Below are 57,671 nucleotides of genomic sequence, written 5' to 3'. Positions count from 1 at the left end.
TTGATATTAAAGGTAAAGCGGTCGTTTTAACGAACGGAACCTTTCTTAATGGATTGATTCATATAGGCGACAAACAATTTGGCGGAGGACGTGCCGGGGAACGTGCGGCAACTGGAATAACGGAGCAATTGACTGATTTCGGTTTTGATAGTGGGCGAATGAAAACGGGAACTCCACCAAGGGTGGATGGCCGATCCCTGGATTATTCTAAAATGATAGTGCAGCCCGGGGATTCTAATCCGGAAAAGTTTTCATACTTGGATACCGTACTGCTAAAGGAACAGAGGGACTGTCATATGACTTATACAAGCCCACAAGTGCATGATTTGCTGCGCGATGGTTTTGACCGGTCTCCTATGTTTAATGGTAGGATTAAGAGCATAGGACCAAGATACTGTCCTTCTATAGAGGATAAGATCAATCGTTTTGCAGACAAGGACAAGCATCAAATTTTTGTGGAACCGGAAGGTTGGCATACTGTAGAGGTCTACGTAAACGGATTTTCAACTTCATTGCCGGAGGATATACAATACAAGGCGTTGAAATCTGTTAAGGGTTTTGAGGAGGTTAAGTTTTTTAGACCGGGGTATGCCATCGAATATGATTATTTCCCGCCGACCCAATTGCGCCATACTTTAGAAACCAAACTTTGTGAGGGTCTTTATTTCGCTGGGCAGATTAATGGAACCACTGGATATGAAGAGGCCGCTTCCCAAGGCCTAATGGCGGGAATCAATGCGCATTTAAAAATTCATGAAAAAGAACCTTTTGTTCTAAAAAGGGATGAAGCTTATATTGGAGTATTGATTGATGATTTGATTACAAAAGGGACAGAGGAACCGTATCGTATGTTCACTTCTCGCGCAGAGTATAGAACGTTGTTGCGTCAGGATAATGCAGATTTGCGCTTAACGCCTAAAGGGTATAAGATTGGTCTTGCCAAGGAGAATCGTTTACGACGCATGGAAGAAAAGTTGAATAAATCAGATGCGTTCATCTCATTTTTCAGGGACACTAGTGTTAGGCCAGAGGAAATTAATCCCATACTGGATAGTTTAGATTCGTCTTTGGTCAAGCAATCGGATAAAATGTTCAAGGTGTTTTCACGGCCTAGGGTAACTATGGATCATATGTTACAATTGGATTCTGTTTCAGATTTTGTGGTGGAAAACAATTTGGACCGGGAGGTTTTGGAACAAACTGAAATTCAGGTAAAATATTCGGGATATATTAAAAAGGAAAAGAACAATGCGGATAAGCTGAATCGCTTAGAGAACGTCAAGATTCCTGACAGTTTTGATTATTCAAAATTAAAGTCGTTATCCTTTGAAGCTCGCGAAAAGTTGGAGTTTATTCGTCCCGTAACGATATCCCAGGCCTCACGTATAAGCGGTGTTTCGCCTTCAGACATTAGTGTTTTATTGGTTTTCTTGGGGCGTTAATGCATAAAATGTTCCACGTGGAACATTTTAGGGCAGCCTCTATGGAACATGGAAATAGCATCTATGGTTTTTTCGCAAAACCTTATTGTTGGAGGTTAAATTGGCGTGGTGTTTGATATTGTTTGATTCGAATCAAACCAACACCATATGTTCCGAATAATTACGTTTATTGGAATTCTGTTCCTTCTATATTCATGTATTCCACTTCGCATTGCGCCAAGCATTGATGATTACAAAATAACCAAAGGGAAAAAATTCAAAAGAGGACTTCCCAAACGTGAAATGTTCATTTTTGAGGACCCAAAGGATGCAAATCAATTTTATAATTATGTAAACATCAAATTTGAATTAGGCGATGAGGACGTATATGATGATGTTCCCTTCAAAATTAACGGACAACAGTACTTCTTTTCTTTTTATGAAGTAGAAATACCGACCAAAACAATCAACTTGATTCCCCTTGTGATTGATGGCCTTTTGGACAGTGCGGACATGGGTCCGTTTTTGGAGGATGCCCACGCGTCCAGAGTTGGAAATTGGTATATTGCCATTGAGGCATATACCGATTTTGAGCAGGATTGTCTTCAAGAAAATTCCCTTTCAAGGGAAGTCGTTTTGAAGTATCTTAGAACCATAAAACAAGAATATCTATCCACGTATAATTATAATGAAGTTGTATTTAAAAACTAAGGATTACGCAATTTCACAAGAAGAATTTCATTTAGTGTATAATAAGGATATGGATATGCTCATTACCCAACCTCGGCCAGAAACGTTGGACAAATACTATCAAAGTGAATCCTATATTTCGCACACGGATGCGAACAGCAGCTTAATTGAAAAGCTTTATCAAGCGGTTAAGAAATATAGCCTTGGCAAAAAGGTAAAGCTGATCAACAAATATGTAAAAGAGAAAAAAACACTTTTGGATTTTGGGGCGGGAACGGGTGACTTTTTAATTACCGCAAAAAAAAGAAATTGGTCCGTAGCCGGTGTTGAACCGAATTCCAAAGCTAGGGAGCTGGCAAAAACTAAAGGAATGAATCTTTCTTCAAAACTGGATATGCTTAAAAATCACAAGTATAAAGTTATTACGCTTTGGCATGTACTGGAACATCTTCCTAATTTGGAAGAACAAATTGAGGAGTTGATTTCAAGGTTGGGGGACGAGGGGATTCTTGTAATCGCCGTTCCTAATTTCAGATCTTACGACGCAAAATTTTATAAAGAATTTTGGGCGGGCTATGACGTGCCCAGACATCTTTGGCACTTTTCCAAGACAGCAATAGAGAAGTTGTTCTCCAAACATGAATTAAAAATCACAAAAATAAAACCGATGGTCTTTGATGCTTTTTATGTTGCGATGCTCTCGGAAAAATATAAAACAGGCAAGACTAATTTTTTAAAAGCTTTTTGTGTGGGTATGTGGTCTAATATCAAAGCTCTAGGTTCTGGAGAGTATTCTTCCCTTATCTATGTTCTTAAAAAGGTATAAAACGTATTTTAAGAAGATTTCAGGGACTTTTAAGATGATTGACATAATGAGCCTGCATCTCTTTATTTTAAATGCTGTTGCATATCTATTTTTAAACGAAAACCAATAGTCTAAACCAATTATAAATCAAAAATTAAATAGATTTTTTCTATTCTTTGATTTCGCACTATTACAACTTCAAATGATAGCCGATGGCAATCGGCTAAATACTTCTCCTTTTTATCAAAAAGCTTTCCTATTTTTGCCCAACCTAAAAAATTACCTTAAATATTGAGGTGAGTATTTAAAATTTGAAAAAAGAGAAATAATAGTAATATGAAGAAAATAGTAGTTGTATGTATCGTACTGGTTGTCCTTTCATGTAAACAAGAAAAAATAGGGTTTGTGGACAATGTGAAATTGATGGACGAATATCAAGAGAAGATAGACATTGAATCCAAGTTCAAGACAAAAGCAGAGGCGTTGGCCAAGAAAAGGGACAGTATTTCGCAGGCTTTTCAATTGGAAGCTCAGGCTTTTCAGGCCAAGGCGCAGAATATGTCGCAAAAGAAAGCCCAGGAAGAGTATGGCATAATGCAGCAGCGTGGTCAATTTATCGGCCAACAGTTGCAACAAGAGGATCAACAACTACAAGCTGAAGGACAGACAGAAATGGATAGTGTGGTAAGCAAGGTGAAGAAAGAAATCAAAGCCTATGGCAAAGTGCAGGGCTACACGTATATCCTTGGTGGCGGCGATGGTGGCAGTGTGCTCTATGGCATCGATGCCAATGATCTTACGGACGAAATTATAAAGATTCTAAACGACAACTACAAGAAATAGTTCATGATGGCCGGGCCTATATCTTTAATCAGATTCTTTTAGTTTTGTAAAAGAAAGACCAAAAAGATAGCCGGTATAAAATATACGGCAATAGTTTTTGCTCCTTCATAATCCTTGGCGGTTCGTTGCCCGAACAGGAGCATTAATAGGGAAATACAAGACATCATGGCCCCATATAATGCGATAGTGTCATTACCCATGATTACAATTTGATAAAGACCCACGGCGCAGAGTATCCCGGCCGTTGTTTCGGATAGCAAAACGATCCCTAATAGGGCCGGCACCAAATTTTGCAAGGGCGTACCCGCAAAATGTTCCTTAAGCCAGGTTAGATTGCCCTTCCAATCAAATACCTTATCGATTCCACTTTGCAAAAACGTAATGATGAGGAAAAGTAATAAAAGAATTTCCGTGGCGTAATTAAGAATACCTTGCATAGAATAAGATTTTAGGCCGCTTTCTTGTGTAATAAACGTGTAAGTTTTATGGAAAGGTCCGTAAGAATAATTTTGGAATTACCATTGCGCTCTATGTGGAAATGTGCCTCTTCCAACTCTTCAACAATTTCCAGGATATTGTTCTCATGGACAAAGGGGGCAAATTTATCCAATTGAAATCCGTCCACATGAATTTTCATAAAGGCCAAGGCTTTCGCATTGTAATTTATCATTAGCGCTTGCCGCATCACGGAAAGGCAATACAATAGAAATTTCTTTTGTGTTTCCCGGCCTGTCTTTGCAACTTCATCACTCCAAAGGATAAGTTCATGAATGGCAGATTTGTTTCCCTTCGCCTTAAATGCACTTCGAACCCATTGTACAAACCACTTTTCAAAGACCAAGTCTTCCGAATCGCGGTTCTTGAGGTCTAGTGCCTTATTAAAATTGCCATTAGATTCATGGGCAAGCTGTAGAGCTTCTTCTCGGACGAGCCCTCTTTCCACCAAACCATCGGCGATGATTTGCTCGGCAAGTGGTGGAAAACGAAGAATTTGACATCGGGAACGTATGGTTTGGATGATTTGTTCCTCATCCTCGGTAATCAATAAAAATACAGTTTTTGCGGGGGGTTCCTCTATGAGTTTGAGCAATTTATTGGCTGCTGCCGTATTCATTTTTTCGGCCATCCAGACAAGCATCACTTTATAACCGCCTTCATAGGATTTCAAGGATAATTTTTTAACGATATCCTGAGCTTCATCTACTCCTATTTGTCCCTGTTTCTTCTCGATACCAATAAGACGATACCAGTCAAAAAGATTTCCATAGGGCTGCTCCGATAGAAACTTCCGCCATTCTTCTAAATAGTGATTACTTACGGCATGGGCTTTTACTTTATCCGTATTGGCTACGGGAAAGGTAAAATGCATATCAGGATGTGATAATGCCTCAAACTTTAGATTACAGCTGTTTTGGCCTTCCTCATTTTCTTCGTTTTTGTTGGAGCAGATGATATATTGTGCATAGGCCAAGGCCATAGGTAAAGTTCCACATCCTTCTGGGCCGACAAATAATTGAGCATGTGGAATACGACCCGCATCGGCACTTTTGGCCAAATGGCTTTTTATATGGGAAAGGCCCAAAATTTCCTTAAACAGCATAGTCCAAATATAGCCATTCGGATACAAATCAAAGAATTGAAATTTGGCCGTTCAAAGTTAACCTAAATAAAACTGGGAGCCCTTTATCCGAAGCATAGAAATCTTTACATTTGCCACTCTCTAAACCCTTTGCACATGAAGACTATTGATGATTTTAACTTCGACAACAAAAAAGCTCTGATCAGGGTGGATTTTAACGTTCCCTTGGATGCTGATTTTAATGTTACGGATACCAACCGGATCGAAGCGGCCAAACCCACAATTATAAAAGTACTTGAAGATGGTGGTAGTGCTGTTTTAATGAGCCATCTTGGGAGACCAAAGGGGCAGCGCAATCCGGGTCTTTCGCTAAAGCATATTTGCCCCAAGGTTTCCGAGATTATCGGAGTGCAGGTAAAGTTTGTGGATGATAGTGCTGGGGAAAGCGTAGAATTGGTCGTTTCGGAATTACAACCAGGTGAAGTGCTCCTATTGGAAAACCTTCGGTTTTATGCCGAAGAGGAAAAAGGAGATCAAGGTTTTGCGGAAAAGCTTTCAAAGCTAGGGGACATTTATGTGAACGATGCTTTTGGGACGGCACATCGTGCACATGCTTCTACAACAATAGTTGCCAAGTTTTTTCAAGACAAAAAATGTTTTGGGTATTTACTGGCAAAGGAAATCGATGCCATAGAGAAAGTAATGCGGACCGGGGAAAAACCCGTTTTGGCTATCTTGGGCGGTGCAAAAGTATCCAGCAAAATCACTATAATAGAAAATATCCTGGACAAGGTAGACCACTTGATCATCGGTGGCGGAATGACCTATACCTTTGTAAAGGCCCAAGGCGGGAAAGTTGGCAATTCCATTTGTGAGGACGACAAAATGGAACTCGCCATGGAAATTTTGGACCAAGCCAAAAAAAAGGGAGTGGAAGTGCACCTTCCTTCGGATGTTTTGGCTGCAAATGATTTTGCCAATGAAGCCGACACCCAAGTAGTGGATGTAGATAAAATACCTGACGGGTGGCAAGGTTTGGATGCTGGGCCCAAGACTCTGGAAAGTTTTGGGGAAGTCATTCAAAAGTGCAGGACTATTTTGTGGAACGGCCCTGTCGGTGTCTTTGAAATGGAGAACTTTGCTAAGGGAACCATAGCCGTTGGGAACTACATAGATGCGGCTACTCAAAATGGTGCATTTTCGTTGGTCGGTGGCGGCGATTCCGTGGCTGCGGTAAAGCAATTCGGTTTTGAGGACAAAGTAAGCTATGTATCTACGGGAGGAGGTGCTATGCTCGAAAGCCTGGAAGGTAAAACCTTACCGGGAATAGCTGCAATAATCGGAGCATAAAGGCGTTATCGATTAACGGGCATCGAAGTCCGAAGGAACGGCTTTAACATTGCAAAATTTTATTCTTTGAGAAAAAAAAGCGATTTTAGCTAGCCCCACCTTAATATTTAGCTTAATCCATGACAACAAAAGGAAATAGTCGCCTCGCCTTTTTAATCCTCTTCCTATGTATTAATTGGCTAACCTCCCAAGAAACAGATAGCATTCAAAACCCTGTAACGGTTACGGATACTACCACTTTGGATTTAAAGGGTGTTGAGCAGATGGAGCGGATGGATACCAAAGTGGAATTAGTGGATAATCCTCTTGTAATAATTAAACAGGAAGGCAAGGTTAAATATAATCTAAAGGACCATGCGGCGGCAGCTAGGTATGATAGTCTTTGGATGAAGGAACTCTATGAAAATGCAGCACTCTTTGATGAGATGTATGAGGAGGTATCCACACAGAGTTTGGAGGTAGTGCCAGAGGAAGAGGAACTATATACCTATGACCTGCCAACGGACAGCCTAAAGGCAAGGCTGGCAAAATTGAATCAAAAAACGCCTTTCAACGTAGTGTATAATCCATCTTTGGAAAACGTCATAAAATCTTTTTTGACGCGCAAAAGGGATTTGATGCAACGTATGCTTACCACAAGCCAGTTCTACTTCCCTCTTTTTGAACAGCAATTGGACAACTACGATATTCCTTTGGAAATGAAATATTTGTCCATTGTAGAATCTGCCTTAAACCCAAGGGCACGATCACGTGTGGGGGCAACAGGTCTTTGGCAATTCATGTATGGTACCGGAAAAATGTACAAGCTCAATGTAACCAGTTATGTAGATGAACGAAGTGACCCCGTTAAATCCACGGAGGCAGCTTGTAAATACCTCTCTAAACTCTATGATATCTTTGGTGATTGGGACTTGGCCCTAGCGGCCTACAACTCGGGCCCCGGAAATGTAAACAAGGCCATAAGAAGATCCGGAGGCTATAAAAACTATTGGAATTTACGGCGCAACCTTCCTAGGGAAACCGCAGGCTATGTACCTGCATTCCTGGCCACTATGTACATTTTCGAATATGCGGAGGAACACGACCTTATCCGGAGGAAAATAGAACGACCTTATTTTGAAACCGATACTATACATGTAAAAAGCCTTATAACATTTGACCAGATTTCCGAACTTATCGGAATAAGTAAGGAAGAATTGAAAATTTTGAACCCCTCCTATAAACTTAACGTAATACCTTATATTGAGGGCAAGCAACATATTCTTCGTCTGCCTAAATCGGTCATGGGCAAGTTTGTCGCCAATGAGGAAGCCATTTATGCCCACGTAGAAAAAGAATTGAAAAGTAAGGAAAGCCCATTACCACAATTGGTAAAGGCCGCGTCGAACAACAGGATTCGCTACCGGGTTAGAAGTGGTGATTACCTCGGAAAGATTGCTGAAAGATATGGGGTAGGCGTAAGCCAAATCAAGCGATGGAACGGTCTTCGAAGCAATAATTTACGAGTTGGACAACGATTGACCATTTTTCCAAGAAGAACACCCGGGGCCGCTGTGGCTTCCAACCAAACTAAAACTACTTCAAAAGCACAAAACCAGAATTTTCCTCCGGGCGCAAAAGTACATACCGTGCGCAGTGGGGATTCCCTTTGGACGATATCCAGGAAATACCCTGGAGTAAGTGTTGATAAATTAAAACAATGGAATGGCCTTAATAGCAATAGTCTAAAGCCGGGAACCAAGCTAAAACTTTGCGAATGTCCTTCCTAAACCTAGGAAGAAGGTTAAATTCTTGTTAGAGTTTTACAACTATGGAACGATTTTGGTAGCTGGCTACATTGTATTTTCCTATATTGAGAACACTCGCAAGAGTATTAATCTGGACGCAAAATGAAAAAACTACAAGTACTAGCTCTGCTCTCCCTTACATTACTGGTCAATTCCTGCAAGGATTCCAACCGAAACGACTATAAGCCTAACTCTGTTGGCGCCATAAACTCCTTGGCCGTTGTAATGGATAACGAATTGTGGAAAGGAAAGGTAGGAGATGAGGTAAGAAAACATTTTGCCGCTCCTGTTGTGGGCCTTATTTGGGACGAGCCACTTTTTACCATTCAACACTTACCTCCTAGTGTTTTTACGGGAACCACCCGCTACAGGCGCTCTACATTGTATGTCCAAAAGGATTCTTTGGACATTGCCCATGTAAAGACAGATATGTACGCCACTCCACAAAAGGTTGCGGTGATTAAAGGCAGGACCGAGGATGAGATTATTGAAAATTTAAGCGAAAAATCAAGCCAGATTATAGCGGAATTTAAGAATCTGGAAGTAAAGGAAGCACAGAAACGATTCTTACGTTCCCTAAACAAGGAACAAGTTCTGCAAGAAGAATTTGGTGTTTCCCTAACTATTCCATCCATTTACAAAGTAGGGAAACATGAAGATAATTTTGTTTGGATAGACAGGCAGGTTCCAAAGGGTACCATGAACATCATTGCTTATGAGGCGCCCTACAATAGTTTCTCAAATGATTCAACATTGGTAAGGGACATTATAAGAATGCGCGATTCCATTGGCAGTAAATACATTCCTGGTCCGGATGTGCCGGGGAAAAGAACTCATATGCGTACAGAGCCGGCATTTTCCCCTTCAGTATATCATACTACAATTATTGGAAAAAATGTAATTGAGATCAGAGGTATTTGGGATATCAAAAATTATCCGATGGCTGGTCCCTTTGTGACCTATATCATTGACGATTCCAAAAACTCAAGAAAAATAGTCTTGGAAGGCTTTACTTTTGCCCCCGCAACGGAAAAAAGGGACTATATGTTTGAGTTGGAGGCTATTTTGAAAACACTAAAATTTGAAACACAGTAGGAGTGTTACGCTATTGCGAACACCTAGCATAAAAAAGGCCCCTACCAATTCGTAGGGGCCTTTTTGTTGTGATTTATATTTATCAAACAAAGGCAAAGCCCGTGGATATTCTATAAATAAGGGCATAGGCTGCAATTGCAAGCAACGCAAAACAAAACCAGGAAAAAGCCTTAAAATATCGATTAAGAATTTTATAGGTCCAGTCCTTAAATGCCTCCACATAAATTTCCTTTACAAGTAGTAATTTATTCATATGCTTTCTCTTTTTTCAAGTTAACTAGAAAGCTAAGTTCTAAATTTGTCAAGGCAACCTTAAACTTTTTGGATGAAAGCCCTTAAATTATAGTTGTGTAAAATGCGGTATTGTTATGGCTCGGTGAAGCGTATTTGTTTTTCGGTGAAAGGCGTTATGAAACTCTGTAAGACATATACAAAAGGTGTATTTCCGAAATGGCGAGTTGTTGCAATGGAATCCATGGCTCTATAGTGGCACAAAAAAAGCGCCCCTAATGGGACGCCCTTATCAAAAGTTAGGTTGGTATTATACGATTAGTCAAAGGCAAAGCCAGTTGAGACTCTAAACAAGAAAGCATAAAGTACGATTAAGAAGCTTGCGAAACAAAACCAAGAAAAAGCTTTAAAATAGGATTTCACTAAATAATGGCCAAGGTTTTTAAAAGCTTCCAAATAGATTTCTCTAATAAGTAGGATGTTTTTCATGATGTTGGGATTTTAGTTAAATAGGTTATAGGTATAACTCAAAAACCATATTTTTTGTATTTCATCGAACACCTTTTGTTGTAAAGGGTCTAAGGGATGTTGTGAAATTCATCTTTTTTGAAAACAGAACTTTGTTCCAACCCAATTTGACTTGCCTTTTGGACTATTTTGACAAACAAAAAAGGCCGATAGGTGGGTAATAGCTATCGGCCTTTTTTTGATGTATTCTATGTCTTTGTTACATGCTTACAATGATAAACTCGGATCTACGGTTAAGGTGGTGATTGGCTTCGGTACATCTAACAGTACCATCACACTCGTTGAGCAATCGATTTTCTCCATATCCTTTGGCACTTTCAATACGTTCCGGTGCAACTCCTTTTGAAATTAAGTAATCCCTTGAGGATTTGGCCCTTTTGTCAGAGAGGTATTCGTTATACACTTTACTACCTCTAGAATCGGTATGGGATTCAATTTTGATAACCATATCAGGGTATTCGTTCATGACCTCTACCAGTTTATCCAATTCCTCGGCGGCATCCTTCCGTATATAGGACTTATCAAAGTCGAAATGAATCATTTCTGTCTTTAGTTTCTTGATACCGTCTTCAATGGCAATCATTTCTTTTAATCGTCGCATGGAAATGTCAACTTCCATACGTTCATTCTCCCTGGTGCTCACTTTTAGCTCATTCTCAAAGAATTCCTCTTGTGTTGTTTTCAGAGTATATTTGGTGTCTCCGTCCAAATCCTCAAAAACAAAAGTTCCATCATCTCCGGTCACAACTTCTTTGAGTTTGATTCCATTTTCGTCCAATAATTCTACCATAGTTTGCGGCATAACATCTCCAGTAATGAGTTCGGTGACCACACCTGCTATGGCATTAAGATTTTCTGGAATCTCTTCTACGACCAACCTTTTAAAGGAATAGATATCGTCATCTCCTTTGCCCCCGGGCCTGTTGGAAGCAAAAAAACCTTCTAGGGTCTCTTCGTTTACGATATAGGAGAAATCGTCTTTATTGCTGTTTATAGGTTTGCCAAGGTTTACCGCCTCTCCAAAGCCTTCCTCTTCGCTATATGTTGCCTCATACACATCCAATCCACCAAGCCCAACATGGCCATCGGAAGAGAAATACAGTTTATTGGAATTGATAAAAGGAAACATCTCCTTTCTTTCTGTATTTATGGTAGGGCCCAAATTCCTAGGTTCTGAAAAATTTCCGTCTCCCAGTACATCTACTACGAAAATATCAGTTTGACCAATGCTTCCTGGCATATCAGAAACAAAATACAGCTGTTTGCCATCCGGACTTAATGCCGGGTGTCCAGTGGAATAATCATCGCTATTAAATGGGACCTCCACAGCCTCTATCCAATCTCCATTGACTTTTTTGGACATATATATTTTTAAATGGTTGACTCCATTTTTATCGCGCTTTAGTTTTTTCCCGTAATTATTTCGAGTAAAATACATGGTGGAATTATCCGGTGAAAAGGTTACGGAAGCCTCATGATATTTTGTGTTAATCTTCTTTGAATATTTTATGGCATTACGAAGATCTTGGGATTCTTCATTCATTTTGGCAACATAAAGATCCAAAAAGGGTTGATTGTTCCACTTATACCTTCTGGTAGTAAAAAAAGATGAATCTGCAGAAGAAGCAAAAACAACTTGGTTTGAATCCAAGAACATAGGGGAAAACTCGGAATACTTTGAATTAATGGACAAGTTATGGATATCCAATTTTTCCTCTGTCCCCAAAATCTTATCCAAAACCACTTCATTACGGGTTTGTGTGGTGGCGTCCGTAATTTTTGCGAAATCGCCTTTTTTCATTTTACGGTTATACAATCGCATTAATCGTTTAGAACGGGCATATTTGCCTGTCCCCTTTAGGGAATGTGCATATTTGAAGATGTTATCAGCGGACATTTCATCTTTATAATTCTTATAGAGCAAGTTATACCAATGGAAAGCCTTTTCCATATTGGTATTGAAATAGTGGGCATCTCCAGCTTTTTGGATAATGTCGAAGGAATAGTAGTTATCCTTTCCCTTTTTCAAGGCTTCCTCGTAAAGATCCGCCGCTTCTGCATACCACATTTTCTCAAAATATTGATCTGCCTTTTGAATAAGTAAATTTTTTCTGGGGCTGTGGATTTCCTTTTGCACGACGTTAGGGGCAACGGAATTTTTAGTGTTCAACATTTCATAGTCTACCTTTTCCAAGGCAATAGGCTCTTCTGCGAAGACTTCTTTTTCTGCCTCCAATATCCAAACATCTCCCTTGTATTTACCATTTAATTTTGATGCACAGGCATCCACCGCTTCCAGCCCAAAAGGATGGTATTCCAGATATACGTAGTTAAGGCCGTTTTCGGAATTGGCTATGGATCCTGAGGAAAATCCTTTTCTGGTAAATTTTTTAATTGTTTTTTTAAGATTCTCCTTTCTACTGAAGATACCCGCAATAATATAATAACCGTCCTCGATGTCCATCAGGTTAGTCATCTTTCTATGGGCAATATTGTTCCTTTTTGCTGCTTCTTCAAAGGTTTCGCTGAAGGCAATGGAAGGCGTGCTGTCTGTGTCCAAATAAGAGTCTTCGCCGATTTCCTGATTGATGCCCGCTATACCAACTTGGGAATCGTTTTGGGCGATTAAACCAAGGGAAAGCAAAAGCACATAAGCCAAAATCAGTTTTTTCATGGGAAAGGGGGATGGGTTGATTGCTATTTCCAAATACGTCATGTAATGATATAACATGCGCACATGCTTGTAAACGTTGAAAATAGTGTTTCCTGTATGCCCTAGTGATTTTTTGTTGTGAAAGGCATATTTTTTGTCGTGTAGAGGAATATTATTATAGTTTCCCAACGCTTTTTACGGGAAAGTGAAATTAGAAGCAACAACGAGAAAGAAGAGGCCTCAAAATAAACCAAAAGGTATATAAAATACAGTTGAGATAAAAAACCCGGTGAATTCACCGGGTTTGGAATGCATATTGAATATAATTTTCTACTCTTTTTTCTCTTCCAATTTCTCATCTTCCTTGGAAGCATCCTTGAACTCCTTGATGCCGCTACCGAGACCACGCATCAATTCCGGTATTTTTTTGCCACCGAACAAAAGAAGTACTACCATAACAATTATGGCTATCTGCCATGGGCCAATGGCCAGAAATATATGTAAAGCTGTCATAGTTTATGAATTAGATAGATAACAAATGTACGAAATAATGTAATTAGTTCATTGTTAATAACAACGAAAGCGGCATAATTAAATTGCATGGACTTTTATCCGACTTTTTCCGTATCTAAGGGTGAAGCCAATTTTTAGATTGGAACCGGACAAAATTCATTTGCATCCTTATCTTTGTATACTATGGCCAAAAAAGTCAAAAAACGTAAGGAAATCAGAAGAAAGCTACTGCACAAGTATCGTTTGGTGATACTTAATGAAAGCACTTTTGAGGAAAAGATATCCTTCAAATTAAGCCGGCTTAATGTTTTTGTAACAGGATCTCTTTGCATTATCGGGTTAATAGGCCTTACCACCTTGCTCATTGCTTTTACTCCGTTACGCGAATATATACCTGGTTATTCTTCCACCAAACTTAAAAGACAGGCCACCGAGCTTACCTATAAAACGGATTCTTTGGTCCGAACACTAGATTATACCAATAGGTACTTGAATAATATCCGAATGGTTCTCAGAGGTGATATTGAAAACAATGAAATTAATAGGGACTCGCTTTTTGAGCAATTTAAATTGGATCCGTCAACGATAAACCTTACTCCGATTCGGGAAGACTCTATGCTTAGAGCGGAAGTGGCCCTGGAAGATAAATACAACTTGTTCGAAAGGAATATGGAAAAATCGGATTTGGTATTGTTCCCTCCAGTTAATGGTACAATTTCAGAGCAATATGACGCTGAGAAAAGGCATTTTGCAGTTGATGTAGTGGCACCCAGGGACACTCCAGTAAAAGCAGTGGCCAATGGGATGGTCATTTTTTCGGAATGGACAGCGGATACGGGATATGTTATGATTTTGGAACACGAGGACGGCCTTCTTAGTGTCTATAAACATAATGGGTCCTTAAGTAAGGTACAGGGTGATATTGTAAGGGCAGGAGAGGTCATTGCATCCGTCGGAAATACAGGTAAATTCACTACAGGCCCACATCTACATTTTGAAATTTGGGATAATGGAACCCCGGTAGATCCGATGAACTTCATAGATTTTAATTAATACAAATGTCCTTAAAATCTTTTGCTGCCAAAATATTTGCTAGACGTGTGGCCAAGAAAACAGCTCATTGGGCCAACCGTCCGATAGCTATGCAAGAAAAGGTATTTAAAGAAATTATCCAGAAAGCTTCAAAAACACAATTTGGCAAGGACCATGATTTCGACAATATTGACTCACACATAGATTTTGTCCGTAACGTACCCATTCGGGACTACGAGCAAATTAAAGGTTATGTAGAAAAAGTGGTAGAGGGGAAGGAGGATGTCTTATGGCCTGGAAAACCCATTTATTTTGCAAAGACCTCAGGAACTACTTCCGGGGCGAAGTATATTCCGATTACTAAAGAATCCATCAAACACCAAGTTGAGGCATCTCGAAATGCCATTTTAAATTATATTCATGAAACCGGAAACTCCGATTTTGTGAATGGCCGGTGGATTTTTCTACAAGGAAGTCCAGTACTTCAGGAAAAGAACGGTGTAAAATTGGGAAGGTTGTCCGGAATATCCGCCCATTATGTTCCCAACTATCTTCAAAAGAACCGCTTGCCCAGTTGGGAAACCAATTGCATAGATGATTGGGAAACCAAGGTAAATACTATTGTGGAAGAGACGGTTAATGAGAACATGACCGTTATCGCTGGTATTCCTTCTTGGGTACAGATGTATTTTGAAAAGCTCCATGAAAAAACGAATCAGGACATCGGTAGCTTGTTCCCGAATTTTCAATTATTCATTTATGGTGGGTTGAATTATGAGCCCTATAGGGCAAAATTTGAAAACTTGATAGGGCGCAAGGTAGATAGCATAGAACTCTTTCCTGCCAGTGAAGGATTTTTTGCTTATCAAGATTCCCAAGAAGAAAAAGGGATGCTCCTTCTGTTGGACTCTGGAATTTTCTATGAGTTTGTAAAGGCTGATGAATATTTTGATGAGGGAGCAAAACGGATTACGATCAAGGAGGTGGAAATCGGTGTTAACTATGTAATGATTGTCTCAACGGATGCCGGTTTATGGGCCTACAACCTTGGGGATACCGTTCAGTTTATTTCTGTTAATCCCTATAAGGTAATTGTTTCGGGGCGTATAAAACATTTCTTATCTGCCTTTGGGGAACATGTCATTGCCAAGGAGGTGGAAGAAGCCATGCAACAAGCTATTGTTGCCACAGATGCCAGAATAAATGAATTTACCGTAGCTCCACAAATAAGTCCGGCAAAGGACGAACTCCCCTACCATGAATGGTTGATCGAGTTTGAGAACGAACCATCCGAAATGGGAAAGTTCATTGAAACCTTGGATATATCACTACAAAAACAGAACAGTTATTATTTTGACCTGATTGATGGGAAGATCCTTCAACCCTTGAAAATCACTCAAATCCAAAAAGGTGGATTTCAGAAGTACATGAAATCCATTGGAAAATTAGGAGGCCAAAACAAAGTACAGCGTTTGGCCAATGACCGAAAGGTTGCAGATGTGCTATCCGCCTATAAGAAAGCCTAGGACAATTAATTCCACATTAATTTTAAATTGTAATTTTGCATGAAATTCTTCAATGGGCAAAACGATTGTTACAACCAGGGCTCAAGAATCTACGAATGCCATAGAACGGCTTTACATCACCATGCGTCATTTGTTCAACCGGGGGTTTTATAAACCCGGCGGGGTTTCTGGAGAGTCTCTAAAAAATGCATTGTTACTTTTGCGGCCAGAAATATATGGTTCCATAACGGAGGAAAAAGCAGAGTTGAAAGGGCTTATCTATGTTTTGGAACGTTTACCACAAGGCATAGAACAATGCCGATTTATAAATCTAACCTCGGACGAAGGTTATGGGAAATCCCACTTCAAGGCCATAGTGCCCCCAAAAAGGAGGCGCAACTGCTATCGTATCGATGATGAGCAGATGAATATAGAAATTACCCGTGGTCGTTCGGATATTTATGATATCCTTACCCATCTTACGTTTCTTTTCATAGAATCCGAAAAGATATGTAAGCGTGTTTTGATTGAGGACACCGATAAGACCATACGCGATTGGGTAAAACTTGAGGAAGCCGTTAAGAAAGAAGAGCTCACCGAAGTAGAAAGAGAAGTAGCATTGATTCACACCGCACAAATTTTAGGCCGTTCCTTTGAAGAGATACTTGAGGTTTATGGAGAACTGGGAACCAGTAAAAACCCCAACCGATTTTTGGAGATAGTGTACTGGTTGGGAAAATTGGCTATCGAAAAAGAAGTTACGGGTAATAAACGCTCCATTACTTTTAGTGCCTTATTGAGAGAAAGACTGGGCCATCACATCCATGGAGAGCAATGGGCCCATACAATCAAGGAAGTTTTGGCAAAGCATTCCCTTTTAGGAAGGCCGATTCATATAATCAGTGCCAATATGCATAGTGTAATGAACACACTATTTGCGCATAATGCCCTAAAAAAAGAGTTTCCGAACATTAATGACTCCTTGGAATTATATGAAGCATTGAGCTTACCTAAGAACCAAAAGCTACGGGACAAAGTAATGGCTATAGCTAAAAAAAATGGAATGCTGGTCATTGATGATGCATCGGGAACAAACATTGATGTTCAGATTTTCGACTTGGCCAGATTGGGCACGGATGCCTGTTGTTACGAATTGGCCAAGGACATTCCGGATGAAGAAAAACCTGTTATCTTTGTAATGGATTATGCCTTTGGGGAACAAGCTTATGAGACCATAGACGAGTTTTTAAAACCATATAAGGCAAAGAAAAAGAAACCTGTTTTTTTGAACATTGCATCTGTATCCATTATGGGGAAAGCTGGCATATTGGAAGGGGGCAAAGGCGATTTAATGATTCCATCCGCACATATTTTTGAAGGAACAGCGGATAATTATCCTTTTAAGAATGAACTTTGTAAGGAAGATTTTGAAGGGTATGGATTACAAGTTTTTGAAGGTGCCATGGTAACGGTCTTGGGCACATCCCTTCAGAATAAGGACATTCTCAAGTTTTTTCATCAATCCACCTGGAATGTCATAGGTTTAGAAATGGAGGGCGTACACTATCAAAAGGCCATTCAATCCGCTTCTAAGATAAGAAAGAGCATTAAGGAAGACGTAAAGGTGCGTTATGCCTATTATGCTTCGGACAATCCTTTGGAAACTGGTAGTACGTTGTCTTCTGGAGGCCTTGGCACCACAGGCGTAAAACCTACATACCTAATAACAGACCGAATTTTAGAACAAATTTTCAATTCATAGATATATGGCGGATAAACAATCACATAACAACCAGAATTCTTCTGATGAAATAGACTTGGGGCAACTATTTCAGATGATGGGAAAAGGTTTTGACAGAGTCTTTAGGAGCTTCCTTAGGCTGTTTTTATATCTGAAGAAAAACGTCTTGATTTTAATCGGATTAGTCGTTTTGGGAGTGGCAATAGGTTTTGGGCTCAATCAAATTGTAACCAGAGGAATGAAGACCGATGTAATTGTAAAACCTAATTTGGAGAGCAAGAATTACCTATATAGTGTGATTGACGAAATCCAGTCTAATATTAAAGCACAGGACACCTCTTTTTTCCGATCCTTGGGAATATCACTTGACAGGCTTAAAGGGTTTAAAGTTGAAATAGAACCTGTAGAGGTAAAACAGGGAGGTAAGAACTTAGAGGATCAAATGAAATATCTGGAAACCCTACAGAATTTTGAGAATACAGCCATTATTTCGGATGTGGTCCGCACTGAAATCTTGAATAACAGTTCACTCAATCACCGAATAAGCTTTTTCTATAAAGATGCGGTCTATGGTCAAAAATGTGCAAAAAAACTAATGGATTACATCAATTCCAATCCGTATTTTAAGGAGCTAATTCATATTTATCATGAAAATGCCAACGAGCGAATAAAAAAAAATGAAGCCGTTATAAAACAGTTGGATAATCTAATCTCCAATTACTCAGAAAAAATCGGGAAAAATGATAATCCCATTGGAGAGGGCAAAATATTTTTGGATAATGAAGAAAGCTTGGATATGAAGGGCCTTTTTGAGTTAAAAAACAATTTAATCCGAGATAACGAAAGAAAAAGACTCGAACTCAAAGAACAGACAAGCACGGTTAGCATCATAAATTTTGGCAGGCCCCAGCAAGTACAGAAAGCTTTTTTTGGAAAGAATATTGTGCTATTACCTACACTTTTAGTTTGTCTGTTCTTCATTTACTCCGTAATTAAATATCTTAACAAAAAAGCCTCAGAAATAGAAGTTTTAAACACAGAAAGGTCACAATGAATATATTGATAACAGGGGGAGCAGGTTTTATAGGCTCACATGTCGTGCGCCGTTTGGTAAGGAACTATCCTACTTACAACATTTTTAACCTTGATGCACTGACCTACGCAGGTAACCTGGAAAATTTGAGGGATATAGATACTGAACCCAACTATACATTCTTAAAGGGTGATATTGTGGATGACGGGTATATTAATAAAATATTTGATTCGTACCATTTTGATGGGGTCATCCATTTGGCAGCGGAATCTCATGTAGACCGATCAATTGCTGATCCACTCGCATTTGTAAAAACCAATATTATAGGTACCGTAAACTTACTGAATACGGCTTGCAGTTTCTGGAAAGGAGAAGAAGCAAATAAGCGCTTTTACCATATCAGTACGGATGAAGTCTATGGGTCCCTAGGTACGGAAGGACTGTTTTTGGAAACGACTGCTTATGATCCCAATTCTCCGTATTCAGCTTCAAAGGCAAGTTCAGACCATTTCGTGCGTGCATATGGAGAGACCTATGGGTTGCCCTATGTAATAACCAATTGTTCCAATAACTATGGGCCAAATCATTTTCCGGAAAAGCTCATTCCACTTTTTATTAACAACATTATTGAAGAGAGACCACTTCCTGTTTATGGGGATGGAGAAAACACTAGGGATTGGTTGTTCGTGGAGGATCATGCTAGAGCCATTGATTTGGTATTTCATAAAGGAAAAAATCACGAAACATATAACATAGGGGGTTTTAATGAATGGAAAAATATCGATTTGGTTAGGCTATTGTGTAGGCTTATGGATCAGAAATTAGGTCGACCCAAAGGTTTTTCCGAAAAGTTGATTGCCTATGTCAATGACCGTCCCGGGCATGATTTACGTTACGCAATTGATGCGAGCAAGATTAACAAGGAACTGGGTTGGGAGCCCTCGGTAACATTTGAGCAGGGGCTTGACCGCACTATTGACTGGTACCTCCAAAACAAAGAATGGCTTAACAATGTGACTTCGGGGGATTATCAGGAATATTATCAGAAAATGTACGCCAAAGTTTAGATAAATGAAGGGAATTATACTCGCGGGAGGCTCGGGAACTCGACTACATCCCTTAACACTTTCGGTAAGTAAGCAGTTAATGCCTATTTACGATAAACCCATGATTTATTACCCCTTGTCGACCCTCATGTATGCTGATATTCGGGAAATTTTAATTATTTCTACCCCAAAGGACCTGCCACTTTTCAAGGAACTTCTGGGGAATGGTGAAAAATATGGATGTAGTTTTTCTTATGCTGTTCAAGAGGCTCCCAATGGACTGGCAGAAGCGTTTATTATCGGCGCTGACTTTATTGGGGACGACAAAGTGGCCCTAATCCTGGGCGATAATATCTTCTATGGATCTGGGCTGGCAAAACTGTTGCAGTCCAACAATGACCCTGATGGAGGTATTATTTATGCATATCGCGTATATGACCCTGAACGCTATGGAGTGGTAGAATTCAATGAAAAAGGCAAGGCTATTAGTATTGAGGAAAAACCTGAACGTCCCAAGTCGAATTACGCCGTTCCAGGAATCTATTTTTATGATAACGATGTTGTTGAAATAGCCAAGAATATACCGCCAAGTAATCGAGGAGAGTTGGAAATTACCGATGTTAACAAAGCATACCTTGAGCGAAAAAAACTTAGTGTAAGCATCTTAGATAGAGGCACCGCTTGGTTAGATACTGGAACTTTCCAATCTTTGATGCAGGCCTCTCAATTTGTTGAGGTAATTGAAGAGCGACAAGGCCTTAAAATAGGCGCTATTGAGGCCGCTGCCTATGAAATGGGCTTTATCAACAAAGACCAGTTCAAACGTCTGGCAGAACCCCTAATGAAAAGCGGTTATGGTAAAAATTTATTGGGAATCCTAAGGAGGAATCAATGAAGGTAACTCAAACCAAATTTAAGGGATGTTTTGTTTTGGAGCCTAAAGTTTTCGAAGATGAACGTGGCTATTTCATGGAACCCTTCAACCAAGATAGGTTTAATAAAAGTATTGGTAGAACCATCCATTTTGTGCAGGACAATCAATCATACTCCATAAAAGGTGTTGTACGTGCCCTACATTATCAAATTGGGAAATATTCTCAAGCCAAGCTAGTCCGGGTTTTACAGGGTAGAGTCCTCGATGTAGCAGTAGACCTAAGAAAGGATTCGCCAACATTTGGAGAGCATATTTCTGTCGAACTCAGTTCTAAAAACAAAAAACAACTTTTTATTCCGAGAGGATTTGCCCATGGCTTTTCTGTTTTAAGCAATAAAGCTGAGTTTTTCTATAAATGTGATAATTATTATAATAAGGAATCCGAAAGGGGAATATTGTTTAATGACCCCGCCTTGGGCATCGATTGGAAATTATCACCGAATGAAATAAGGCTATCTGTCAAAGACCTTAATTTACCCATATTACGAAATGCACACCTATAGCGAGAAAAGTTTTGGTTCCCAGAGGGAAAGAGCATGGCTAGCTTTATTGAACACGTTGAAAAGATTCGTGGAGACCTGGATTTTTCTTTTATCGACTGCAAAGATTTAGAAATTAAGAATGCTAGTAAGGTCAACGCCATATTAAAAAAATTGCAATAGCATACCATGGTTTTTAGCTCCGTCACCTTTCTTTTTATTTTTTTGCCATTGGTACTTTTGGGGTATTACCTTGTCAGCACTAAGTTCCGGAATATATTTCTAACCGTCTCCAGTTTGTTCTTCTATGCATGGGGTGAACAGGAGCTTGTTATGCTAATGATTTTTTCAATAGCCGTTAACTATTTGGGCGGACTGTCTATCGAACATATGGAAGAAACCGGAAGAAAAAAATGGACCAGAATTTCATTATTTTTCTTTGTTTCTATTAATATTTTGGTATTGGGCTATTTCAAGTACATTGATTTTTTCATCAATAGCTTTAACAACTTAGGGCTTTTGAGAATATCAAGCTTGGCAGAAATAATTCTTCCCATAGGCATTTCGTTTTTCACCTTTCAAGGGATGTCTTATCTCATTGATGTTTATTATCGGAGGGTCAAAGCCCAAAAAAACCTGATATCACTAGCCTTATATATCTCAATGTTCCCACAATTGATTGCCGGCCCCATTGTTCGGTATATTGATGTTTCAAAACAAATAGAGGCCATAAGACGGTTTAATACCGCACAATTTCAACAAGGAACTAAAAGGTTCATAATCGGTTTGTTCAAGAAGGTCATTATTGCTAACCAAATGGGCTTTATTGCCGATTTCGTTTTTAATAATAGCCATGAAGTGGGCTTGCTCTCTTTATGGATAGGTGTTGTCTGTTATGCCTTTCAGATTTATTTCGATTTCTCGGGATATTCCGACATGGCCATAGGGTTGGGCAAAATGTTCGGGTTTGACTTTTTAGAAAACTTTGACTACCCCTATATTAGTCAATCTATCCAGGAATTTTGGAGAAGATGGCACATCTCGCTGTCAAGTTGGTTTCGAGATTACCTATATATACCCCTTGGAGGAAATAGAAAGGGAGTGTCAAGAACTTATATTAATTTGATTATAGTCTTTTTTATAACGGGCCTATGGCATGGTGCCAGCTGGAATTTTGTAATTTGGGGCTTATATCATGGTTTCTTTTTGATTCTTGAAAGATTGTTTTTGGGAAATTTTCTTTCCAAGGCACCTAAATTAGTATCCCATGTCTATACGTTACTCGTCGTCTTGTTCGGTTGGGTGTTGTTTAGAGCGGAAACGCTCGAAGAGGCAATGGTTTATATGAAAGGAATGTTTATCACCAGCACTATGGGTAATGAGCTTGTCTTTCAATATCTGAATTTATATTTTGTTTTTGTTTTAGTACTGGCCCTTGCATTTTCGACCCCTATAAAGAACTATTTCTCTAACCTTGTTTCCAATCATATTTCAAAATCAAAACAAAGAATTATTGTGTATCCTATTGTACTGTTCCTGTTCTTCTTTACAATACTTGAATTAGCGGAAAGTAATTATAACCCATTTATTTATTTCAGATTTTAGATGAAAAAAATTACTTTGTACAGCATCCTATTTTGCTTTTTGTTTGTTATACTTTTTGTTTTTAATGCAAAATATATTGTAATTAATTATCAGCCCAAAAAGTTAAAAGTATACATTGAAGTTATTAGTACAGAAGAAGACATTTTTCAACTTTATTATCGTGAGGTAGATGGCAAGTTAAACGAAAGTCTATCACAAAAGATTAAAATTGAAGCTTCTGAAGAAGTTCAAAAGTTGAAATTCGATATACCTGATTCACTCAACGTTTCACATTTCAGGTTTGATTATGGAAACAGGGGGCGAAAATCGGATGTGCTAATTAATGAAATAACCTTTGCTTACAATGGGAACAAAGAGATAATTAGTTCTAACCTAATAACAGAATTTTTTAGGATAAACCGTTATTCGGAAAAACGTGAAAATAGATTTTCTAGAAAAACCATAGAGGGTCTTTCTAATCCATTTTTGCTTTCCCGTGATCTTGAAAAACTAATTAATTGTTTAAAGGAAAAACCCAATTATAGTAGGGTAACTTTGAATATTCTACTTTCAGCGGTATTGGCTTTTAGTGTCATTATTGCTCTTTTGTTTTATTCGAAGAAAAAAAGCATCCTTGTTTCTATTGATTTCATATTTGTCTTCGCATTTATGTTACTACTGATACTTCCTCACATGGACGAATATTTCAATCTTGATACTATAGCCATTTCAGAAAAAAGAGACCTTCAAAAAAAGCCGGAACTTACAGTTGAGAATTATGATGAATATCCTAAAGAGTTCGAAAACTACTATAATGATAACTTCGGATTTCGTAAAAGAATGGTATCGATTGGGGCAATGCTCAAAATCAAACTTTTTAATTCAACACCCAATTCGAATAATGTAATCGTAGGGAACGAAGATTGGCTATTTTATTGGAAAAGTGATATTATAAAAAACTCCTATTTAAACAAAAACCCATTCTCTAAGGAAGATTTAGGGACATATGGAAATAGTATCTTGGAGATGAAGAATTTTTGTCTACAAAAGAATAAGTTCTTTCTTGCTACAGTCTATCCCAATAAACATACGATATATGAGGATAAAATACCAAAAAGGATTGGAAAAATAAAAAAGGATACCAACGAACGAATAAATCAATTTTATGCCTTCTTAAATAAGAATAAAGTTTTAAATGTCGACCACAGAGACACGTTGATGGCATCCAAAGACAACCATCAATTGTACTTAAAAAACGATTCACACTGGAATGCGAATGGCGCTTATTATGCGTATTTCCATATACTAAAAATGATATCGGAATACGATAGTATGATTTCACCCCCCTTGCCAAGAAAGGAATTCAAATTGATTGAGGTTGAAAACTATAAAGGAGGCGATTTATTGCCCATATTGGGAATTGATAATAGCTTTGAGTTTTTTACCGACACTTATATTAAACATCCGCCTCGGGAGCCACATTTTAAAAGTACTGAAAGCGCATATGGCAAGGGCACATTATTAATAGAGAATCTCAAATCCGATAATCTAAAAACTGCGGTATTTTTTGGAGATTCCTATTCAAAAGAGCTTATTAAATTCATACCACTTCATTTTAGAAAAACGGTGTTGATCAGTAGTATTCAACTTAAAAAAGCATGGTTAGAAGATATTAATCCTGACATCATTGTATATGGCATAGTTGAAAGAAACCTAGAAAATTTTGAATAGAACAGGGTATTTGAACCGAAAATAGGAGGAAATAGGTGCTGGACTAAAATTTTCAAAACTTGACGGCCGATATAATTAATGGTAGTTTTGTTAAAAGAAAACCAGCATAAAGATTTTAATTACAAGAAATGATATGGATTTTAAAGGAAAATCACTATTAATAACAGGAGGAACTGGGTCCTTGGGAAAGGCTTTGACCACCCATATTTTATCCAATTACCCAGGAATAAGAAGATTGATTATTTTTTCTAGGGATGAGCAGAAGCAGTTTCAGATGGCACAAGAGTTTACGTCTATTGAGTTTCCCCAGTTGCGATTTTTTATTGGAGATGTACGTGATAAGCCCAGATTGAAACGTGCTTTTCAGGGGGTTGATTACGTTATTCATGCAGCCGCCATGAAGCATGTTCATTTAGCGGAATACAACCCCGAAGAATGCATTAAAACAAATATTGGAGGTGCTCAAAATGTGGTTGATGCTTGTTTTGAAACCAATGTTCAAAGAGTAGTTGCGCTCTCGACCGATAAGGCGTGCGCCCCTATAAATTTATACGGAGCGACTAAACTAACTTCGGACAAGCTTTTTGTGGCAGCTAATAATATTAAAGGGGATAATCCCATACGCTTTTCGGTAGTGAGGTATGGGAATGTAATGGGATCTAATGGCTCGGTCATTCCTTTTTTTATAAACAAAAGAAAAGAAGGAAGTTTACCGATAACAGATCCAGATATGACCAGGTTCAATATTTCCCTTCAAGGTGGTGTTGATATGGTAATGCATGCGATGGAATACGCCTGGGGAGGAGAAATATTTGTACCTAAAATCCCTTCGTATAAAATTTTGGATGTTGCTCAAGCCATCGCCCCTGAAGCTAAAAAGCCAATAGTTGGCATTCGACCAGGTGAAAAAATACATGAGGAGATGATAACGCCATCTGATTCGTTTTACACATATGATTTAGGCAAATATTATACAATCTTACCAGCTACGCCTAATTGGAAAACAGAAGATTTTAAAAAGGAGTTCAAGGCACAGCCAGTAGCACCCAACTTCAGCTATAATTCTGGCGAAAATGAAGAATGGGAAACCGTAGATAGCCTAAGGAAGCTTATAAAAAAACACGTGGACCCCAATTTTTAGCCAAATGAAAGTAATACCTTACGGAAAGCAAGCCATCGATCAAAGCGATATAGATGCGGTTGTCAAAACCCTTACGGGAGATTTTTTAACCCAAGGACCAAAAATTCAAGAATTTGAAGAGAGGTTTTCCTCATATGTAGGAAGTGAATATGCAGTAGCTGTAAGCAATGCGACCGCAGGTTTACATATAGGTGTCATGGCACTAGGCCTAAAACCTGGCGAACGTGTAATTACCACACCTATTACCTTTGCTGCTTCCGCAAATTGTGTGCGTTATGCAGGGGGCGAAGTTTGGTTTGCCGATATTGATAGAGATAGTTATGTCCTTTCTTTGGAAAGTACCCGAAGACTTATCGAAAGTAAACCCAACGGCTTTTTTAAAGGAATTATTCCTGTTGACTTTGGTGGCCTGCCCGTGAATTTGGAAGATTTTAGAACGCTTGCCTTTGAACATGACCTTTGGATGATAGAGGATGCCTGTCATGCACCTGGAGGGTATTTTTATAATTCTAAAGGAATTAAGCAAATGTGTGGTAACGCAGAATATGCTGATTTAGGTATTTTTTCATTTCATCCCGTAAAGCATATTGCATGTGGGGAGGGCGGAATGGTGACCACAAATTCTAAGCAATTGTATGAGAAATTAATACGCCTACGGACCCATGGTATTACGAAAGAAAACATGATCCAGAACCATGGCGGTTGGTATTACGAAATGCAGGAATTAGGATTCAATTATAGATTGACAGATATACAAGCAGCTTTAGGGATTACACAGCTTGCCAAGAATATTGAAGGGGTTAAAAAAAGAAATAAAATAGCCGATAGGTACAAAAAGGCATTTAACGGCAAGATTAAGTACCAGTACCTCCCAGAGGGGGTATTGAACGCGCATCATTTATTTATAATCGAAGTAAACGATCGAAAAGGGCTTTATGATTTTTTGAGAACGCAGAAAATATTTACGCAAGTACATTATATCCCAGTGCATACTTTACCCTATTACAAAAAAATAGGATATGGAAATGCAGATTTAAAAAACGCAGAAAATTACTATTTAAAATGTCTTAGCTTACCCATGTACCCAACGTTGACCGAAGAAGAGCAACGTTTTGTAATCGAAAAAACGTTATATTTTGTCAATGGCTAGAGTAGCAATAATACCAGCTCGTGGAGGAAGCAAGCGTATTCCTAGAAAAAATATCAAACCGTTTTTTGGGAAACCGATAATCGCATATTCCATAGAGGCTGCCTTGGAATCGAACCTTTTTGAAGCAGTAATGGTTTCCACCGATGACGCTGAGATAGCAGATGTTGCAAAAAGGTATGGAGCCAAAGTGCCATTTTTAAGAAGTGAAAGGAATGCTAATGATTTTTCGACCACCGTTGATGTACTATTGGAGGTAATCGAGACCTATGAAAAAGCTGAAGCCATTTTTGAATACGGTTGTTGCATCTATCCAACAGCTCCTTTTGTGACAAAAGATGTTCTGGCCAAAGGCTATGAACAGATGATTTTTGGGAAATTTGATACTGTTTTCCCGATAGTTCGATTTAGCTTTCCCGTTCAAAGAGCTCTATGTGTTGATGATAAAACGGGCAAGATACGAATGTTCAGCCCCGAGCACATAAACACTAGATCTCAAGATTTGGAAGCCTCTTTCCATGATGCAGGCCAGTTTTATTGGTTCAAAATAGAGGCTTTAAAAAGGCATAAAAAACTTTGGGCGGACAATAGCGGTTATATAGAGACCAACGAACTCATGGCACAGGATATAGACAACGCCACCGATTGGAAACTGGCAGAACTAAAGTATAAATTGAAAAATAAATAAATTAGGCAAAATGAATGAGAAGTTTAAAACACCCCAAGAAGAGTTTTGGGCAGGAGAATTTGGAGAAGAATACATTGAAAGAAATCAGGGAAAGCATTTGCTGGCGTCGAATTTGAATTTCTTCAACCTATGTCTAAAACAGGTGCAAAAACCGGCTTCGATACTTGAATTCGGAGCTAACATCGGAATGAATCTAAAAGCTTTAAAATTATTGTTTCCCGACAGCCTATTAAAAGGAATAGAAATCAATAAAAAAGCGGCCGATCAATTAAAGAAAACAATAGGCGATGCTAATGTTTTCAACCAATCTATTTTCGATTTCACCTCGGAGGAAAAATTTGATGTGGCCATGATCAAAGGTGTTTTGATACACATTAACCCCGAGATGTTGGATGTCGTTTATGAAAAGTTGTATGCAGCCTCCAAAAAGCATATCCTTATTGCAGAATATTATAATCCATCCCCTGTAACCATTAATTATCGAGGGCATAAAGATCGATTGTTCAAAAGAGATTTTGCAGGGGAAATGATGGCCAAATATCCTTCTTTGCAATTGGCTGATTATGGATTTTCATATCGGAAGGATATCAATTTTCCACAAGATGACATCACTTGGTTTTTGCTTAAAAAGTAAAAGACTCTGGCCATCTGCCAAGTTGATTAATTGACTCAATACCGATACACTTTTAAGGTTTTCGACATTACATGATAACGGATGACAAAAAAGAGAATCCTTTTTAGGGCCGATGGCAATTCAGAGACCGGGTTGGGGCATTTATACCGCTTATTTGCCTTGGTTGAGGTCTATAAAAGTCATTTCGAATATTGTTTTGTAACCCAGGCATCCTCTTCTTGGAGGGTTGTTCCTAAAGAATATAATTTAAATCTCATACCTGAATCCATATCAATTAAAGATGAACCCGAATGGCTCTCGAATCGATTTAATTCCTCGGAACACATAATAGTTGCTGATGGATATCACTTTGATAGTGGGTATCAAAGATTAATAACGGAGGCAGGCTTTAATTTAATGTATATTGATGATTTGGTCAAGGAAGAAATGTATGCTGATATTGTTGTTAATCATTCTGTTGGCATTACAGAAAAGAATTATAAGTCAAAATCCAGTACTATTTTTGCATTGGGAACAGAATATACAATTTTAAGACCTTTGTTTTTGGAGCGGGCAAAGAAAAGAAAACATGCTAAGGTGATTAATAGCCTCTTTGTTTGTTTTGGAGGATCCGATTTTTTTAATCTAACCAATATATGTGTTAAAGGAGCCTTGCAGGTTGATTCGATTGAACGCATTCATGCTGTGTTAGGAGAGGCATACAAACATATTGAAATATTTAATACTGTGGCCAATGACCAAGGTAAAGTTAAAATTCATCGAAATCTTGCAGAAGCAGAGATATTAAATTTGATGGAAGAATGTCAATTGGCCATTTTACCGACAAGCACTATTTGTTACGAGGCTTGTGCTGTGAAATTGGCAATAATTGGAGGTTATTATGTAGATAATCAGAAGAATATCTATAATGGACTTGTGGCTAATGATATTATTTACCCAGCAGGTGATTTTACCCAATTATCGGATTTAGATTACAAAACACTTATCCAATCTGTTTTGAATGACCCCTTATTCAGGCATCAACAAAAATTAGATAAACAAAAGTTTTTTTTTGATGGCAAACAGAAATCGCGTTTTCAATTATTAATAGAAAAGATAGTGTAACTGATGATAACTTTAAGAGACTTACATAAGAATGACCTTAAACTCCTGTTTGACTGGGCCAATAATTTTACAGTAAGGAAAAATGCTCTTAATAAACAAGAAATTAAATGGGAGCATCATCAAGTTTGGTTTAAAAAGAAGATGAATGCTGCAAATAGTCATATTTTTATTTTAGAGGATGAGACAGTTAGTATTGGACAAATAAGATTTGACAGAATAAATGAAAATCTTTTCGAAATAGACTACTCCATTGATGAGAACTATAGGGGGAAAGGATATGGAAGTAAAATAATTCAGTTAGGAATTACTAAGTTCTATCAACACGAAGAAAGTACGGCCATTCTACGAGGTTTGGTTCAGGAAGACAATATAGCCTCAAGCAAGACTTTTCTTAAAAGTTCTTTTATGGAAGTTGGTAGCGAAGTAATAAATGAATTACGTTACATAATCTATGAATATAGACTTGTTGCTAAAACGTACGTAATCTTATCATCACAAAAGTGGAATGCAGAATTGGTTTTTTCATTAAAAAGAAAATTTCCGCATTATAATTTCGTGGAGATAATTGACAGGAAGGATTTCTTGTTGCAGAATCTAGAAAAAATTAAACCACATACGGTTTTTATACCGCATTGGTCTTACATAATTCCCCAAGAAATTTTCACCAAATATGAATGTATTGTTTTCCATATGACAGACCTGCCTTATGGCAGAGGGGGCAGTCCATTGCAAAACTTAATTGTTCAAGGAAAAAAATCTACAAAGATATCCGCATTAAAAGTTGTGCAGGAGATTGATGCAGGCCCCATCTTCTTAAAGAAAAAAATGAACTTATTAGGTACAGCTGAAGAGATTTTCATAAGAGCCAATACAATTGTTGAAAATATGATTTTTGAGATTATAGCTCATGGTCTTCAACCAAAGGACCAACAAGGGGTTCCTTTCTTTTTTAAAAGAAGAACTCCTGAAATGAGCAAAATTGATACGAAACTAGATACCATTGAAGCATTATATGATCAAATCAGAATGTTAGATGCAGATGGCTATCCAAATGCATACTTGGAGACAGAATTTTTTAAATACGAATTTACAAGGGCGTCGTTAAAAACTGGCGAAAAAATAATAGCAGATGTTAGAATCATTAAGAAATAAAAAAATTCTGGTTGTAGTTGCACATCCAGATGATGAATTATTAGGGCTAGGTTCTAGTATGCATAGATTAATTCATAGTTATAATTGTAAAATTAGAACGGTCATTTTAGGAGAAGGAATCACTTCAAGAGGAGAAAAAAGAGATTTAGAAGAATGGAAATTGAAATTGAAAAGACATAAAGAAAATATAGAAGCCGCTCGAAAAATTATTGGTTATGAATCTGTTGGAGTATATGATTTTCCCGATAATAGATTTGATGGAGTGGATCTTTTGGATATAATTAAAGTTGTAGAGGCAGAAAAAGAGAACTTTAATCCTGAAATAATATTTACCCATCATGGAGGAGATGTTAATATAGACCATCAACGGACTTTTGAGGCGGTAATTACCGCTGCCAGACCTATGGAACATGAAAGTGTGCATACTATTATTACCTTCGAAACACCATCTGGCACAGAATGGAGGGCCTCCTCTGATCCAAAACAATTCATTCCGAATTTCTATATTGAAATATTCGAAGAAAATTTAAGAGCTAAGATAGATGGCATGCAAAGTTACGAATTTGAAAAAAGAGATTTTCCGCATCCCAGATCGCCAGAAGCCTTAACTATTTTGGCAAAGCAACGAGGAATAACCGTGGGTAAAAATTTAGTTGAATCATTTATGATTATTAGATTGATTGCTTAATCGATATTATCATTAAATCACAAAAAATGAAGAGTTTTATAGAAGATAAATGTTTTATTATTGCAGAACTTTCAGCCAATCATGGTGGAAGCATAGAGGTGGCAAAGGAAACAATAAGAGCAGCTAAAAGGGCGGGAGCAGATGCAATTAAATTGCAAACTTATACTGCTGATACGATGACAATGGATGTCAAAAATGATTATTTTATAATAGACAAAGGAACCACCTGGGATGGGCAATATCTTTATGATCTTTACTTAAAAGCTTTTACTCCATGGGAATGGCATAAAGAATTATTTGATTTAGCAAAACAGCAGGGACTTGTTTGCTTTTCATCTCCATTTGATTTTTCGGCAGTGGATTTTTTAGAAGAACTAAACACTCCAATTTACAAAGTAGCTTCGTTCGAAATAACAGACATTCCATTGATAAAATATATAGCTGCCAAGAACAAACCAATTATAATTTCAACAGGTATTGCAACAATCGAGGATATTGAATTAGCAATTCAAACCTGTAAAGAAGCTGGAAATGAAAATGTTACAATTCTAAAGTGTACTTCTGCTTACCCGGCATCATTGGAAGACACAAATTTGCTTACAATTCCAGATATAGTAGAACGATTTGGTGTTAATTCAGGTTTGTCGGATCATACCTTGGGGATTGAAGCACCAATGATCGCTGCAGCAATGGGAGCTAAAGTAATTGAAAAGCATTTTATTTTGGATAAGTCGGTCGGCGGGCCAGACGCCCACTTTTCCTTGGATGAAAATGAGTTTAAACAGATGGTCGATGCTGTACGATTGGCAGAAAAAATGATGGGTAAAGTAGATTATGAAATGACTAGGAAAAAGAAAAAGAGCAGAGAATTTTCAAGGTCTCTTTTTGTTGTTACAGATGTTAAAAAAGGAGAGATAGTGACTCAAGAAAACATTCGTTCGATTCGCCCTGGTTTTGGCATGCACCCAAAATACTATGAAACAGTATTGGGGAAAACATTTAACGGGGCATTTAAAAAGGGAACCCCGCTACATTCGGATTTAATTGAAGAATTTCAAGAATAATTGTTGTTTCATCCTGTGATGAAAAGATAAGAACGGAAGTTTCATCTAAAGTTATTGAAGACAATGAATCTTTTTGAAAGGTGGAACAATATAATTTACTTATGGGCAAGCGGAATTTTAGAAATAGTTCCTGATAGTCATAGAAACCGATATTCACCAAAGGCAAGAAAACTAAAGCTTCGTCTAATTGCCAAAGACCTAGTCGCTGACTTTTTAAGAATTTTTAGAAATACGAAGTTTGAGAAGTCTCAAGTTTGGTTTTTGGCTTTGACCCAAAATAACTATGTGGCTCTTAAAGATATTCAAGAAAGGATTCCAGGCTCGGTGTTTGTTTCTTTTTTTAGGTTTAGATCCACAATTAATTCAGGCACACTATATTTCAATTTGCCGCTAAAGTTCTTTTACCATCTAATCTATCCATTTGCCCTATTCCTTTATAGTTTGAAGAATCGACAAAGGGCGATTGAGCATTATGACCTGTTGCTGGCGGTCAATGGCTCATACGAAGAGTGTTTGCGGTTGTTAAAAAAAAGTAGGCCCAAAGCAATTCTATTTTCAAACGATCATCTTATTATTGCTCGGGCCATGTTGTTGGCAGCTAAGAAACTGAGCATAAAAACCTATTATGTGCAGCACGCATCGGTATCGGAGTACTTTCCGCCTTTAGAGTTTAGCTATGCGTTCCTAGAAGGTGAAGATGCCTTGGTAAAGTATAAAAAATGTGGCCAAATCGATTCAGAAGTCATTTTGGTCGGCATGCCAAAGTTTGATAAATATATCAATCACGTTAACAATAATGAAAAGTTAACCACCGTAGGTATACCTTTTAATCTTTTAGATGATTTAGAGGTTATTAATAAGCTGGTTGAATGGTTAAAGGCAGAATATCCAAATCTGGAAGTAATAATTAGGCCACACCCTGGTGACCAACGGGATTTATCCCAGTTTGCCAGCTATTCACTATCAGATCCATCCCGTGAAAATGCATTTCAATTTTTAGCAAGAACGGATGGGATTATTTGTGCAGATTCTTCGATTCACTTGGAGGCGGCTTTGCTCAACGTATACCCTCTGTACTACAATTTTGAACGGGGTGAAGCTTTGGATTATTATGGATACGTCAGAAACGGACTTGTAGATTTTTGTAAAAACATAGATGAATTAAAATTGAAAATCGCACAACTGAGATTGGCAAAACCAGATATAAGAAATAGGGCAGCATTTTATAATGCTGCGGTTAATTCCGATTTTTACGGACAGTCCACGAATAAAATTGTAGACATGGTTTTTGAGACTATCAATCAAGTGGATGAGAAATAGTAAAATCCTTCAAAATTCAAGTATATATAGCTTGTTGGCTCTCCTCCAAAAGGGGATCAACTTTTTGATGGTCCCGATTTTGACCATTTATCTTACCCCTTTCGATTATGGAATCGTTGCCGTTGTCACTGCAATCAGTGCTTTCCTGAGCATTTTGTATACCTTATCGCTCAATGGCAGTGCAAATAGGTTTTACTATGAGTACAAGGATGATAAAGAAAAGATAAAGCGATTTTTTGGCACAATTATCACTTTCGTCATCCTGATAAGTATTTCCTTATCAGTGATATTGGGTGTCGGGCACCAGTATTTATTAGATCCTTTCCTTGATAACGTAACATTTTTTCCGTACATGCTTTTGGGCATGGTTTCCGTACTTTTTAATCCAATTTTTGCGATATACCAAACTATTCTTCAGGCGAAGCAGCGAGGCAAGGAATACGGCAAGAACAATCTATTCTTTTTCCTGACCAATCTTACTTTTATTCTCATTGGTGTAGTCGTTCTAAGACTCGGTGCAAAGGGGGTAATCGGAGCATTAAGTTTAACAAACATTATCTTTTGTGCACTTACTGTAGTTCGTTATAGAAATGAATTTTCATTTGGTGTTGATAAATTCTTCTTAAAACAAGCATTAAATTATTCACTGCCACTTGTACCGCATTCGCTTTCAGGGGTTGCTACCGCAATCATAGACCGATTATTTATTAATCACCTTTTGTCTACATCCATAACGGGCATCTACACTTTAGGGAGTACTTTTGGCGGTATAATCTTTCTTATTTCATCAGGAGTGAACCAAGCGTTTGTGCCATGGTTCAATGGGCTAGTGAAAATGAACAACCATGAAAAAATACCGAGGGTTGCGGAGCTATTGGTGTTGTGCTATTGTCTAGTGGCTTTAGGGATATCGTTTTTTGGTAAGGAAGTAATCGCTTGGGTAACTCCCGAAGAATATCACGATGCTTGGTTGGTTTTGCCATTCATTTCATTTGCTTTTGTGTATCACGGCGTCTATTATTTTTTCTCTGCCCCACTCTTCTACAACATAGAGAAAAACGGAAGTAGGGTTTTACCCCTATTTACAATATCGGCCGCTATTCTGAACATGATTTTGAATTATTTTTTGATTATAAAATATGGGATGGTGGGGGCTTCGGGCGCAACCCTAATTACTAAACTTATTTTGGTTTTAGGTTTGAGCAGGGCCTACAAAAAATTTGTATCTATTGCGTATTCAACGGTAATTTTGATAGTGGTTCCAGCACTTTTCTTTCTAATATCCCTGGCCGTATTTTATTTTACGAATTTCGACAATATCCTAGTGCGTATCTTAATATTTTTAGTTATTCTACTTCTAACCTTGTGGCATGCACGAAAAGAATTGAAAATTATTAGAATAATGAAACTTTAGTTTTGTTACATAATGAATTTAAAACTGAACATATTCTTTAAAGTCGTTTTCATAGGCCTTTTGTTTTTGGTTTTTCTGTTTGGTGGTACAATTCAGTATTTTTTCGGAATACCGAATACGGCACTTACTCTTCTAATCTTGATATTGTTTATCTTTTTGGTTTTTGCACATATAATAGCGACCAAAACATTCTTTTTTGATCGTATTTTCATATGGTGTTTTGCCTATCTCCTGATAATTGTAATTACAGGAATAATTCATGATAAAGGGATGTCCAGAACGCTGCTTTATTGTATATTTCCAATAATGCCGTTCAGTGTATTTTATATTTTCAAGATTTTTGAAAGAAGAAGCATCAAGATTCATGGTTTTTTGAACAAATTTTTTGAATTTGTTGTGCTTATACAATTGCCCATAATTTTACTTCAGAAATTTGGCTACGACTTTCTAATTTTGTTGAACAATTCAAATCAAGGTATTGGAGAATATGATTTTATGTTCGGTTCATTTTTTATAAAAGGGGACCATTCCTTGGGATTTTTTCTTTTAATATATATGCTTAATTTGGTTTATAAACGCAAGTTCAGCCCCTTACGAAGTTATGAGTGGTTCTTAATTGGCTATCTAGCTTTGACCATATTTATTATGGAGTCTAACCTTACCAAGCTTGTTTTGATTATGATACTGGGGTACTATCTTTTAATCTGGTTGTACAAAAAAATAAACTTTATAGGAATGTTTATAATGGTATTTGTAGGATATCTATTATTCAACACTGCACTTCTCATCCCAGAAATAGATGGACAATATTATTTTTTTAAGAATAAATACACCCCTCAAGAGTCTCAAATAGCCTTTGATAAAACATATGCAAAGAGGCCACAAATTGTGGTCGTCTACGCAGCTAAAAAGGATTTAAAGGTTATGGGAAATGGCCCCTATGACTACTTCGATATTTTCACTGGAAAATTTAAGCAAACAAAGCATTTTTCTCAGCTAATATGGACATACAATGATTTGGGGTTATTAGGTCTTTTAATAGTGATATTTTTGGCTTTCACTCTAATAAAATCCTTAAACTTGAAAAAGGAATCAGCTTTGTTGCTTTCTCTAGTGTTTCTTATGTATTTGTTTATGACCAATGCGTATTCCGACCTTGCAATGATGCTCTCTTTTTTACTTATAAGAAATAGTAGAAGTAAACTTCTGCAGTCTAAAATAACCCAAGAATGAAACCAGAGTAGTACTTATCACCGCATAAATTGCTGAAATGAATTTCAAGGTTCTCATATTTATTTCCTTTTCTGTGACGGCTTGTTCCTTTAATAAAAATTGGGAGACAACTTCATGCGTGGATAGGTTTATAAATCAAGAATTGGGCAATAGTTTTGAAATCTCCTTAAGGTTGAAAATTGAAAAGGATGATGTACTTGAGTTGTATTTTATAGAAGAACAATCTGTAAATTCGTTTCATTCAGACAAAAAAATAAGACAAAAAGTGTTGGGAGATTCTTTATTTCAAGAAATACGGTTTGAATTACCTGAGCGAGTTGTACCTGTTAGTTTTAGAATTGATTTGGGAGAAAATACTCAACAAAAAGAGGTTAGCATAACCGAAATAAAGCTCAAGTACAAGCAAAATGTCATACAAATAAAGGACAGTTTAATCCCATATTTTTTTGTCCCCAATGAGTATCTTAAGTTGAAAGGCAATAGTGGAAGGTTTGGTTTTGTTGAAAAAAAGAATAGAAGAGATCCATTTATAATCTCTCATCCTGTATTGAATAAGAAGATAAAAATTGAATTTTAAAACAAAGCCTTTGAAAAATCATCCTAATAAAATTAAGAACCACATGAATATAGTAGTTGTTCCTTTTCATGATTGGCGAAAAATACAGTTAGAAGGTTTTAGAACCAGAGATGCTCATTTCATTGAAGAACTTAATAAAAACAAGAAAATTTTAAAAGTAATAATTAATCGACCGACCACCATACTCGAGATAGTTTTAAAGAAAAAGTTAGGGTTAATACAAGGAAAAGTAATTTATGCCAGAGATAATTTTAAACTTTATGAAATTGAAGAAGGTTCGTACTTGATAGATTTTGTATCCTATGACATTTTGGGTCAAATTTTCAAGGGATACCGGTGGTTTATACAAAAATATGGTGAGCCCAGGTATATTAAGTTCATTAACAATGCTTTTCAGAAACTTGGTATTCAAAACCAATATTTTTTGTTGAACCAAAATATTTTTGCCTATCAAATTTCTGAAAATTTAAATCCAGAAATATCTTTATTCGATGCGTGGGACAATTTTGCAAAATTCGGGGTGTATTTCCATTTAAAGGACGAAATTGTCAAATACTATGAGTATTTCGCTAAAAGGTGTGATTTTTGGATAACCAATTCAAAGGACAATCGGCGTACTTTCAAGAACACCTATAAGCCCCAGAAAATTCATTTGATAAGTAATGGTGTAGACGTGGTTAGGTTTGCCAAGGAAAGCGATAAGGAAGAAATGCCGGAAGACCTCAAAAGTATACCAAAACCAATAGTTGGTTTTGGAGGAAAGATTACACAGCTGATCGATGTTGGGCTATTAAATGAAACCATGAAACTGGCAGAGAATGTTTCTTTTGTGTTTGTGGGTCAAATATTGGATAAAAATGTTTTTAAGAGCATCGAAAAGGGAAATAATTTTCATTATCTAGGGGACAAACATTATGACGATTATCCAAATTATGTGAAGAATTTCGATGTTTGTATTGTACCCTATGTAGTTGAAGAGGAAAGAAAATCTGGTGCTAACACCATTAAAGGCTATGAATATTTGGCAACTAACAAGAAAGTGGTAGGAACAAATTCCAATGGATTGGAAGATTTAATAGAGCATCTATATATTATACATAGTGCAGAGGAATTTGCTCACGAAATAATGAACAAAGAAAATAATCGTGTAAAAATCAATTCTGATTCACATTCTTGGCAAACAAAGACCAATGAACTTTTGACACTACTTCAGCAAACTTTATGAGTGTCATTACAAACTATTTCCTACACAAACAAAGAGTAAAAATCCTTTTGCTGTGCCTTATAGTGGTTGCAATGCCATTTAAAATTAATTTTGGCAACATTGCCTTAATTTTAGCACTTGTATTTAACCTTTGCTTTTTTGACAAAGCGAACTTATATAAGCTTAAATCACTTTCATTGTTATTCCCTATATGTTTTTTTTTAATTTCTGCCGCTAGTGGCCTGTTGAGCAAGGACTATGTAAAAGGGCTTGCCCAACTTGACCGACAGTTACTTCTATGGGTATTAGTAATAATCTTATCAAATGCCGATTTAAGAAAACAAAACGTAAATAGGGTTTTGAGCACCTTTTTCATCGCAACAGTTGTAGGCACACTTGTTTTATTGTGTCACGCCATATTCATTGCATTTAATGGGGCCACATTAGAAGAACTAACTTTTCATAGTTTTACATCCTTATATGACCAGCATCCAGTTTACTATTCTTTATATCTTTCATTGTCTATGTTTTATGGCCTGAATAAGATTTATTGTGTTTCGAGGAGAGAGAGTATTTCAATTGCAACCTCTATAGTAATACTAGCTCTTGGACTTTTGTTTTGCGCCTCGAAAGCGGTACTCTTTATTGATTCCATCTTCTTTTTGGGTATGTTTTTTTATCAATTAAAGCGATCTAAAAGAAGAATATTTTATGTTTTCGCTCTTTTGATTGTAACAAGTGGAGTTTTTACGATTCCGGTAATTAAAAACCGGTTCTTGGATGGTTTGACTTTTGATTCGAACATTGCATCCTTTGAACCAACAAATAATTTTCATCAGAAAAAGAGGTTTACCTATGATGAAAAAATGGGAATAAGTGATCTAGAATTAAGATACATTTTTCTTCGTATAGCAATATATCATTTGGTTCAAGATAACAAACTTTTTGTTGGTTATGGACAAGGTGATGTTCAGGACTATCTGGACTATTATTATTTCTCTTATAATTTGGGGCCTAATTGGTATGAAGGATTCAATGTCCACAACCAATTTGTGCATATACTGATTAACTATGGGTTTTTTGTTTTGTTATTTTTTTTGTGGTATTTAATATGCAGTTTTAAGCATGCAATAAATCATAGAGACAAGATGCACTTGTTTTTCTTGATAGCAGCGTGCTTTGTCTTTATCTTTGAGGTGCCCTTATTGAGAAATAAAGGAATAATTTTCTTTTATTTTTTCAATACTTTTTTTCTTCTAAATCATAGAAATATTGAAAATAGCGATTCTGGGAACGAGAGGTATACCAAATAATCATGGAGGGTTTGAACAATTTGCAGAATATCTTTCAGAATATTTGGCCAACAAAGGGCATGATGTTTTTGTTTACAATTCACATACGCATCCCTATCAAGATAAGATTTGGAGAGGAGTGAACATAGCCCATAAGAATGATCCGGAGGATAAAATTGGAACAGCCGGGCAATTTGTATACGATTTCAACTGTATTTTGGATAGTAGGAAGAGACATTTGGATGTTATTCTTCAACTGGGATATACTAGTAGTTCTATTTGGGGATGGTTACTGCCAAAGAACTCAATAATAGTAACCAATATGGATGGGTTGGAATGGAAGAGAAGTAAATATTCAAAACCAACTCGAATATTTTTAAAAATTGCAGAATGTCTTGCCATCAAAACTAGCGACCATCTAGTAGCGGATTCCTTAGGCATACAGGAGTATCTAAAGAAGAAATATAAGGAAGAATCCTTATATATCCCCTACGGAGCGGAATTGTTTCAATCACCCAATTGCAAAGTGCTTCAAAAATTTGGGGTTAAATCTTATCAATATGATATGCTAATTGCCAGGCTTGAACCAGAAAATAATATTGAGGTCATCCTTCAAGGTGTCGTATCCAGTAAATCAAATAAGCCGCTTTTGGTAATTGGAAAACATGAAACCAAGTTTGGTAAATATATTAAAGCAAAATTCAAATCTGCAACTCATATAAGGTTCCTTGGGGGAATCTATAATATGGAACATTTGAATAATTTAAGATATTTTTCAAATTTGTATTTTCATGGCCATTCTGTAGGGGGTACAAATCCTTCTTTATTGGAGGCAATGGCTTCCGGCTGTTTAATAGTTTCAAATGATAATATATTTAATAGAAGTATTTTAGGGGAAGATGCGCACTATTTTAAAACGGCAAATGATGTATCCATAAAAATGTGCCTACGAAAACAGGATTATGAGAATTTTGTAGAAAATAACAAAAGGAAGATTGAAGAAAAATTCAATTGGAATTTAATTAATAGCAAATACGAGAGCTTTATCATAAAGTGTAGGAAGATGAAAAATGAATAGTAACCAAGTAATTATTTAGGGCCGCCTGACAAATATTTAATTTTAGACAAAATATGTTTTTTAAACAAGGAAGATATTCTGGATTTATTACCCCAATTTCATATGTAATAGATTTACTGGTTGTCAACCTCCTTGCCCACTATCTTCCCATTCAGTTCCAATTTCCAATTCTTTTCCATAGCTATATTTCATTAGCTTGGATTATAATTTCTTTTAGGAACGAGTTTTACAAAGTTCATCGATATACCAAGGTAGTACATATTTTAAAGTTACTTTTTGTACAGTTTGTGTTTTTTTTTCTCCTATTATATGCGTTTATAGGGTTTTTTAAACAACCCAATATTAGTAGGCTTTCTTTAGGCCAGTATTTCATTTTCACTTTCATTGCGGTATTTTCCATAAAATTCCTGAACTACATTCTATTAATGAAATATAGGCGTCGTGTCAGAGGTAATATCAGAAGAGTTGTAGTAATTGGGAAGAATAAAAAGACCCACCAACTAATTAAGGTTTTCAATGAAAGAACGGAATTTGGATATCAATTCGTGAAACAATTTAGTCCCAATGCCAGAGACTTTAGCACCGCCACCACTTTTGAATATATTTCGGAGAACAAAATCGATGAAATATACTGCTCGGTTTCTGAATTAACGGATTTTGAAATTACGGAATTCATTGATTATGCTGACAATAATCTGAAAACACTTAAATTTTTACCGGACAACAAAAAAATATTCTCAAAAAAATTGAAGTTTGAATATTATGATTACCTGCCCATACTTTCCTTAAGAGATATACCCTTGCATAATAGTTTTAATGCCTTTTTTAAAAGAACTTTTGACATTGTATTTTCATTAGTTACGATATTAGGTATTTTATTATGGTTAGGCCCTCTTTTGGCCATATTGATTCGTTTGGAGTCCAAAGGCCCCATCTTTTTCATACAAAAACGAACGGGTTTTGATAATCGGGAATTTCAATGTTTTAAGTTTCGATCAATGACCGTGAACAGTAGGGCGGATGCAATTCAGGCAGAAAAGAACGACATGCGGGTAACCAAAATTGGTAGGTTTATACGTCGTACCAGCATTGATGAACTCCCGCAGTTCTACAATGTATTCTTTGGCAATATGTCAGTAGTCGGCCCCCGTCCTCACATGCTCAAGCATACGGATGAGTATGCCAGTAAAGTAGACAAGTATATGCTACGGCATTTTGTAAAGCCTGGGATTACAGGTTTGGCACAGGTTAGAGGATATAGAGGTGAAATCGAAAAGGACAGTGATATTCAGAATAGAATTAAATTCGATATTTTTTATGTAGAGAACTGGTCATTCTTTTTGGATATTAAGATTATAGTTCAAACCGTAATTAATGCCTTCTCCGGCGAGGAAAAGGCATATTAACAACCTCATAATGCTTCATTGTCATGTATATTTTGTTTGAGAAATACTAATTGAAAAACATACCGATGAAAAAGGTTTTAATAACTGGAGCTGCGGGCTTTTTGGGATCTCATCTTTGTGATCGTTTTGTGAAGGAGGGTTTTTATGTCATCGCCATGGATAATCTGATTACGGGCGATCTTAAGAATATCGAACACCTTTTTCCGTTGGAACAGTTTGAGTTTTGCCATCACGATGTATCTAAATTTGTCCATGTTTCTGGTAAACTGGACTATATTCTGCACTTCGCCTCTCCGGCAAGCCCCATAGATTATTTGAAAATACCCATACAGACCCTAAAGGTGGGTTCTTTAGGAACTTTGAATCTACTAGGTTTGGCCAAGTCAAAGAAAGCCACGATTTTGGTCGCTTCCACTTCGGAAGTATATGGAGACCCGTTGGTTCATCCACAAAATGAAGACTATTATGGCAATGTTAGTCCGGTGGGTCCAAGAGGGGTATATGATGAAGCCAAACGTTTTATGGAATCCATAACCATGGCTTATCATCGTTTTCATGGACTGGATACGCGAATCGTACGCATTTTTAATACCTATGGTTCCAGAATGCGGCTAAATGATGGTCGGGTAGTTCCGGCTTTTATGGGGCAGGCTTTACGTGGAGAGGGTTTATCGATTTTTGGGGATGGCTCCCAGACCCGATCCTTTTGTTATATTGACGATCAAATCGAAGGAATATACCGATTGCTATTTAGCGATTATAGGAATCCTATTAATATAGGAAACCCCCACGAGATTACTATTAAGGAGCTCGCCGAGGAGATTATTAAGCTCACAGGAACCAATCAAAAAATTGTCTACAAACCTTTACCCCAAGATGATCCCTTACAACGCCAACCAGACATAACCCGGGCTAAGGAGATATTGGGATGGGAGCCTAAGGTAAAACGAAAAGAGGGCTTAAAAATCGTATACGATTACTTCAAGTCCCTTGATCCTGAGGAACTTCAAAGAAGGGAACACAGGAATTTTGCTTAGTCCATAGTGGGTAAGGAGCAAATTTTCAAGGAATGTGAAAGGACAGTATTTTTTAAGAACAGAAATTTGAAAGAGCGAAATCGGGCACCTTGGAATATACCAAAAAGTTTAATTTTTTATCCGATTTTGGATGGACAAAACACCTTTCGGGATTTGGCAAATAAATATGAGAAGTGTACTTATACGAGCCGCTTAAAAACCAATGTATTTGTATATTGGTTTTCAAACAGCGGCAAGTTTGCGAACTATCCTGTTGAAAATGAAATGTGAAAACCGCCAACCGCATTTATAATATTCCCAAATGCTAAAATTAAGGATTTACTGGGGGCTTGATATGTTCTACACGGAAGGGGATTGGGTAACAAAAACCTTTTGGAATAGCCTTTTTGTTGCTTTTTTCCTAATGCCTTGTGGAATTAATTTGCCCTCTCCGTTTTTTATTGCTTCTATGGTTTTTGGGTTGGCAATAGTCCTGAGGGATAGGAAAAAGTTTGTTTTTGAATCAGCCTTACTTCTTTTTCCATTGTATTTCATACTTATGTGCCTTGGACTTATATATACCCAGAACTTACATGTGGGGTTAGATTTGGTACAGCGCTCCCTATCCTTATTTCTATTTCCCATCATTTTTATGTTCGTAAAAGAGGACGCCTCAGCGGTGCGAAGGTTGTTTGACTTTTTGCTTGCAGGGCTTCTAGTCTCATTTTGTGTTAATTTTGGTGTTGCTACCGTAGACCTGGTAACATATGTTTCAGGGAATACCTCTGGCGTTGGTGTATTTCCGATTTTTGATTTGGTTATTGAAGAATGGGATAGATTTTATTTGGGATCTGCACTTTCAAAATCGGTAAACCCCAACTATGTTTCCATCTATATACTGCTGGTGCTGAGTTATTATCTCAAAAACAAATTGATTTCCAGAGAACGCTTGGCAATAGTAATACTACTGTTTATCTATATCTTCTTATTGGCTTCCATTGCCGCCTATCTAATTTTGGCTTTGATGTCCGTTTTACTAATTATTGATAAGATAGGCAAGGAAAAGAAATATACCGGATTCGTAATCTTCCTTTTAGGTGCCATTGTATTTCTAAATAATCCAAGAGTATCCGGTTTTCATACACTTGTTAAGGAGTATAATCAAACTGATAATCAAGAGGTCATCATTTTAGGAAAGGCAAAGGTTTTATCATGGTATACGAGCATAGAATTGATTAAAGAGGCCCCTATACTGGGATATGGCACTGGGGACGCAAATGCGGCCTTGTTCGAAAAATATAATGAGCTTGGGTATAGCTTCAATTCTGAAAACGAGTATAACGCCCACAATCAGTTTTTTCAGACCTATCTGCAGATAGGAATCATTGGCTTTGCAATTTTAATGGGCATTTTTGCGCTTTTGGCTTTACGATTAAACAGCAGCCGCCATGAATTTTCCGTTTTTTTGATTCTTTTTATTTCCATATTGGTCGAATCTATGTTGGTCCGATTCAATGGTATCGTGTTCTTTTCAATTGTGGTTCCTTTACTCCTAAAGAAGCGAAGTATCCTAGGGGGTAGGGTAATTAGGAACACCGAAAAAGTCATACCACTAAAAACAAGGAGGTAATTTCAAAGGACTTCGGAGAAGATTCATTTTTCTAGGCAGGCATTAGTAGCACAAGAGGGAAAAGACTATTTTTGATTCATACATAAGCATAGAGATTTTATGAACATTTTGATTCTTGGTTCGGGAGGTCGCGAACATACTTTCGCCTGGAAATTGTCCCAGAGCCCTAAATTGGGTAAACTTTTTGTAGCACCGGGAAATGCCGGAACGTCTTCCCTTGCTGAAAACATACCAATTGGCGTAAATGACTTCCAAGGCATAAAGGAAATAGTATTGTCTCACAAAATAAGCATGGTCGTGGTTGGACCGGAAGACCCTTTAGTCAATGGAGTTCACGATTTTTTCCTGGAAGACCCGGAGCTTAAAAGTGTCCCAGTAATAGGTCCTCAAAAGGCAGCCGCAAATTTGGAGGGCAGTAAGGAATTTGCAAAGCAATTCATGCAACGGCATAATATCCCTACTGCGGCCTATCAGAGCTTTACTGCAGCGCAGTTGGAAAAGGGCTTAGCTTTTTTGGAAACATTGTCCCCTCCATATGTATTAAAGGCTGATGGCTTGGCCGCTGGTAAAGGAGTGGTGATTCTAAATGATTTGGAGAAGGCAAAACAAGAACTGACCTCCATGCTAAAAAATGAAAAGTTTGGAACCGCCAGCAAAACCGTAGTCATAGAGGAATTTTTGTCCGGGTTGGAATTAAGCGTTTTTGTACTAACAGATGGAAAGAATTTCAAAGTCCTACCTACCGCCAAGGACTATAAACGCATTGGCGAGGGCGATACGGGACTCAATACAGGTGGTATGGGTGCTATTTCCCCTGTTCCCTTTGCCGAAAAAGATTTCATGGACAAAGTGTACACGAGAATCATTGAACCAACTGTAGAGGGGCTTAAAACAGACAATCTACCGTACAAAGGATTCATCTTTATAGGATTGATCAAGGTGGACAATGATCCTTTTGTTATTGAATATAATGTGCGTATGGGAGATCCCGAGACCGAGGTAGTGCTCCCGAGAATCAAGAATGATTTTGTCGAGATTTTTCAAGCGGTCGCAGATCAAACCTTGGACACCGTAAATCTTGAAATAGATGAGGATTCAGCTACAACCGTTATGACCGTATCCGGAGGTTATCCTGAAGCCTATGAAAAGGGTTACGAGATTTTTGGTTTGGAGAACGTTTCGGATTCTTTAATCTTCCACGCCGGCACAAAATTGGAGAATGGCAAAGTAGTTACCAATGGAGGCCGGGTAATGGCATTTACTTCCTTTGGAACCAATTTTCAGGATGCGTTGGAAAAATCCTACGAAAGCATAAAAAAAATATGTTTCGATAGACTAAACTATAGAAAGGATATCGGTTTTGATCTATAGATAGGAATGAGAGGTAATGCTCTTGTCCTCTTCGTTGTTGTCATTGAAATTCTTTAGCTGTAACATCCAGTAAACGAATGCCACGGCTCCAATGATAAATAATAACCAATTCACGATGTTTGCCACCCACCAACTGTCCAATCCGCGAAGTATATCATACGGAGCAAAAAGGTAATCAACGAACAAAGTCTCTATCCCTCTGAAAAATGAAGTCATCTTGCTGTATATTTACCTACAAAAGTATAAAAAGCCGGGATGATTTCAAGCATTTTTGAAAAAACAAAACCTATAAACTACGTCATTGTATTTGGTTTCCTGGCTGTTTTTTACTGGCTGGCACATTTTTTACTATTTAGCAGGGGCCACGATCCTGAGGAATTGATCTGGCAGCTATTTGTTTTGGGGGCGCTTCTGTTCAGCCTGTTTGTAGTCAATTTTATTTGTCATAGAAATAAAATTACCGGCACAAATTCCTATGCTTTGCTGTTCTATGCCATGCTTATGTTGGTTTTTCCGGAAACCATGACGGATAGTAGTGCCATACTTTGCAGCTTTTTTTTGCTTCTGGCAACTCGCAGGATAATAAGCCTTAAGTCCCTTAGAAATATAAAATTGAAAATTTTTGACGCTACAATTTGGATTATGACTTCTAGCCTTTTTTATAACTGGGCCATTCTTTATTTACTTCTTGTTTTAGCGGCAATATACATTTATGAACCTAAGAACATCAGGAATTGGTTAGTGCCTTTTGCTGGAATTTTTACGGTTTTTGCTATTGCCTACTGTGTTTTGATCTTGATAGAAAAACCTCATCTGCTAGGCGAGCATTATAAATTTTCCGTGAATTTCAATTCGCAGTACTTTTTTGATTGGAACAATAGCACCAGATTGATTATTTATATTTTGGCGACTTCGTTGGCCGCCTTGTTGGCCTTTATTAAATTAGGCAAGTCCGGATTGGGCAAAATAATTACTATGCGTCTCATAGCACTTTCGTTTGGCATTGGCATTGTTTTAAAAATCTTGACCACCTCCGAAAATACGTATCCGGTAATTTTAACCTTCTTTCCCGCTGTAGTTTTCATGACCAATTACTTGGAATCCGTAAAGCGACCGAACATCAAGGAGGTTATTTTAATGCTTACGGTTTTCATTCCGATTATGGTCTTTTTTATCGGTTTGATCTTAAAATAAATGGGGTATATTTGAAAAAAGCATCAAATTATGTTCAGTGAATTCGCCTTCGGAATTTTTGAGGAAAGTATCCGAAATTATCATATTGAAGATGAGGTAGACCAACCTTTTGAAAATCAATACCCCAAAAATGATATCGCTCATTTATTGTATCGAAAAAACTGGATAGATACCGTACAATGGCATTATGAGGATATTATTCGTTATCCGGATATTGAACCAAAAAAGGCCCTGGAAATAAAACGAAAGATTGATGCAAGCAACCAGGACCGAACAGATTTGGTAGAGTATATCGACAGTTTTTTTTTGGATAAATACCGATCGGTCAAAATCTTGAAGAACGCAACCATCAATACCGAGAGTCCGGCATGGGCACTAGATCGACTTTCAATTTTGGCACTTAAGATCTACCATATGAAGGTTGAGGTGGAGCGTACAGACGCTGCAAAGGAACATATTGAAAAATGTACAGCTAAATTGATGGTATTACAGGAGCAGAAAAAGGACCTTTCCATGGCAATAGATCAATTATTGGCCGATATAGAGGCCGGACGAAAATTTATGAAGGTCTACAAACAAATGAAGATGTACAATGACGAGGAACTAAACCCGGTCCTTCGTGCTCAAAAATAACACCCGACATATTCTGGTAATCCGTCTCTCCGCCATGGGTGATGTAGCGATGACCGTACCCGTTCTTTCCGCTTTAGTGCACCAATATCCTAACTTAAGGATAACCGTATTGACTCGTACTTTTTTTGCTCCCATGTTTGCGGCATTGCCAAATGTGAAAGTCCATGAAGCAGATTTCAAAGGAAAACATAAAGGATTTCTTGGGTTATGGAGATTATCCGGAGAGTTGAAAGGAAAAGGTATAGATGTAGTAGCTGACCTACACAATGTACTAAGGACCCAAATTTTAAAACAGTTCTTTTTTTTTGGAGGAATCCCGTTTTATCAGATAGACAAAGGAAGAAAGGAAAAAAAAGCTTTGACTCGGGAAAAGAACAAAGTCTTTCTACCCTTGAAAACTACCCATGAACGTTATGCGGATGTGTTTGCAAGACTTGGTTTTTCGTTGGATTTGTCCAATTCCATTCCATTACATAAAGAAAAACTATCGAACAAGACTATTGAACTTATAGATCCCAAAACACGGAAATGGTTGGGAATAGCTCCTTTTGCCGCCTTTTCGGGAAAACAGTACCCTTTGGATTCAATGGAGGATGTTATATGTCAAACCTTGAAAACCGATAGGTATAAAATCATGCTTTTTGGTGGCGGCCAAAAAGAAATCCAGTTTTTGGATACTTGGGCAAGCACATTTGATCAATGCATCAATGTGGCAGGAGAACTTTCCTTTAAGGACGAACTGGCCCTGATTTCCAACTTGGATGTTATGCTTTCTATGGATAGTGGAAATGGTCATCTGGCTGCCATGTACGGTATACCGGTTATTACGCTTTGGGGCATTACCCACCCATATGCGGGGTTTGCCCCTTTTGGGCAAGATGCCCGCAACGCTTTACTTTCCAATAGAGATGAGTACCCATTTATTCCAACTTCCGTCTATGGTAATAAGTGTCCCAATGGGTATCAGGATGTCATGCGCACAATCCCGGCCAAAATGGTTGTTAAAAAAATAGAATCCGTATGCTTTAAAAAATAGTTTTCCGCTATACCGTTTGTGGCTTGGTTTGAATGGATTTAAAATATTGACGCAATTGTGTCATAAAACGGTACTTACGGGCGCTCGGGGCCATTTCTACCATTAAGGTGCGGATACCGACATAAGAGCTCATCAAATAAATCGCTACACCCTCGGCATCCACATGCCTATCGATGTGACCATTAAACTTTCCTTTCTGTATGGAAGAAACCAGGTTTACTTCCCATATTTTAAGGATATCGCTCAAATGCTTCATGATTTTCGGATTCCTCCCATTGAACTCATTGATAAAGTTGCTCAAAACAAAACCATAGTCAAGCTCGTTATGAACGGCCGTCTCCAAGGCATCCTCAAAACAGTTGGTTATGAGATCCAAAGGATTTTCATGTCCTTCGATGGGCTCTATAAGCATACTATATATTTTTCGAACCACGAGATTCTCTACGATTTGAATGAAAAAATCTTCCTTGGAACTAAAATGATAGTAAAATGCACCTTTGGAAAGGGAAAGTTCTTTAAGAATGTCATCTACGCTGGTATTGTAATATCCTTTTTTGTAAAACAATTCCAAGCCTGTGACTTGCATACGTTGCATGGTAGCCATACGTTTTAGGTTTTTGTCCATAAGATTTGTGTTTTGGGTTAAAAGACCGTTGAGTCTAGAACAAAGAACCCCCGAACCTTACTTTGGCTCAATATTTAAGGACAAAGCCACAGAAAAAATCGTTTAATTGACAAAATCTCGATGAACGTACCCCTTTTAAAAAAATAAACCGACCAAGCAGTCGGTTTAAGTGTAATTAATGTCGGTTTAACAACATGACAATGGGAATCCGAATTGAAGTTGGTGGCCGTAGGAACCAAAGACAATGCTTCATTTAGCAACAACCGCCGCCATCATAATGATAGGTTGATTTACTTATAAAAATATCATCCCTATCCAAAGCAGCCAGAGCAGCCGCGGTTTTATCACAAACCGCCAAAGGTTGATTTTTTAACAGGACATGCCCTTTTGCATCATCAAAATAGTCTTGGCTGCCATAATAGATGGCCGCTTTTCCTGTAAATACGCATGGGCCATCGTCAGGCATAGGATCTTTAATTGCTGCCACTTCAATGGATTCGATATAAATCAATTCATCGGTAGGATAATTTTTCGGGTCCAAGATGCGGTATGGTTTCCTGGCCCTTACCTCAACGGTACCAAAACCTACATCAGTCAATGCTTTGATATATTTGTCAATGGGTAGGCTTCCACTAAGGCACAAGGCCCTCAACCGGTCATCGTTTCTCAAGTCCGTATTCATCTCTTGCTCGCAAACAGGGTCGCTCATAACGAGCCTACCCCGTGGCTTCAACACTCGATACATTTCCTCAATGGCCCGTTTTAGGTCATCTTCCTTAAAGATGTTGAACAGGCAATTCTGGGCTGCTACGTCTATGCTGCCATCTTCTACCGGAAGGTTCAACGCATCCCCTTTAAGCAAGGTTACAAAATCGGATTTGAACCAATCATTTTCTTCTTCAGCGATTGTAAAGTTTTTTCTACTGGCCTCCAGCATTTCATCAACGACATCTACACCAATAACCCCCGATTTTTGACGACTGAAATAGGAAAACTGTAACAATTCCATGCCGCCGCCTACTCCAACATACAATATTTTTGGATTTTTGACGAGATCTCTGGCATGCACCGTACTACCGCAACCATAGTTCATTTCCTGCATGATTTTTGGTACGGTCAGCCCCGGTAATTCCCATATGGGATTGGTGGTACAGCACAAGCCCACATCAGGCGTAAGTGCGGCTTCCTTATAAAGGTCGTTTGTAGCTTGTAAATAACTCATATCGTTTTCTTTTTTTGAATATCCTCCGCCTTTCGCGGAGCCTTATTATTGAAATATAGTTAAGGAAGAAACACTTCCTATATTACTGTACCTTGGCAACTGCTACCCGCTCCGGCGGTACAGCCATAACAATGTTGTGAAATAATGATGTTTCGGTCATTCAATATGTCCTCATTGTAATCCTTGATGTGCTTTATTTTGCTAGCGACTTTAAGCCCTAACATTTGATTGAAGTCGCAGTCGTAAAGCCATCCATCCCAACTTACCGAAATGGTGTTGGTACACATTACATTTTCCACCGCTTCAGAATTGTAGGCCTCTACCAATGCATACATATAATCTTCATAGTTTTCAGAGGCGATGAGGTAATCCAAAAAGCGGGATATAGGCAGGTTTGTAATGGCAAATAGATTATGGAACTGAATGCCGAAATCTTCATCCAGCGCTTTTTTGAAATCCTTTTCCAACGCAGCCTGATCACCAGGTAAATAAGCTCCAGAGGGATTATACACCAGATCCAATCGCAAATCTTGGCCGGGCATTCCGTATCCAACTGCATTCAATTCCTGTAAGGCCCTAATACTTTTGTCAAAAACTCCATCGCCGCGTTGCTTGTCGGTCTTTCCACGGGTGTAGTGTGGCATGGAAGAGACCACATGTACATTATGCTTCTTAAAGAACTTGGGCAGGTCATAATATTTCTTGTTCGCACGGATAATGGTCAAATTGGATCGCACAATAAAATCTTGAATCCCAGCTTTGGCGGCTTCTTCAACAAACCATCGAAAATTAGGGTTCATTTCCGGGGCTCCTCCTGTAAGATCTAGGGTATGGGCACCTGTATTGCGAATAACATCCAAACATTGCTCCATGGTCTCGCGCGTCATGATTTCTTTTCGGTCAGGACCAGCGTCCACATGGCAATGCTCACATACCTGGTTACACATATACCCAACATTGATTTGTAAGATCTCCATTTTTTTGGGCCGTAACGGAAAATTTCCAATGTTGGCAAGTTTGTCCTTAAAATAAGGGAGCTCCCCTTCAGCAAAGATTCCCCCATTCAGAATTTCCAACTGTTTATTGGTCTTGGCAAGATCCTTTTGCCTAGCTTTTAATGATTTCGTAGCCATACTATTGTTATTGGTTGGTGACTTGCAGTTATTAGGTTATAGACAGGATTGCCTTCAACCAACAACGGTCAATCAACAACGGATTTACATGCTCAATTTGTTATACTTGTTCATCATTTGCACACCGTGTACTAAGGTGGCACCACTTTCAATGGCCGCTCCCGCATGTACGGCTTCCATCATTTCTTCTTTGGTTATACCACGTTGTAGGCCATCCTTTGTATAGGCATCGATGCAATAGGGACATTTCACCACATGTGCCACGGCCAATGCGATTAATGATTTTTCACGTGCACTTAATGCACCTTCCTCAAAGACTTTTCCGTAATACTCAAAAAACTTGTTTCCCAGTTCTTCGCTCCATTCTGTAATTTTTCCGAATTTTCTTAAATCCGCTGCATCATAATATGTATTCGCCATGATAGTTTTATATATATGTATTGAATATGGAATCCAGAATAGCCCGAGCAAGGCCACGAACCTGTTCCCATAATTCTATTTAAGAATGATTTTTGGTGATGAAAGCGCTATAACGCTTAGGAACCCTAACTGCGAATTAAGCTGGGGAACCCTTATTAAAAGGGATGTGAAGAAAATGAGAATCGATAAAAGTAGGTACGAAGCCATACTTTTGTACTTTTCGGGATAAGATTTGGACAAGCAACCGAAGAATGGCTTTCGGGAAAGTACGGAAACGGGATAGCAGATTCCGTACATCATGAAATTGATCTAAATCGATCAAAGGTCGTAACCGGGTTAATTCCTCTTCCCCAACATCCACCAAATCCATGACCGCCTTAAACAGCTCGGAGGTTTGCCAGGGCAAATTAGCGAAGGAAACGGTATGAAACTGAGATCGGTGTATGCCCATAAGATAAAACCCGCCATCCACAGAAGGTCCAAGGACCAGTTTTTTGGATTTGAGCAGTGCATGCGCTTCTAGAATATGGTTGACCCGAAGATGTGGGGTATCGTTACCAAGGGTAATGATGCTATCATAGCCCTTATCAAAAATAATCTGGATAGCATTGGTAAAACGTTCCCCAAAAGAATTTCCTTTTTGCTGCTTTTCCGTGAGATGAAAAAAAGGCAAACCCGTTTTTTCGACCTCGCCTAAAGTATGTTTTGTCAGCTCATCAAAAAGATTGGCCCCATTTTCAATAGGCTTGTGCTTCAACTCTTCCCTGCCGGAATTAGCAAAGAGAAGTATCGCTGTTTTTTGATGAGTATCGCGTACCATTATTTCATTTATGATAATAAAATTACAACAAAAAGTATTTGTGTCATCGGTCGAAAAGGAAAAAGGTTAATTACAACACTTTAAACATTTTATTGGACCGGATAGTCTGTCCGAGTTATTCTAAGTGGAATACAAAAGGGTAATTAAAGGATAATTGAGCTTTATGAACGACCAAAGGCAAGAATATTTCAAATTTGTGATTACCCATAACTAAAAAAGACTGAATAGTTGGTTTGGAACCACATAGGCAAATAAAATTTTAGAAAAATTTTAATAAAATGATCTTGGTTTCTGGCACAGCATTTGTCCCATTTACTCCGAGCTATTATGTAGGCTTAAACTATATGAATTATGGAAATGTTGGGGTTTGATTTCGCAATATTGTTTATCTTGAATATCGCTTTTTTATACTTCATTGCTAAATTCATCGCAAGGAATGGGATACATGATTGGGCATTTGTTTTCACCAGAATAAATAAAAGTGTAGTACACGTGTCAAAAACAAGTATTTGACACTTTGACGCGAAAAAGTGACAGATTTTCAGTCAATGTTTGTTCACATCCAAAACGATATCATTTCAATAGTCGCCAAGTCATAGTAATGAATACAAACAAATAATTAAAACAGTTTTAGAATATGAAGAATAGAGATCATCATCGAACAGAAATGAGAGTGTATCTTTTCGCTGCCTTGATAGCATTAGTAGTAAGCTTTGGAGCTATCGGAGGTTATCTTTTGGTCAAGGAGAAACCGGTGGTGACCATACACCAGGTACAAGGAACGGAAGGGAAAAATGTGTTGTATACTGCGGATAACGAGGGCAACCTAAAACCCCTGGACTTTACAGTAACGGCCGATAAGGTCTTGGATGCTGTGGTAAACATTAAATCCACTCAAAGCGGAAAAAGATATGATGGACAAGGAGAATATCGCCAATTGCCCGATCCCTTTAAGGATTTCTTTGGGGATATGTTCAAGGATTTGCCCCAAGGTGAAGGATCGCGTCCCCAGCCCATGTATGGGGCCGGATCCGGTGTTATTATCAATGATCAAGGGTATATCGTAACCAACAACCATGTAATTGCCAACGCAGATGAAATTGAGGTTACCTTACATGATAATGGCACCTACAAAGCAACCGTAATCGGTACCGATCCAACCACGGATTTGGCCCTTATCCAAATTAAGGCGGATAACTTAAGCCCATTGGCTTTGGTAAACTCGGACGATGTTCAAATCGGGGAATGGGTCTTGGCCGTGGGCAATCCCTTTAGTCTTACTTCTACGGTCACGGCAGGAATCGTAAGTGCCAAGGGTCGAAACATCAATATCAACCGGGAAAAATTTGCGGTAGAAAGCTTTATCCAAACGGATGCTGCCATCAATCCTGGAAATAGCGGCGGTGCCTTGGTAAATTTGGAGGGCAATCTTATTGGTATCAATACAGCCATTGCCAGTAGAACCGGTACCTATAACGGTTACGGATTTGCAGTCCCCAGTAATATCGTATCTAAAGTAGTGGAAGATCTTTTAAAATATGGAAACGTACAAAGAGGTATGTTAGGGGTTTCTATACGGACCATGGACGGTAATTTGGCCAAGGAAAAGGATGTCGACTTCACCAAAGGGGTTTGGGTAGAAAACGTTGGAGAGGATAGTGCCGCTGAGAAAGCGGGTATCGAAAAGGGCGATATCATTGTAAAAGTAGATGAAAATGAAACCTTGACTTCCCCAAGACTTCAGGAAATCATTGCCCGCCATAGGCCTGGGGATAAGGTTATGGTTACGGTCAATAGGGACGGTAAGGAAATAGAATTCGATGTGGTTTTGGAAAATGCCAGGGGAAACACGGAAATTATAAGAAAGGAGAAAAAGGAGGTATTAAACCTTTTGGGCGCCGATTTTGAGAACCTCGGAAAGGAAGAAGCCGAAAAACTGAATTTGGATGGGGGTGTAAAGGTAACCCATCTTTACGCTGGAAAGTTGCGCAAGGAGACCCAAATGCAGGAAGGTTTTATTATTACACATATTGACGGCAAAAAAGTAGTTGATATAAAAGATGTGTCCAAAGCCTTGGAAAACAAGGAGGGCGGCGTAATGCTGGAGGGAGTTTACGAAGACCGTCCCGGAAAACACTATTATGCCTTTGGAATGGGTTCATAATAAAAGGGGGCGTTATTTGCCCCCTTTTTAATTTTCGCATATGATGAAGGTCATTGGTTGGGATATAAAGTACTGGGTACTTTGGTCAATAAATCCATCGGAGATATATGAAGTTTAAGGAGTATTACAACATATTAAATGTAGACAGGAAAGCCAGCGATAAGGAGATTAAAAAGGCCTATCGCAAACTGGCTACACAATATCATCCAGATAAAACAAAGGGAGATAAGGTGGCTGAAGAAAAATTCAAGGAAATTTCCGAGGCCTATCAGGTGTTGGGGAATGCTGAAAAGCGAAAACAATATGATGCCTTAGGGTCGGATTGGGAACAATTTCAACGGTCCGGCGCCAGCTATGATGAATTTATGCAGCAACGTAACCAATACCAACACTACAGAAATCGACAACGATATGCCCATGCGAATGCAGATTCCGGTTTCGGGAACGGAAGTGGTTTTTCGGATTTTTTCGAAGCTTTTTTCGGTAGTGGTGCCCGGAACGAAGGTGTATATGGGTTTCCAGGCGGGGATGTATCAGGCGAGGTAACCATTGATCTTACCGAAGCCTACCACGGAACGGAACGGATACTTGAATGGGACGGGGAAAGGATAAAACTAAAAATTAAACCTGGCGCCTATACTGGGCTGCGGTTGCGGGCCAAGGGTAAAGGTCAAAAAGGGGGCAGGGGACAGGCCGGAGATCTTTATGTCGATATCAGGGTGCGGGAACATGCCATCTATAAAAGAGAAGGAGATCACCTGAATATGAATTTGTCGGTAGATGTTTTCAAAGCCCTTTTAGGAGGGAAACAAGATGTGTTAACCCTATCCGGTAAGGTTAAGATTCCAATCAAGGAAGGTACTCAAAATGGCAAGATCATCCGTTTAAGGGGCAAAGGGATGCCCAAATATGGAAAACCGGGACAATATGGAGATTTGTTCGTAACTATCAATATACAACTGCCTACGAAGCTTACCCCCAGGCAAAAGGAACTGATAAGAGAAATTCAAAATGGCCATTAAAGGCCCAAAAAGCGATAAATAATGAAAGGAAACTTTGCTAATTTGATACAGTCGGATAAACCAGTTTTGGTCGACTTCCATGCAGATTGGTGTGGACCCTGCAAAATGCAGGCTCCTATTCTTAAAGAGGTAGCCGCACAAGTGGGGGAAAAGGCCAAGATTATAAAAATTGACGTGGACAAAAACCAAAATATAGCCAACAGATTTCAGGTAAGGGGAGTACCCACACTGATACTCTTTAGAAAAGGAGAAGTAATCTGGAGGCATTCCGGAGTAACGGACAAGGCACAATTGGTAGGACTAATAGATAGGAATTCTGGATAATAGAATAGGCAACCATTTTATTTTAGGTTAAATGTAATACACAGGGCTTTTAAGTAGCTTTGCAAATAAAACTAGGGTCTTGGGAACGATGTTGTTTACGAACCATCCATCCATTGGATTGGTACTCTCAGGAGGCGGTGTCCGGGGCATGGCACATATAGGACTTATAAAGGCTATGGAAGAATTGGGGATTTCTGCCCAAGTAGTCAGTGGAAGTAGTGTGGGAGCCTTGGTCGGGGCATTGTATGCCAATGGAAATTCGGTTTCGGATATGCTTTCCTTTTTTAAGGAAACCCCTTTGTTCAAGTACAATTTTTTGACCATCCTTAAGCCAGGATTTATCGATACGGATAGATACTTTGAAATTTTTAAGGGATACTTTCCTAAAGATACCTTCAGTTCACTGGAAAAGGATTTACACGTGGTGGCCACCGATCTTCAAAAAGGGGAGCAACAATTTTTCTCGAAAGGCCAATTGATACGGCCCTTATTGGCATCCGCGGCCTTGCCTCCGGTTTTTAGTCCCGTGGAGCTTAATGGCAGACTCTATGCGGATGGGGGTATAATGAATAACTTTCCTTCAGAACCTATACAAGACAGTTCGAATTATGTAATCGGAAGTAACGTATCGGTAGTGGGAGAACTTCATAAAAACGCCCTTAAAAATTCCATACAACTTACAGGTAGGGTAACAAGCCTTATGATTTATGCCATTAACAAGAAAAAATTACACTCCTGTGACTTGCTATTGGAATATAAAGAATTGGAAAAAATAGGGGTATTGGATCGTACAGGGATTGAAAAGGCCTATGCCATGGGATATGACGTGGCCATAAAAACCCTGGAAAGGAAACTAAAGCAAACCGACTAAACGGTCTCTTGAATTTAAATTCAAATTTTCCTGATTTTCTAAAAAGAGGGGATTTGATCAAAGGCCTCGATAAAATGCACATAATCGAACAAAGGATGCCAAATACATCTTGCTCACAAACCAAATGGTCTTTTATAACGGACCTTTATTGGCTCTGATTTTTTGGCTAAAGTCAGGTGTAGTCCCAAAACCTTGGTCCGCCGCACTCTTTTTTTAGGAAAACTCTTCTGAAGAAAATAAGTAGCTAGCTAGTTTTAGACATCGTCGTAGTCCACGGTCAAGGTCGCTGTTGTGGGATGTGCCTGGCAGGTAAGGATAAACCCTTCTTCAATTTCACCATCTGTTAAAATCTGGTTCTTTACCATTTCGGCCTTACCTTCGGTAATCCTAGCGATACAACTGCTGCATACACCGCCTTGACATGAGTAGGGGGCGTCTAAATTCTCCTTAAGAACAGCATCCAATACA

At 38.2% G+C, this 57,671-nt stretch carries 55 protein-coding genes (2 of these 55 running past the window's edge); 42 read left to right on the top strand and 13 right to left on the bottom strand.

The features are described 5' to 3' along the window. The 4 genes from mnmG to D7Z94_RS02825 form a co-directional block, all read left to right on the top strand. On the top strand, positions 1–1,442 hold the 3' portion of the coding sequence (mnmG, locus tag D7Z94_RS02840) for a tRNA uridine-5-carboxymethylaminomethyl(34) synthesis enzyme MnmG (protein ID WP_120709986.1). Its footprint begins 427 nt before the window's first position; 1,442 of the gene's 1,869 nt are visible here — the last part of the coding sequence; its start codon lies off the left edge, out of view; the stop codon is at positions 1,440–1,442. A 147-nt stretch (positions 1,443–1,589) separates the two neighbouring features. Then, positions 1,590–2,132, top strand: a complete 543-nt coding sequence (locus D7Z94_RS02835) for a hypothetical protein (protein ID WP_120709985.1) — start codon at positions 1,590–1,592, stop codon at positions 2,130–2,132. Beyond that, complete coding sequence (locus D7Z94_RS02830; protein WP_120709984.1) at positions 2,110–2,937, top strand: class I SAM-dependent methyltransferase; 828 nt, start codon at positions 2,110–2,112, stop codon at positions 2,935–2,937. The genes D7Z94_RS02835 and D7Z94_RS02830 overlap by 23 nt, the downstream gene beginning before the upstream one ends. Positions 2,938–3,252: 315 nt before the next feature. Further along, entirely contained in the window at positions 3,253–3,759 is a 507-nt protein-coding gene (locus tag D7Z94_RS02825; RefSeq protein ID WP_120709983.1) for an OmpH family outer membrane protein, read from the top strand. Positions 3,760–3,797: 38 nt separating this feature from the next. On the opposite strand, the gene D7Z94_RS02820 is transcribed toward D7Z94_RS02825, so the two are convergent. Continuing rightward, positions 3,798–4,196, bottom strand: coding sequence for a DoxX family protein (locus tag D7Z94_RS02820; protein ID WP_120709982.1), 399 nt, complete (start codon positions 4,194–4,196; stop codon positions 3,798–3,800). An 11-nt stretch (positions 4,197–4,207) separates the two neighbouring features. Beyond that, positions 4,208–5,359, bottom strand: coding sequence for a DNA polymerase III subunit (locus D7Z94_RS02815; protein ID WP_120709981.1), 1,152 nt, complete (start codon positions 5,357–5,359; stop codon positions 4,208–4,210). Positions 5,360–5,494: 135 nt separating this feature from the next. Here D7Z94_RS02815 and D7Z94_RS02810 point away from each other — a divergent pair, with 135 nt between their 5' ends. From D7Z94_RS02810 to D7Z94_RS02800, 3 genes are all read left to right on the top strand, one after another. Beyond that, positions 5,495–6,688 (top strand): phosphoglycerate kinase, encoded by a 1,194-nt coding sequence (locus D7Z94_RS02810; protein WP_120709980.1) that lies wholly within the window; start codon positions 5,495–5,497, stop codon positions 6,686–6,688. 119 nt (positions 6,689–6,807) lie between these two features. Beyond that, positions 6,808–8,457, top strand: a complete 1,650-nt coding sequence (locus D7Z94_RS02805; RefSeq protein ID WP_120709979.1) for a LysM peptidoglycan-binding domain-containing protein — start codon at positions 6,808–6,810, stop codon at positions 8,455–8,457. A gap of 120 nt (positions 8,458–8,577) precedes the next feature. After that, a complete protein-coding gene (locus tag D7Z94_RS02800) occupies positions 8,578–9,570 on the top strand; it encodes a DUF4837 family protein (RefSeq protein WP_120709978.1) in 993 nt (330 codons plus the stop codon). A gap of 82 nt (positions 9,571–9,652) precedes the next feature. Here D7Z94_RS02800 and D7Z94_RS25750 read toward each other — a convergent pair whose 3' ends face one another. The 4 genes from D7Z94_RS25750 to D7Z94_RS02790 form a co-directional block, all read right to left on the bottom strand. Further along, on the bottom strand, positions 9,653–9,823 hold the full coding sequence (locus D7Z94_RS25750; protein ID WP_170158832.1) for a DUF6747 family protein: 171 nt from the start codon (positions 9,821–9,823) through the stop codon (positions 9,653–9,655). Positions 9,824–10,119: 296 nt separating this feature from the next. After that, complete coding sequence (locus D7Z94_RS26125; RefSeq protein WP_317125758.1) at positions 10,120–10,290, bottom strand: DUF6747 family protein; 171 nt, start codon at positions 10,288–10,290, stop codon at positions 10,120–10,122. Between the two features lie 238 nt (positions 10,291–10,528). Next, positions 10,529–13,003: an OmpA family protein gene (locus D7Z94_RS02795; RefSeq protein ID WP_120710849.1), complete on the bottom strand. Its 2,475-nt coding sequence runs from the start codon at positions 13,001–13,003 to the stop codon at positions 10,529–10,531. Positions 13,004–13,312: 309 nt separating this feature from the next. Next, entirely contained in the window at positions 13,313–13,495 is a 183-nt protein-coding gene (locus D7Z94_RS02790) for a Sec-independent protein translocase subunit TatA/TatB (protein WP_120709977.1), read from the bottom strand. Between the two features lie 183 nt (positions 13,496–13,678). Here D7Z94_RS02790 and D7Z94_RS02785 point away from each other — a divergent pair, with 183 nt between their 5' ends. From D7Z94_RS02785 to purD, 28 genes are all read left to right on the top strand, one after another. Then, a complete protein-coding gene (locus tag D7Z94_RS02785) occupies positions 13,679–14,548 on the top strand; it encodes a M23 family metallopeptidase (RefSeq protein ID WP_120709976.1) in 870 nt (289 codons plus the stop codon). Positions 14,549–14,553: 5 nt separating this feature from the next. Then, entirely contained in the window at positions 14,554–16,053 is a 1,500-nt protein-coding gene (locus D7Z94_RS02780; protein ID WP_120709975.1) for a GH3 family domain-containing protein, read from the top strand. A 52-nt stretch (positions 16,054–16,105) separates the two neighbouring features. Continuing rightward, entirely contained in the window at positions 16,106–17,794 is a 1,689-nt protein-coding gene (locus D7Z94_RS02775; RefSeq protein WP_120709974.1) for a DUF6909 family protein, read from the top strand. A gap of 4 nt (positions 17,795–17,798) precedes the next feature. Beyond that, positions 17,799–18,827 (top strand): hypothetical protein, encoded by a 1,029-nt coding sequence (locus D7Z94_RS02770; RefSeq protein WP_120709973.1) that lies wholly within the window; start codon positions 17,799–17,801, stop codon positions 18,825–18,827. Continuing rightward, positions 18,824–19,873 carry a dTDP-glucose 4,6-dehydratase gene (gene rfbB / locus D7Z94_RS02765; protein WP_120709972.1) on the top strand — a complete coding sequence of 350 codons (1,050 nt, stop codon included), beginning with the start codon at positions 18,824–18,826 and terminating at the stop codon, positions 19,871–19,873. The genes D7Z94_RS02770 and rfbB overlap by 4 nt, the downstream gene beginning before the upstream one ends. A gap of 4 nt (positions 19,874–19,877) precedes the next feature. Further along, on the top strand, positions 19,878–20,747 hold the full coding sequence (gene rfbA / locus D7Z94_RS02760; protein ID WP_120709971.1) for a glucose-1-phosphate thymidylyltransferase RfbA: 870 nt from the start codon (positions 19,878–19,880) through the stop codon (positions 20,745–20,747). Then, positions 20,744–21,289, top strand: a complete 546-nt coding sequence (gene rfbC, locus D7Z94_RS02755) for a dTDP-4-dehydrorhamnose 3,5-epimerase (RefSeq protein ID WP_120709970.1) — start codon at positions 20,744–20,746, stop codon at positions 21,287–21,289. Before rfbA ends, rfbC begins: the two co-directional genes overlap by 4 nt. Positions 21,290–21,454: 165 nt before the next feature. Next, a complete protein-coding gene (locus D7Z94_RS02750; RefSeq protein ID WP_120709969.1) occupies positions 21,455–22,870 on the top strand; it encodes an MBOAT family O-acyltransferase in 1,416 nt (471 codons plus the stop codon). Then, positions 22,871–24,580 carry an alginate O-acetyltransferase AlgX-related protein gene (locus D7Z94_RS02745; RefSeq protein ID WP_120709968.1) on the top strand — a complete coding sequence of 570 codons (1,710 nt, stop codon included), beginning with the start codon at positions 22,871–22,873 and terminating at the stop codon, positions 24,578–24,580. Between the two features lie 133 nt (positions 24,581–24,713). Next, positions 24,714–25,721 (top strand): UDP-N-acetylglucosamine 4,6-dehydratase (inverting), encoded by a 1,008-nt coding sequence (gene pseB, locus D7Z94_RS02740; protein WP_120709967.1) that lies wholly within the window; start codon positions 24,714–24,716, stop codon positions 25,719–25,721. A 4-nt stretch (positions 25,722–25,725) separates the two neighbouring features. Continuing rightward, positions 25,726–26,871, top strand: coding sequence for a UDP-4-amino-4,6-dideoxy-N-acetyl-beta-L-altrosamine transaminase (pseC, locus tag D7Z94_RS02735; protein ID WP_120709966.1), 1,146 nt, complete (start codon positions 25,726–25,728; stop codon positions 26,869–26,871). After that, entirely contained in the window at positions 26,864–27,556 is a 693-nt protein-coding gene (gene pseF, locus D7Z94_RS02730) for a pseudaminic acid cytidylyltransferase (protein WP_120709965.1), read from the top strand. The genes pseC and pseF overlap by 8 nt, the downstream gene beginning before the upstream one ends. A 10-nt stretch (positions 27,557–27,566) precedes the next feature. Continuing rightward, positions 27,567–28,190 carry a pseudaminic acid biosynthesis-associated methylase gene (locus D7Z94_RS02725; protein WP_120709964.1) on the top strand — a complete coding sequence of 208 codons (624 nt, stop codon included), beginning with the start codon at positions 27,567–27,569 and terminating at the stop codon, positions 28,188–28,190. Between the two features lie 81 nt (positions 28,191–28,271). Further along, positions 28,272–29,294, top strand: coding sequence for a UDP-2,4-diacetamido-2,4,6-trideoxy-beta-L-altropyranose hydrolase (gene pseG, locus D7Z94_RS02720; RefSeq protein ID WP_120709963.1), 1,023 nt, complete (start codon positions 28,272–28,274; stop codon positions 29,292–29,294). Positions 29,295–29,297: 3 nt separating this feature from the next. Next, positions 29,298–30,446: a GNAT family N-acetyltransferase gene (locus D7Z94_RS02715; protein WP_120709962.1), complete on the top strand. Its 1,149-nt coding sequence runs from the start codon at positions 29,298–29,300 to the stop codon at positions 30,444–30,446. After that, on the top strand, positions 30,424–31,134 hold the full coding sequence (locus D7Z94_RS02710) for a PIG-L deacetylase family protein (protein ID WP_120709961.1): 711 nt from the start codon (positions 30,424–30,426) through the stop codon (positions 31,132–31,134). Before D7Z94_RS02715 ends, D7Z94_RS02710 begins: the two co-directional genes overlap by 23 nt. A gap of 26 nt (positions 31,135–31,160) precedes the next feature. Then, on the top strand, positions 31,161–32,198 hold the full coding sequence (pseI, locus tag D7Z94_RS02705) for a pseudaminic acid synthase (RefSeq protein ID WP_120709960.1): 1,038 nt from the start codon (positions 31,161–31,163) through the stop codon (positions 32,196–32,198). Between the two features lie 441 nt (positions 32,199–32,639). Continuing rightward, positions 32,640–33,518 carry a glycosyltransferase family protein gene (locus D7Z94_RS02700; RefSeq protein ID WP_147415817.1) on the top strand — a complete coding sequence of 293 codons (879 nt, stop codon included), beginning with the start codon at positions 32,640–32,642 and terminating at the stop codon, positions 33,516–33,518. Further along, on the top strand, positions 33,508–34,932 hold the full coding sequence (locus tag D7Z94_RS02695; protein ID WP_120709958.1) for a lipopolysaccharide biosynthesis protein: 1,425 nt from the start codon (positions 33,508–33,510) through the stop codon (positions 34,930–34,932). The genes D7Z94_RS02700 and D7Z94_RS02695 overlap by 11 nt, the downstream gene beginning before the upstream one ends. A gap of 735 nt (positions 34,933–35,667) precedes the next feature. Continuing rightward, positions 35,668–36,165 carry a hypothetical protein gene (locus tag D7Z94_RS25525; protein WP_147415816.1) on the top strand — a complete coding sequence of 166 codons (498 nt, stop codon included), beginning with the start codon at positions 35,668–35,670 and terminating at the stop codon, positions 36,163–36,165. Positions 36,166–36,202: 37 nt separating this feature from the next. Beyond that, the gene (locus D7Z94_RS02685) at positions 36,203–36,742 is read left to right on the top strand and encodes a hypothetical protein (protein ID WP_120709956.1); all 540 of its coding nucleotides are present in this window, start codon (positions 36,203–36,205) and stop codon (positions 36,740–36,742) included. 43 nt (positions 36,743–36,785) lie between these two features. After that, the gene (locus D7Z94_RS02680; protein ID WP_120709955.1) at positions 36,786–37,967 is read left to right on the top strand and encodes a glycosyltransferase; all 1,182 of its coding nucleotides are present in this window, start codon (positions 36,786–36,788) and stop codon (positions 37,965–37,967) included. Then, entirely contained in the window at positions 37,964–39,259 is a 1,296-nt protein-coding gene (locus tag D7Z94_RS02675) for an O-antigen ligase family protein (RefSeq protein ID WP_120709954.1), read from the top strand. Before D7Z94_RS02680 ends, D7Z94_RS02675 begins: the two co-directional genes overlap by 4 nt. Further along, a complete protein-coding gene (locus D7Z94_RS02670) occupies positions 39,219–40,316 on the top strand; it encodes a DUF1972 domain-containing protein (RefSeq protein ID WP_120709953.1) in 1,098 nt (365 codons plus the stop codon). The genes D7Z94_RS02675 and D7Z94_RS02670 overlap by 41 nt, the downstream gene beginning before the upstream one ends. A gap of 53 nt (positions 40,317–40,369) precedes the next feature. Then, a complete protein-coding gene (locus tag D7Z94_RS02665; RefSeq protein WP_120709952.1) occupies positions 40,370–41,722 on the top strand; it encodes an undecaprenyl-phosphate glucose phosphotransferase in 1,353 nt (450 codons plus the stop codon). 65 nt (positions 41,723–41,787) lie between these two features. Continuing rightward, entirely contained in the window at positions 41,788–42,759 is a 972-nt protein-coding gene (locus tag D7Z94_RS02660; protein ID WP_120709951.1) for a UDP-glucuronic acid decarboxylase family protein, read from the top strand. A 301-nt stretch (positions 42,760–43,060) separates the two neighbouring features. Beyond that, positions 43,061–44,368, top strand: a complete 1,308-nt coding sequence (locus D7Z94_RS02650) for an O-antigen ligase family protein (protein WP_120709949.1) — start codon at positions 43,061–43,063, stop codon at positions 44,366–44,368. Positions 44,369–44,467: 99 nt separating this feature from the next. Continuing rightward, a complete protein-coding gene (purD, locus tag D7Z94_RS02645) occupies positions 44,468–45,739 on the top strand; it encodes a phosphoribosylamine--glycine ligase (RefSeq protein ID WP_120709948.1) in 1,272 nt (423 codons plus the stop codon). Here the strand turns inward: purD and D7Z94_RS02640 are convergent. After that, complete coding sequence (locus tag D7Z94_RS02640) at positions 45,734–45,955, bottom strand: DUF6341 family protein (protein WP_120709947.1); 222 nt, start codon at positions 45,953–45,955, stop codon at positions 45,734–45,736. The genes purD and D7Z94_RS02640 overlap by 6 nt on opposite strands. A gap of 39 nt (positions 45,956–45,994) precedes the next feature. Between D7Z94_RS02640 and D7Z94_RS02635 the strand changes: the two genes are divergently transcribed. From D7Z94_RS02635 to D7Z94_RS02625, 3 genes are read left to right on the top strand one after another with little or no spacing between them, the layout of a single operon-like run. Next, positions 45,995–46,933, top strand: a complete 939-nt coding sequence (locus tag D7Z94_RS02635) for a DUF6427 family protein (RefSeq protein ID WP_120709946.1) — start codon at positions 45,995–45,997, stop codon at positions 46,931–46,933. 30 nt (positions 46,934–46,963) lie between these two features. Further along, the gene (locus D7Z94_RS02630; RefSeq protein ID WP_120709945.1) at positions 46,964–47,566 is read left to right on the top strand and encodes a DUF4254 domain-containing protein; all 603 of its coding nucleotides are present in this window, start codon (positions 46,964–46,966) and stop codon (positions 47,564–47,566) included. Next, positions 47,553–48,602, top strand: a complete 1,050-nt coding sequence (locus tag D7Z94_RS02625; RefSeq protein ID WP_245967125.1) for a glycosyltransferase family 9 protein — start codon at positions 47,553–47,555, stop codon at positions 48,600–48,602. The genes D7Z94_RS02630 and D7Z94_RS02625 overlap by 14 nt, the downstream gene beginning before the upstream one ends. 7 nt (positions 48,603–48,609) lie before the next feature. On the opposite strand, the gene D7Z94_RS02620 is transcribed toward D7Z94_RS02625, so the two are convergent. The 5 genes from D7Z94_RS02620 to D7Z94_RS02600 form a co-directional block, all read right to left on the bottom strand. Continuing rightward, positions 48,610–49,227 carry a TetR/AcrR family transcriptional regulator gene (locus tag D7Z94_RS02620; RefSeq protein ID WP_120709943.1) on the bottom strand — a complete coding sequence of 206 codons (618 nt, stop codon included), beginning with the start codon at positions 49,225–49,227 and terminating at the stop codon, positions 48,610–48,612. Positions 49,228–49,480: 253 nt separating this feature from the next. Beyond that, on the bottom strand, positions 49,481–50,449 hold the full coding sequence (gene arsM, locus D7Z94_RS02615; protein ID WP_120709942.1) for an arsenosugar biosynthesis arsenite methyltransferase ArsM: 969 nt from the start codon (positions 50,447–50,449) through the stop codon (positions 49,481–49,483). 77 nt (positions 50,450–50,526) lie between these two features. Further along, the gene (gene arsS / locus D7Z94_RS02610) at positions 50,527–51,582 is read right to left on the bottom strand and encodes an arsenosugar biosynthesis radical SAM (seleno)protein ArsS (RefSeq protein ID WP_120709941.1); all 1,056 of its coding nucleotides are present in this window, start codon (positions 51,580–51,582) and stop codon (positions 50,527–50,529) included. Between the two features lie 84 nt (positions 51,583–51,666). Further along, on the bottom strand, positions 51,667–52,002 hold the full coding sequence (locus D7Z94_RS02605; protein ID WP_120709940.1) for an arsenosugar biosynthesis-associated peroxidase-like protein: 336 nt from the start codon (positions 52,000–52,002) through the stop codon (positions 51,667–51,669). 136 nt (positions 52,003–52,138) lie between these two features. Continuing rightward, positions 52,139–52,822 (bottom strand): TIGR04282 family arsenosugar biosynthesis glycosyltransferase, encoded by a 684-nt coding sequence (locus D7Z94_RS02600; protein ID WP_120709939.1) that lies wholly within the window; start codon positions 52,820–52,822, stop codon positions 52,139–52,141. Positions 52,823–53,459: 637 nt separating this feature from the next. Between D7Z94_RS02600 and D7Z94_RS02595 the strand changes: the two genes are divergently transcribed. From D7Z94_RS02595 to D7Z94_RS02580, 4 genes are all read left to right on the top strand, one after another. Then, positions 53,460–54,986 (top strand): Do family serine endopeptidase, encoded by a 1,527-nt coding sequence (locus tag D7Z94_RS02595; RefSeq protein WP_245967124.1) that lies wholly within the window; start codon positions 53,460–53,462, stop codon positions 54,984–54,986. Between the two features lie 107 nt (positions 54,987–55,093). Continuing rightward, positions 55,094–56,008 carry a DnaJ C-terminal domain-containing protein gene (locus tag D7Z94_RS02590; RefSeq protein ID WP_120709937.1) on the top strand — a complete coding sequence of 305 codons (915 nt, stop codon included), beginning with the start codon at positions 55,094–55,096 and terminating at the stop codon, positions 56,006–56,008. Between the two features lie 21 nt (positions 56,009–56,029). Then, the gene (trxA, locus tag D7Z94_RS02585) at positions 56,030–56,332 is read left to right on the top strand and encodes a thioredoxin (protein WP_120709936.1); all 303 of its coding nucleotides are present in this window, start codon (positions 56,030–56,032) and stop codon (positions 56,330–56,332) included. An 88-nt stretch (positions 56,333–56,420) separates the two neighbouring features. Then, complete coding sequence (locus D7Z94_RS02580) at positions 56,421–57,203, top strand: patatin-like phospholipase family protein (protein WP_120709935.1); 783 nt, start codon at positions 56,421–56,423, stop codon at positions 57,201–57,203. A 254-nt stretch (positions 57,204–57,457) separates the two neighbouring features. Here the strand turns inward: D7Z94_RS02580 and D7Z94_RS02575 are convergent, their stop codons facing one another. Continuing rightward, a protein-coding gene (locus D7Z94_RS02575) for a ferredoxin--NADP reductase (RefSeq protein WP_120710848.1) crosses the window boundary here: on the bottom strand, positions 57,458–57,671 show its 3' portion. The gene runs 836 nt beyond the window's last position; only the last 214 of its 1,050 coding nucleotides appear in the window; the start codon falls outside the window, past its right edge — the gene reads right to left on this strand; it ends in the stop codon at positions 57,458–57,460.

Source organism: Ulvibacterium marinum, assembly GCF_003626755.1.
GTDB classification, from domain to species: domain Bacteria; phylum Bacteroidota; class Bacteroidia; order Flavobacteriales; family Flavobacteriaceae; genus Ulvibacterium; species Ulvibacterium marinum.
The sequence above is the reverse complement of the archived record's forward strand: the minus strand, read 5'-3'. Positions and strand labels throughout refer to the sequence as shown.

Bases quoted from the DNA above. Each gene is read 5' to 3' on its own strand.
- arsM (WP_120709942.1), bottom strand. From the start codon at position 50,449: ATGAGTTATTTACAAGCTACAAACGACCTTTATAAGGAAGCCGCACTT.
- rfbA (WP_120709971.1), top strand. From the start codon at position 19,878: ATGAAGGGAATTATACTCGCGGGAGGCTCGGGAACTCGACTACATCCC.
- pseF (WP_120709965.1), top strand. From the start codon at position 26,864: ATGGCTAGAGTAGCAATAATACCAGCTCGTGGAGGAAGCAAGCGTATT.
- arsS (WP_120709941.1), bottom strand. From the start codon at position 51,582: ATGGCTACGAAATCATTAAAAGCTAGGCAAAAGGATCTTGCCAAGACC.
- D7Z94_RS02745 (WP_120709968.1), top strand. From the start codon at position 22,871: ATGAAAAAAATTACTTTGTACAGCATCCTATTTTGCTTTTTGTTTGTT.
- D7Z94_RS02620 (WP_120709943.1), bottom strand. From the start codon at position 49,227: ATGGACAAAAACCTAAAACGTATGGCTACCATGCAACGTATGCAAGTC.
- D7Z94_RS02715 (WP_120709962.1), top strand. From the start codon at position 29,298: ATGATAACTTTAAGAGACTTACATAAGAATGACCTTAAACTCCTGTTT.
- D7Z94_RS02785 (WP_120709976.1), top strand. From the start codon at position 13,679: ATGGCCAAAAAAGTCAAAAAACGTAAGGAAATCAGAAGAAAGCTACTG.
- D7Z94_RS02825 (WP_120709983.1), top strand. From the start codon at position 3,253: ATGAAGAAAATAGTAGTTGTATGTATCGTACTGGTTGTCCTTTCATGT.
- D7Z94_RS02675 (WP_120709954.1), top strand. From the start codon at position 37,964: ATGAGTGTCATTACAAACTATTTCCTACACAAACAAAGAGTAAAAATC.
- D7Z94_RS02605 (WP_120709940.1), bottom strand. From the start codon at position 52,002: ATGGCGAATACATATTATGATGCAGCGGATTTAAGAAAATTCGGAAAA.
- D7Z94_RS02805 (WP_120709979.1), top strand. From the start codon at position 6,808: ATGACAACAAAAGGAAATAGTCGCCTCGCCTTTTTAATCCTCTTCCTA.
- D7Z94_RS26125 (WP_317125758.1), bottom strand. From the start codon at position 10,290: ATGAAAAACATCCTACTTATTAGAGAAATCTATTTGGAAGCTTTTAAA.
- D7Z94_RS02680 (WP_120709955.1), top strand. From the start codon at position 36,786: ATGAATATAGTAGTTGTTCCTTTTCATGATTGGCGAAAAATACAGTTA.
- D7Z94_RS02795 (WP_120710849.1), bottom strand. From the start codon at position 13,003: ATGAAAAAACTGATTTTGGCTTATGTGCTTTTGCTTTCCCTTGGTTTA.
- D7Z94_RS25525 (WP_147415816.1), top strand. From the start codon at position 35,668: ATGTTTATAATGGTATTTGTAGGATATCTATTATTCAACACTGCACTT.
- D7Z94_RS02815 (WP_120709981.1), bottom strand. From the start codon at position 5,359: ATGCTGTTTAAGGAAATTTTGGGCCTTTCCCATATAAAAAGCCATTTG.
- D7Z94_RS02590 (WP_120709937.1), top strand. From the start codon at position 55,094: ATGAAGTTTAAGGAGTATTACAACATATTAAATGTAGACAGGAAAGCC.
- D7Z94_RS02800 (WP_120709978.1), top strand. From the start codon at position 8,578: ATGAAAAAACTACAAGTACTAGCTCTGCTCTCCCTTACATTACTGGTC.
- D7Z94_RS02600 (WP_120709939.1), bottom strand. From the start codon at position 52,822: ATGGTACGCGATACTCATCAAAAAACAGCGATACTTCTCTTTGCTAAT.
- D7Z94_RS02695 (WP_120709958.1), top strand. From the start codon at position 33,508: ATGAGAAATAGTAAAATCCTTCAAAATTCAAGTATATATAGCTTGTTG.
- D7Z94_RS02790 (WP_120709977.1), bottom strand. From the start codon at position 13,495: ATGACAGCTTTACATATATTTCTGGCCATTGGCCCATGGCAGATAGCC.
- D7Z94_RS02595 (WP_245967124.1), top strand. From the start codon at position 53,460: ATGAAGAATAGAGATCATCATCGAACAGAAATGAGAGTGTATCTTTTC.
- rfbB (WP_120709972.1), top strand. From the start codon at position 18,824: ATGAATATATTGATAACAGGGGGAGCAGGTTTTATAGGCTCACATGTC.
- D7Z94_RS02635 (WP_120709946.1), top strand. From the start codon at position 45,995: ATGATTTCAAGCATTTTTGAAAAAACAAAACCTATAAACTACGTCATT.
- pseB (WP_120709967.1), top strand. From the start codon at position 24,714: ATGGATTTTAAAGGAAAATCACTATTAATAACAGGAGGAACTGGGTCC.
- D7Z94_RS02820 (WP_120709982.1), bottom strand. From the start codon at position 4,196: ATGCAAGGTATTCTTAATTACGCCACGGAAATTCTTTTATTACTTTTC.
- pseC (WP_120709966.1), top strand. From the start codon at position 25,726: ATGAAAGTAATACCTTACGGAAAGCAAGCCATCGATCAAAGCGATATA.
- D7Z94_RS02810 (WP_120709980.1), top strand. From the start codon at position 5,495: ATGAAGACTATTGATGATTTTAACTTCGACAACAAAAAAGCTCTGATC.
- D7Z94_RS02640 (WP_120709947.1), bottom strand. From the start codon at position 45,955: ATGACTTCATTTTTCAGAGGGATAGAGACTTTGTTCGTTGATTACCTT.
- D7Z94_RS02580 (WP_120709935.1), top strand. From the start codon at position 56,421: ATGTTGTTTACGAACCATCCATCCATTGGATTGGTACTCTCAGGAGGC.
- pseG (WP_120709963.1), top strand. From the start codon at position 28,272: ATGACAAAAAAGAGAATCCTTTTTAGGGCCGATGGCAATTCAGAGACC.
- D7Z94_RS02750 (WP_120709969.1), top strand. From the start codon at position 21,455: ATGGTTTTTAGCTCCGTCACCTTTCTTTTTATTTTTTTGCCATTGGTA.
- D7Z94_RS02710 (WP_120709961.1), top strand. From the start codon at position 30,424: ATGTTAGAATCATTAAGAAATAAAAAAATTCTGGTTGTAGTTGCACAT.
- D7Z94_RS02650 (WP_120709949.1), top strand. From the start codon at position 43,061: ATGCTAAAATTAAGGATTTACTGGGGGCTTGATATGTTCTACACGGAA.
- purD (WP_120709948.1), top strand. From the start codon at position 44,468: ATGAACATTTTGATTCTTGGTTCGGGAGGTCGCGAACATACTTTCGCC.
- D7Z94_RS02830 (WP_120709984.1), top strand. From the start codon at position 2,110: ATGAAGTTGTATTTAAAAACTAAGGATTACGCAATTTCACAAGAAGAA.
- D7Z94_RS02770 (WP_120709973.1), top strand. From the start codon at position 17,799: ATGGCGGATAAACAATCACATAACAACCAGAATTCTTCTGATGAAATA.
- rfbC (WP_120709970.1), top strand. From the start codon at position 20,744: ATGAAGGTAACTCAAACCAAATTTAAGGGATGTTTTGTTTTGGAGCCT.
- D7Z94_RS02630 (WP_120709945.1), top strand. From the start codon at position 46,964: ATGTTCAGTGAATTCGCCTTCGGAATTTTTGAGGAAAGTATCCGAAAT.
- D7Z94_RS02665 (WP_120709952.1), top strand. From the start codon at position 40,370: ATGTTTTTTAAACAAGGAAGATATTCTGGATTTATTACCCCAATTTCA.
- D7Z94_RS02725 (WP_120709964.1), top strand. From the start codon at position 27,567: ATGAATGAGAAGTTTAAAACACCCCAAGAAGAGTTTTGGGCAGGAGAA.
- D7Z94_RS02835 (WP_120709985.1), top strand. From the start codon at position 1,590: ATGTTCCGAATAATTACGTTTATTGGAATTCTGTTCCTTCTATATTCA.
- D7Z94_RS25750 (WP_170158832.1), bottom strand. From the start codon at position 9,823: ATGAATAAATTACTACTTGTAAAGGAAATTTATGTGGAGGCATTTAAG.
- trxA (WP_120709936.1), top strand. From the start codon at position 56,030: ATGAAAGGAAACTTTGCTAATTTGATACAGTCGGATAAACCAGTTTTG.
- D7Z94_RS02660 (WP_120709951.1), top strand. From the start codon at position 41,788: ATGAAAAAGGTTTTAATAACTGGAGCTGCGGGCTTTTTGGGATCTCAT.
- D7Z94_RS02685 (WP_120709956.1), top strand. From the start codon at position 36,203: ATGAATTTCAAGGTTCTCATATTTATTTCCTTTTCTGTGACGGCTTGT.
- D7Z94_RS02780 (WP_120709975.1), top strand. From the start codon at position 14,554: ATGTCCTTAAAATCTTTTGCTGCCAAAATATTTGCTAGACGTGTGGCC.
- D7Z94_RS02775 (WP_120709974.1), top strand. From the start codon at position 16,106: ATGGGCAAAACGATTGTTACAACCAGGGCTCAAGAATCTACGAATGCC.
- pseI (WP_120709960.1), top strand. From the start codon at position 31,161: ATGAAGAGTTTTATAGAAGATAAATGTTTTATTATTGCAGAACTTTCA.